Origin of the sequence: Dorea amylophila (assembly GCF_025567265.1) — a bacterium.
GTDB classification, from domain to species: Bacteria; Bacillota; Clostridia; order Lachnospirales; family Lachnospiraceae; genus Dorea_A; species Dorea_A amylophila.
Map to the genome: position 1 here is coordinate 1 of NZ_JAOQJW010000005.1, position 55,494 is coordinate 55,494.

Annotated in this window: 69 protein-coding genes and 5 pseudogenes; 5 read left to right on the forward strand and 69 right to left on the reverse strand. The window is 39.6% G+C overall.

Annotated elements, in window-relative coordinates; all coding sequences use genetic code 11:
• Positions 1–344: 344 nt before the first annotated feature.
• From OCV72_RS03700 to OCV72_RS03735, 8 genes are all read right to left on the reverse strand, one after another.
• Positions 345–872 (reverse strand): CinA family protein, encoded by a 528-nt coding sequence (locus tag OCV72_RS03700; RefSeq protein ID WP_055282023.1) that lies wholly within the window; start codon positions 870–872, stop codon positions 345–347.
• 44 nt (positions 873–916) lie between these two features.
• A complete protein-coding gene (locus tag OCV72_RS03705; protein ID WP_055282025.1) occupies positions 917–2,005 on the reverse strand; it encodes a GGDEF domain-containing protein in 1,089 nt (362 codons plus the stop codon).
• A gap of 66 nt (positions 2,006–2,071) precedes the next feature.
• Complete coding sequence (locus OCV72_RS03710; RefSeq protein WP_055282028.1) at positions 2,072–2,800, reverse strand: DUF554 domain-containing protein; 729 nt, start codon at positions 2,798–2,800, stop codon at positions 2,072–2,074.
• 122 nt (positions 2,801–2,922) lie between these two features.
• Positions 2,923–6,534: an ABC transporter ATP-binding protein/permease gene (locus tag OCV72_RS03715; RefSeq protein WP_055282030.1), complete on the reverse strand. Its 3,612-nt coding sequence runs from the start codon at positions 6,532–6,534 to the stop codon at positions 2,923–2,925.
• 47 nt (positions 6,535–6,581) lie between these two features.
• Positions 6,582–7,616: an SdpI family protein gene (locus OCV72_RS03720; protein ID WP_055282032.1), complete on the reverse strand. Its 1,035-nt coding sequence runs from the start codon at positions 7,614–7,616 to the stop codon at positions 6,582–6,584.
• The gene (locus tag OCV72_RS03725) at positions 7,591–7,884 is read right to left on the reverse strand and encodes an autorepressor SdpR family transcription factor (RefSeq protein WP_022074984.1); all 294 of its coding nucleotides are present in this window, start codon (positions 7,882–7,884) and stop codon (positions 7,591–7,593) included. The genes OCV72_RS03720 and OCV72_RS03725 overlap by 26 nt, the downstream gene beginning before the upstream one ends.
• Before the next feature lie 258 nt (positions 7,885–8,142).
• A complete protein-coding gene (locus tag OCV72_RS03730; protein ID WP_055282034.1) occupies positions 8,143–8,697 on the reverse strand; it encodes a hypothetical protein in 555 nt (184 codons plus the stop codon).
• 1 nt (position 8,698) lies between these two features.
• Entirely contained in the window at positions 8,699–9,154 is a 456-nt protein-coding gene (locus OCV72_RS03735; protein WP_055282037.1) for a zinc ribbon domain-containing protein, read from the reverse strand.
• Positions 9,155–9,295: 141 nt separating this feature from the next.
• Here OCV72_RS03735 and OCV72_RS03740 point away from each other — a divergent pair, with 141 nt between their 5' ends.
• Entirely contained in the window at positions 9,296–9,811 is a 516-nt protein-coding gene (locus OCV72_RS03740; protein ID WP_055282039.1) for a helix-turn-helix domain-containing protein, read from the forward strand.
• A 51-nt stretch (positions 9,812–9,862) separates the two neighbouring features.
• On the opposite strand, the gene OCV72_RS03745 is transcribed toward OCV72_RS03740, so the two are convergent.
• The 5 genes from OCV72_RS03745 to OCV72_RS03765 all read right to left on the reverse strand — a co-directional run bounded on the left by OCV72_RS03745 (position 9,863) and on the right by OCV72_RS03765 (position 13,622).
• Positions 9,863–10,279 carry a hypothetical protein gene (locus OCV72_RS03745; protein WP_055182627.1) on the reverse strand — a complete coding sequence of 139 codons (417 nt, stop codon included), beginning with the start codon at positions 10,277–10,279 and terminating at the stop codon, positions 9,863–9,865.
• 22 nt (positions 10,280–10,301) lie between these two features.
• Positions 10,302–10,517 carry a hypothetical protein gene (locus OCV72_RS03750; RefSeq protein WP_028087389.1) on the reverse strand — a complete coding sequence of 72 codons (216 nt, stop codon included), beginning with the start codon at positions 10,515–10,517 and terminating at the stop codon, positions 10,302–10,304.
• A gap of 359 nt (positions 10,518–10,876) precedes the next feature.
• Positions 10,877–11,857 carry an SIR2 family NAD-dependent protein deacylase gene (locus OCV72_RS03755; RefSeq protein ID WP_055282041.1) on the reverse strand — a complete coding sequence of 327 codons (981 nt, stop codon included), beginning with the start codon at positions 11,855–11,857 and terminating at the stop codon, positions 10,877–10,879.
• A gap of 47 nt (positions 11,858–11,904) precedes the next feature.
• A complete protein-coding gene (locus OCV72_RS03760; RefSeq protein WP_242859198.1) occupies positions 11,905–12,747 on the reverse strand; it encodes an SIR2 family NAD-dependent protein deacylase in 843 nt (280 codons plus the stop codon).
• 5 nt (positions 12,748–12,752) lie between these two features.
• The gene (locus OCV72_RS03765) at positions 12,753–13,622 is read right to left on the reverse strand and encodes an SIR2 family NAD-dependent protein deacylase (RefSeq protein WP_055282046.1); all 870 of its coding nucleotides are present in this window, start codon (positions 13,620–13,622) and stop codon (positions 12,753–12,755) included.
• Between the two features lie 154 nt (positions 13,623–13,776).
• Here OCV72_RS03765 and OCV72_RS03770 point away from each other — a divergent pair, with 154 nt between their 5' ends.
• A complete protein-coding gene (locus tag OCV72_RS03770) occupies positions 13,777–14,214 on the forward strand; it encodes an Rrf2 family transcriptional regulator (protein ID WP_055282048.1) in 438 nt (145 codons plus the stop codon).
• Positions 14,215–14,510: 296 nt separating this feature from the next.
• On the opposite strand, the gene OCV72_RS03780 is transcribed toward OCV72_RS03770, so the two are convergent.
• The 4 genes from OCV72_RS03780 to OCV72_RS03795 all read right to left on the reverse strand — a co-directional run bounded on the left by OCV72_RS03780 (position 14,511) and on the right by OCV72_RS03795 (position 17,003).
• Complete coding sequence (locus tag OCV72_RS03780) at positions 14,511–15,419, reverse strand: radical SAM mobile pair protein B (RefSeq protein WP_055214576.1); 909 nt, start codon at positions 15,417–15,419, stop codon at positions 14,511–14,513.
• Positions 15,407–16,096: a radical SAM mobile pair protein A gene (locus OCV72_RS03785; RefSeq protein WP_055282050.1), complete on the reverse strand. Its 690-nt coding sequence runs from the start codon at positions 16,094–16,096 to the stop codon at positions 15,407–15,409. Before OCV72_RS03785 ends, OCV72_RS03780 begins: the two co-directional genes overlap by 13 nt.
• Positions 16,093–16,530 (reverse strand): radical SAM mobile pair system MarR family transcriptional regulator, encoded by a 438-nt coding sequence (locus OCV72_RS03790; protein ID WP_004853467.1) that lies wholly within the window; start codon positions 16,528–16,530, stop codon positions 16,093–16,095. Before OCV72_RS03790 ends, OCV72_RS03785 begins: the two co-directional genes overlap by 4 nt.
• A gap of 140 nt (positions 16,531–16,670) precedes the next feature.
• The gene (locus tag OCV72_RS03795) at positions 16,671–17,003 is read right to left on the reverse strand and encodes a winged helix-turn-helix transcriptional regulator (protein ID WP_008373705.1); all 333 of its coding nucleotides are present in this window, start codon (positions 17,001–17,003) and stop codon (positions 16,671–16,673) included.
• Between the two features lie 142 nt (positions 17,004–17,145).
• Between OCV72_RS03795 and OCV72_RS03800 the strand changes: the two genes are divergently transcribed.
• Positions 17,146–17,499: a cupin domain-containing protein gene (locus OCV72_RS03800; protein ID WP_055282052.1), complete on the forward strand. Its 354-nt coding sequence runs from the start codon at positions 17,146–17,148 to the stop codon at positions 17,497–17,499.
• Between the two features lie 113 nt (positions 17,500–17,612).
• Here the strand turns inward: OCV72_RS03800 and OCV72_RS03805 are convergent.
• The 15 genes and pseudogenes from OCV72_RS03805 to OCV72_RS03875 all read right to left on the reverse strand — a co-directional run.
• Positions 17,613–17,768 (reverse strand): annotated as a pseudogene (locus OCV72_RS03805) (desulfoferrodoxin family protein); the annotation flags it as partial.
• Between the two features lie 7 nt (positions 17,769–17,775).
• A complete protein-coding gene (gene rbr, locus OCV72_RS16750; RefSeq protein WP_242859206.1) occupies positions 17,776–18,318 on the reverse strand; it encodes a rubrerythrin in 543 nt (180 codons plus the stop codon).
• Between the two features lie 18 nt (positions 18,319–18,336).
• Positions 18,337–18,957: pseudogene (locus OCV72_RS16755) on the reverse strand (flavin reductase family protein); the annotation flags it as partial.
• Positions 18,950–19,357 (reverse strand): Fur family transcriptional regulator, encoded by a 408-nt coding sequence (locus tag OCV72_RS03820; protein WP_055282056.1) that lies wholly within the window; start codon positions 19,355–19,357, stop codon positions 18,950–18,952. The pseudogene OCV72_RS16755 and the gene OCV72_RS03820, both read right to left, overlap by 8 nt.
• Before the next feature lie 127 nt (positions 19,358–19,484).
• Positions 19,485–20,234: a peroxide stress protein YaaA gene (gene yaaA / locus OCV72_RS03825; protein WP_055282059.1), complete on the reverse strand. Its 750-nt coding sequence runs from the start codon at positions 20,232–20,234 to the stop codon at positions 19,485–19,487.
• Entirely contained in the window at positions 20,231–20,689 is a 459-nt protein-coding gene (gene bcp / locus OCV72_RS03830) for a thioredoxin-dependent thiol peroxidase (protein WP_055282061.1), read from the reverse strand. The genes yaaA and bcp overlap by 4 nt, the downstream gene beginning before the upstream one ends.
• A gap of 3 nt (positions 20,690–20,692) precedes the next feature.
• A complete protein-coding gene (locus OCV72_RS03835; RefSeq protein ID WP_021737557.1) occupies positions 20,693–20,902 on the reverse strand; it encodes a DUF6219 family protein in 210 nt (69 codons plus the stop codon).
• Between the two features lie 113 nt (positions 20,903–21,015).
• Positions 21,016–21,300 (reverse strand): annotated as a pseudogene (locus OCV72_RS16760) (NifB/NifX family molybdenum-iron cluster-binding protein); the annotation flags it as partial.
• 210 nt (positions 21,301–21,510) lie between these two features.
• The gene (locus tag OCV72_RS03845) at positions 21,511–22,257 is read right to left on the reverse strand and encodes a hypothetical protein (protein WP_055282063.1); all 747 of its coding nucleotides are present in this window, start codon (positions 22,255–22,257) and stop codon (positions 21,511–21,513) included.
• Positions 22,257–23,189, reverse strand: coding sequence for a hypothetical protein (locus OCV72_RS03850; RefSeq protein WP_055282065.1), 933 nt, complete (start codon positions 23,187–23,189; stop codon positions 22,257–22,259). The genes OCV72_RS03845 and OCV72_RS03850 overlap by 1 nt, the downstream gene beginning before the upstream one ends.
• A gap of 194 nt (positions 23,190–23,383) precedes the next feature.
• A complete protein-coding gene (locus OCV72_RS03855) occupies positions 23,384–23,695 on the reverse strand; it encodes a DUF5688 family protein (protein ID WP_055282067.1) in 312 nt (103 codons plus the stop codon).
• A gap of 160 nt (positions 23,696–23,855) precedes the next feature.
• On the reverse strand, positions 23,856–24,791 hold the full coding sequence (gene ltrA, locus OCV72_RS03860) for a group II intron reverse transcriptase/maturase (RefSeq protein WP_242859199.1): 936 nt from the start codon (positions 24,789–24,791) through the stop codon (positions 23,856–23,858).
• Positions 24,792–25,145: a reverse transcriptase family protein gene (locus OCV72_RS03865; protein WP_242859200.1), complete on the reverse strand. Its 354-nt coding sequence runs from the start codon at positions 25,143–25,145 to the stop codon at positions 24,792–24,794.
• Between the two features lie 412 nt (positions 25,146–25,557).
• Positions 25,558–27,444 carry a GLUG motif-containing protein gene (locus OCV72_RS03870; RefSeq protein ID WP_055282069.1) on the reverse strand — a complete coding sequence of 629 codons (1,887 nt, stop codon included), beginning with the start codon at positions 27,442–27,444 and terminating at the stop codon, positions 25,558–25,560.
• Between the two features lie 352 nt (positions 27,445–27,796).
• Entirely contained in the window at positions 27,797–28,069 is a 273-nt protein-coding gene (locus tag OCV72_RS03875; protein WP_055282071.1) for a hypothetical protein, read from the reverse strand.
• Between the two features lie 165 nt (positions 28,070–28,234).
• Between OCV72_RS03875 and OCV72_RS03880 the strand changes: the two genes are divergently transcribed.
• Together OCV72_RS03880 and OCV72_RS03885 are read left to right on the forward strand one after the other, a co-directional pair.
• A complete protein-coding gene (locus OCV72_RS03880; protein WP_055282073.1) occupies positions 28,235–28,498 on the forward strand; it encodes a type II toxin-antitoxin system Phd/YefM family antitoxin in 264 nt (87 codons plus the stop codon).
• Positions 28,495–28,827: a type II toxin-antitoxin system RelE/ParE family toxin gene (locus OCV72_RS03885; protein WP_055282075.1), complete on the forward strand. Its 333-nt coding sequence runs from the start codon at positions 28,495–28,497 to the stop codon at positions 28,825–28,827. The genes OCV72_RS03880 and OCV72_RS03885 overlap by 4 nt, the downstream gene beginning before the upstream one ends.
• A 172-nt stretch (positions 28,828–28,999) precedes the next feature.
• Here the strand turns inward: OCV72_RS03885 and OCV72_RS03890 are convergent, their stop codons facing one another.
• The 37 genes and pseudogenes from OCV72_RS03890 to OCV72_RS04070 form a co-directional block, all read right to left on the reverse strand.
• Positions 29,000–29,131 (reverse strand): DUF6462 family protein, encoded by a 132-nt coding sequence (locus OCV72_RS03890; protein ID WP_242859201.1) that lies wholly within the window; start codon positions 29,129–29,131, stop codon positions 29,000–29,002.
• A gap of 534 nt (positions 29,132–29,665) precedes the next feature.
• On the reverse strand, positions 29,666–31,042 hold the full coding sequence (locus OCV72_RS03895) for a sensor histidine kinase (protein ID WP_055282077.1): 1,377 nt from the start codon (positions 31,040–31,042) through the stop codon (positions 29,666–29,668).
• The gene (locus OCV72_RS03900) at positions 31,030–31,692 is read right to left on the reverse strand and encodes a response regulator transcription factor (protein WP_055282078.1); all 663 of its coding nucleotides are present in this window, start codon (positions 31,690–31,692) and stop codon (positions 31,030–31,032) included. The genes OCV72_RS03895 and OCV72_RS03900 overlap by 13 nt, the downstream gene beginning before the upstream one ends.
• A 14-nt stretch (positions 31,693–31,706) precedes the next feature.
• On the reverse strand, positions 31,707–32,447 hold the full coding sequence (locus tag OCV72_RS03905) for a lantibiotic immunity ABC transporter MutG family permease subunit (protein WP_005330844.1): 741 nt from the start codon (positions 32,445–32,447) through the stop codon (positions 31,707–31,709).
• Position 32,448: 1 nt separating this feature from the next.
• Positions 32,449–33,180, reverse strand: coding sequence for a lantibiotic immunity ABC transporter MutE/EpiE family permease subunit (locus tag OCV72_RS03910; RefSeq protein ID WP_004853398.1), 732 nt, complete (start codon positions 33,178–33,180; stop codon positions 32,449–32,451).
• Entirely contained in the window at positions 33,173–33,886 is a 714-nt protein-coding gene (locus OCV72_RS03915; RefSeq protein ID WP_055282080.1) for a lantibiotic protection ABC transporter ATP-binding protein, read from the reverse strand. The genes OCV72_RS03910 and OCV72_RS03915 overlap by 8 nt, the downstream gene beginning before the upstream one ends.
• Positions 33,887–33,964: 78 nt before the next feature.
• Positions 33,965–34,291: a hypothetical protein gene (locus OCV72_RS03920; protein ID WP_021737749.1), complete on the reverse strand. Its 327-nt coding sequence runs from the start codon at positions 34,289–34,291 to the stop codon at positions 33,965–33,967.
• A gap of 206 nt (positions 34,292–34,497) precedes the next feature.
• Positions 34,498–34,965 (reverse strand): annotated as a pseudogene (locus OCV72_RS03925) (hypothetical protein); the annotation flags it as partial.
• 170 nt (positions 34,966–35,135) lie between these two features.
• Entirely contained in the window at positions 35,136–36,371 is a 1,236-nt protein-coding gene (locus OCV72_RS03930) for a tyrosine-type recombinase/integrase (RefSeq protein ID WP_055282084.1), read from the reverse strand.
• A gap of 35 nt (positions 36,372–36,406) precedes the next feature.
• Positions 36,407–36,577, reverse strand: coding sequence for a hypothetical protein (locus OCV72_RS03935; RefSeq protein WP_172677201.1), 171 nt, complete (start codon positions 36,575–36,577; stop codon positions 36,407–36,409).
• Positions 36,578–36,667: 90 nt separating this feature from the next.
• The gene (locus OCV72_RS03940; protein ID WP_005609464.1) at positions 36,668–36,877 is read right to left on the reverse strand and encodes a DUF6462 family protein; all 210 of its coding nucleotides are present in this window, start codon (positions 36,875–36,877) and stop codon (positions 36,668–36,670) included.
• A gap of 90 nt (positions 36,878–36,967) precedes the next feature.
• On the reverse strand, positions 36,968–37,132 hold the full coding sequence (locus OCV72_RS03945; protein WP_242859202.1) for a hypothetical protein: 165 nt from the start codon (positions 37,130–37,132) through the stop codon (positions 36,968–36,970).
• Positions 37,133–37,348: 216 nt separating this feature from the next.
• Complete coding sequence (locus tag OCV72_RS03950) at positions 37,349–37,588, reverse strand: hypothetical protein (protein WP_055282085.1); 240 nt, start codon at positions 37,586–37,588, stop codon at positions 37,349–37,351.
• Between the two features lie 193 nt (positions 37,589–37,781).
• On the reverse strand, positions 37,782–39,656 hold the full coding sequence (locus tag OCV72_RS03955; RefSeq protein ID WP_055282228.1) for an AAA family ATPase: 1,875 nt from the start codon (positions 39,654–39,656) through the stop codon (positions 37,782–37,784).
• Between the two features lie 38 nt (positions 39,657–39,694).
• A complete protein-coding gene (mobQ, locus tag OCV72_RS03960) occupies positions 39,695–41,422 on the reverse strand; it encodes a MobQ family relaxase (protein ID WP_055282088.1) in 1,728 nt (575 codons plus the stop codon).
• Entirely contained in the window at positions 41,422–41,787 is a 366-nt protein-coding gene (locus tag OCV72_RS03965) for a DUF3847 domain-containing protein (RefSeq protein ID WP_055282090.1), read from the reverse strand. Before OCV72_RS03965 ends, mobQ begins: the two co-directional genes overlap by 1 nt.
• Before the next feature lie 336 nt (positions 41,788–42,123).
• Entirely contained in the window at positions 42,124–42,324 is a 201-nt protein-coding gene (locus OCV72_RS03970) for a helix-turn-helix domain-containing protein (protein WP_055282092.1), read from the reverse strand.
• A gap of 41 nt (positions 42,325–42,365) precedes the next feature.
• On the reverse strand, positions 42,366–42,776 hold the full coding sequence (locus OCV72_RS03975) for a single-stranded DNA-binding protein (RefSeq protein WP_055282095.1): 411 nt from the start codon (positions 42,774–42,776) through the stop codon (positions 42,366–42,368).
• Positions 42,777–43,468: 692 nt separating this feature from the next.
• A complete protein-coding gene (locus OCV72_RS03980; protein WP_055282097.1) occupies positions 43,469–43,999 on the reverse strand; it encodes a type IIL restriction-modification enzyme MmeI in 531 nt (176 codons plus the stop codon).
• A gap of 171 nt (positions 44,000–44,170) precedes the next feature.
• Positions 44,171–44,668, reverse strand: a complete 498-nt coding sequence (locus OCV72_RS03985; RefSeq protein WP_055282100.1) for a hypothetical protein — start codon at positions 44,666–44,668, stop codon at positions 44,171–44,173.
• A gap of 4 nt (positions 44,669–44,672) precedes the next feature.
• Positions 44,673–45,719, reverse strand: a complete 1,047-nt coding sequence (locus OCV72_RS03990; protein ID WP_055282102.1) for a sensor histidine kinase — start codon at positions 45,717–45,719, stop codon at positions 44,673–44,675.
• A complete protein-coding gene (locus OCV72_RS03995) occupies positions 45,716–46,399 on the reverse strand; it encodes a response regulator transcription factor (RefSeq protein ID WP_226838039.1) in 684 nt (227 codons plus the stop codon). The genes OCV72_RS03990 and OCV72_RS03995 overlap by 4 nt, the downstream gene beginning before the upstream one ends.
• 28 nt (positions 46,400–46,427) lie before the next feature.
• Positions 46,428–48,578, reverse strand: a complete 2,151-nt coding sequence (locus OCV72_RS04000; RefSeq protein WP_055282104.1) for an ABC transporter permease — start codon at positions 48,576–48,578, stop codon at positions 46,428–46,430.
• Positions 48,568–49,350 (reverse strand): ABC transporter ATP-binding protein, encoded by a 783-nt coding sequence (locus OCV72_RS04005; protein WP_055282106.1) that lies wholly within the window; start codon positions 49,348–49,350, stop codon positions 48,568–48,570. The genes OCV72_RS04000 and OCV72_RS04005 overlap by 11 nt, the downstream gene beginning before the upstream one ends.
• Before the next feature lie 312 nt (positions 49,351–49,662).
• The gene (locus tag OCV72_RS04010) at positions 49,663–49,848 is read right to left on the reverse strand and encodes a hypothetical protein (protein WP_055282109.1); all 186 of its coding nucleotides are present in this window, start codon (positions 49,846–49,848) and stop codon (positions 49,663–49,665) included.
• Between the two features lie 31 nt (positions 49,849–49,879).
• Positions 49,880–50,056 (reverse strand): hypothetical protein, encoded by a 177-nt coding sequence (locus tag OCV72_RS04015; RefSeq protein WP_172677202.1) that lies wholly within the window; start codon positions 50,054–50,056, stop codon positions 49,880–49,882.
• A gap of 9 nt (positions 50,057–50,065) precedes the next feature.
• A complete protein-coding gene (locus OCV72_RS04020) occupies positions 50,066–50,449 on the reverse strand; it encodes a TnpV protein (RefSeq protein ID WP_055282232.1) in 384 nt (127 codons plus the stop codon).
• Positions 50,450–50,463: 14 nt separating this feature from the next.
• A complete protein-coding gene (locus OCV72_RS04025; protein ID WP_055282111.1) occupies positions 50,464–50,691 on the reverse strand; it encodes a DUF6462 family protein in 228 nt (75 codons plus the stop codon).
• Positions 50,681–50,950, reverse strand: coding sequence for a DUF6462 family protein (locus OCV72_RS04030; protein WP_055282113.1), 270 nt, complete (start codon positions 50,948–50,950; stop codon positions 50,681–50,683). The genes OCV72_RS04025 and OCV72_RS04030 overlap by 11 nt, the downstream gene beginning before the upstream one ends.
• 289 nt (positions 50,951–51,239) lie before the next feature.
• Positions 51,240–51,716: pseudogene (locus tag OCV72_RS04035) on the reverse strand (lysine--tRNA ligase); the annotation flags it as partial.
• Between the two features lie 166 nt (positions 51,717–51,882).
• Positions 51,883–53,139: a tyrosine-type recombinase/integrase gene (locus OCV72_RS04040; protein ID WP_055056861.1), complete on the reverse strand. Its 1,257-nt coding sequence runs from the start codon at positions 53,137–53,139 to the stop codon at positions 51,883–51,885.
• Positions 53,140–53,151: 12 nt separating this feature from the next.
• Positions 53,152–53,391 carry an excisionase gene (locus OCV72_RS04045; RefSeq protein WP_055056860.1) on the reverse strand — a complete coding sequence of 80 codons (240 nt, stop codon included), beginning with the start codon at positions 53,389–53,391 and terminating at the stop codon, positions 53,152–53,154.
• Positions 53,392–53,401: 10 nt separating this feature from the next.
• Positions 53,402–53,638 (reverse strand): excisionase, encoded by a 237-nt coding sequence (locus tag OCV72_RS04050; protein ID WP_055056859.1) that lies wholly within the window; start codon positions 53,636–53,638, stop codon positions 53,402–53,404.
• Between the two features lie 15 nt (positions 53,639–53,653).
• The gene (locus OCV72_RS04055; protein WP_055056858.1) at positions 53,654–53,875 is read right to left on the reverse strand and encodes an excisionase; all 222 of its coding nucleotides are present in this window, start codon (positions 53,873–53,875) and stop codon (positions 53,654–53,656) included.
• A 97-nt stretch (positions 53,876–53,972) separates the two neighbouring features.
• A complete protein-coding gene (locus OCV72_RS04060) occupies positions 53,973–54,194 on the reverse strand; it encodes an excisionase (protein WP_015518028.1) in 222 nt (73 codons plus the stop codon).
• Between the two features lie 2 nt (positions 54,195–54,196).
• Positions 54,197–54,748 carry a type II toxin-antitoxin system PemK/MazF family toxin gene (locus tag OCV72_RS04065; protein WP_055056857.1) on the reverse strand — a complete coding sequence of 184 codons (552 nt, stop codon included), beginning with the start codon at positions 54,746–54,748 and terminating at the stop codon, positions 54,197–54,199.
• A 109-nt stretch (positions 54,749–54,857) separates the two neighbouring features.
• Entirely contained in the window at positions 54,858–55,442 is a 585-nt protein-coding gene (locus OCV72_RS04070; RefSeq protein WP_055056856.1) for a sigma factor-like helix-turn-helix DNA-binding protein, read from the reverse strand.
• Positions 55,443–55,494: the final 52 nt, after the last annotated feature.

The window sequence follows — 55,494 nt, forward strand, 5'->3', positions numbered from 1 at the left end:
GTTTGTCTCAAGCGACAGCTTATTAAGAATATCACAAGCAGTTGTGTTTGTCAACTGTTATTTTATTCTTTTTTTCAGGAACAATTCCCGAAGATTTCTGATTATGTTCCAGCATTTTCTGCTTTTCCGTAATCAGTTCCCGCTGTCTTCTGCTTCGACTCTGTTACCTCACGGCCTTGTCTAACGCGACAGCTAGATTAATATACCACAAGGGCGTTTGAATTGTCAACGTTGTTTTTATATTTTCTGCAATTTAGACAATTCAGATAATTCTACTTCTATTCCTCATTCTCTTATATACATTTTCACAAAAACAGAGCATAACTCTCTCATAATGAAATGAGTCATGCTCTGTCTAAATTTTCCAGCTGTCTCATAAGTGCATCGCAGACTTTTTTTGCAACTGCCAGCTTATAAGCCAGACGTGTAGGCTGTGGTTCCAATTCCACATAATACGACTCCACTTTACCATCTGTCACAATTGCAAAATATACCCGTCCTGGAACAGATGCATCCGAATTAGCCGGATCTATATTCCCCATCGTACCGGTGACACCAATACCTATATTGGCATTGTATGTTTTCGCACAGGCTTTCGCCATAGCCTCTGCAGTTTCTTTTGAATATACCGTATATTTATCCAGGATTTCTGCCGGAACCCCCTGCATGATCTTGGCTTCATTGCAATAAGTAATAAATGCGCCTTTTAATATAGCTGATGACCCTTCGGTATCGGTAATCAAAGATGCAATCTGCCCTGATGTGGCAGATTCCATCGTCGTGATCGTCATATTCTTCTCTATTAATAATTTTGTCAGATTGTGGTAGTCTTTTCTGATGTCCGACTCATTATAACCATTTGCATTCTTCAATTATTTCACCTTATCTTCTATAATTATTCTAATATAAACTCTTTTTAGGATAATCTTTTCCGATTCTTACGTTCTTTTTTATATTGATACATATCCTGATCAGCTCTGTCTTTAACCTTAACAATATCCTCTCCGGAAAACGGGGCTGATCCATAGGATACCGTAGGTAAAAATGCAATCTCCCCTCGTTTTTCTTGCAGTCTCTGCAAAAATTCTTGTTTACACCTTCCTTCGTTGCCACCGTTTTTCAGAAGAACACAAAACTCATCACCACCTATACGATAGCAATATCCAAAGTTTGCATAAGATTTTTTGATGCATTCTGCGATTCCTGCAAGACAAAGATCTCCCTGTATATGGCCGTATTGGTCGTTGATCTGTTTGAAATCATCCACATCAAACACAACCAGCACTCCTCCTTTGTACCTCACCCCACCTGTCTGCTTCAGATAGCTGTTCTGGTTCAAAAGCCCTGTAAGTGCATCCAACTGATTCCACATCTCGCTGCAATAGATAAAATACAATACCGATAGCAACGTAACACATAACCAGGTAACATGAAGTTCGGGAAGAGCAACCTGAATGATCGTTTCCGCCATCACGAAAAGAATAAGTGGATAGATCAGAAGTCTGCTGCGATTCTGAAACTCCCTGGCGGTAATGACCGTAGATGCAGAAAGATATAAGATCGCCCCAAAATACATGATGACATATATATAAAAATGCGGACCACGTGAATAAATGTTATCTGCGCTCACAGAAAACACAATTCCACATGGAATCGTAACAAAAAGAAAAATCAAATACCCGATTTCAATACGCACCGCCGTCCTGATCTCACGCCGCAGAGCTGTTTTCCTGTCCAAAACGTATACAAGACAGATACAGACAGCCGGTGACAGACCAAAGCCAAGATAGTTAGCAGTAATATTCAGCCAGCGGTACCCCGGAGGCAGACCATCCACTACAAGAGTAATGACTTCCAGTACGGAAATCCCTGCGATCAGAACAAAGGCAAGAAAGAAACCACGCTTTTGTTTTTTACTAAGCGTTTCACTCAAATATGTGAGAATACACATAAAACATAAAACAAAAAAATCAATTGTAGTTAATACACAAAAATATCCGTTCATTGCATACCTTTCCATTTTCTTCTAATTCTGAAACATACTATGAAACATATTTTATTATCCACTACTTTACAGTACCGGTACTATCATATTTACCCAGAACCAGCTCACCGGCATCACAAGCACCATAGCCGGAATCATATCTGCAACCGGGAAATCATGAATCTTTGCAATCCGGAAACCGGTAGCCAGAAGCAGGAAACCACCGCATGCTTTAAAGTCTGCAATCATATCCGGTGTGGTCAGTGGAAAGATAAATTTTGCTGCTGCGAATATAATAAGGAAAATCACGCATTGCGGAATTGCAACCACTGCGATCACCATCCCCAATGTTCCTCCAAAAATCATCGCAGTAAAGAAATCCAGAATCGACTTGGAAATCAGAATCGTATGATCCCCACTCATTCCCGAATCCAACGCACCGTAGATTCCTGTCCCACTGGCGCAGAACAGTACGATAATTGTCACAAGCATGGACATATATTCTTCCCTGGACATAGATTTATTCTTATTCGGGAATAATTTTCCCACCGGTTTCTCCATACAAACCGCTCCACGATTAATCATTCCTCCAAGATTAACAGCCAAACCAAATGCAGTTCCGATAATCACTGCAAAAATAACGGCAGGCATATTTTTCATAAGCCCGATGGAACTAACTCCCATTCCCATTGAGCAGACTCCAAAAATCTTGGTAAGCTCCGAATTAAATTTTTCAGGCAGTTTATGCCCGAATAATGCCCCGATCACACCACCGGCAGCAACCGACAGGGCATTGATAATAACTCCTATTGGCATAGTTATCCCTCGTCTTTCTAAAAATACAGATACGGTGCAGGGAATTCCCTCTGCACCGCGAATTTACAATCTGACATTTAGTTTATCACAAAACTTTTTACCATGTAAACTTTTATTTTTCATTATTCTGTTCGAAGTGCGGTCACCGGATCACTCTTGGCAGCTTTCCTTGAAGGAATCAATCCGCCAAGTAAGGTAAGCACCACACTTAAAAGAATCAGTACGATCGCCGGTGCGATTGGAAGGATTGCACTGACCCGGTTATTGTCTGCAAGTGCATGTATCAGCATATTTCCCGGAATCAATATCAAAAGCGTCAGTCCGATACCGATAAGTCCGGCGCAGAGTCCGATGATAAATGTCTCTGCATTAAATACCTGCGAGATATTTCCTTTGGATGCTCCAATGGCTCTTAAAATACCAATCTCTTTCTTTCGTTCCAGTACACTAATATAAGTAATAACTCCAATCATGATCGATGATACGAGCAGGGAAATTGCCACAAATGCAATCAGTACATAGCTGATTGTATTGATAATAGTAGTCACTGATGACATCATCGTTCCTACAATATCCGTATAAGAAATCACCTGTTCTTCTTTTCCCTCGTCTTCCATTTGCTGATTATAATGATCCAGAACCTCTACCACTTTTTCTTTGTTATCAAAGTCTTTTGGATAAATGGAAATGGAACTCGGCTGACTGAAATCTGCATATCCGAGCTGCTGCAGATTATTATCATAGGAAGTGCTCTGTGCTCCGGACATGGACATCATAAGTTCCGTCAGATCATCTTCCGTCATATTGAACTGGAATGCATTTGCAAATGCATCGGCATTAAAGTTCATAGAGCCTCCCAGTGCTTTTTGTAGATTTTCTCCAATCCGGCTCATGGCAGATGTCATAACCGTTTCAAGTCCACCGGCAAGCTGCGTGGTCACCTGACTCATAGCAGATGTCATCTGTGTACTGATTGTCTGAGAAATGGCACCGGTATATGCACTCATGGCCTGACCCATGTAGCTACTCATGGCCGTGCTGATTTGCTTTTGGAGACTATCCATATTGATTGCCTCAGAAAGTCCCTGGTTCAGGCGTCTCTTTCCGTCATCCGTCTTTATATAATTCACAAAATTCTCTGCCATCTTTGTCGGATCTGCATAATTCTTTTCCTTTGCATATACAGTATACCCATCTGCCAGTTCCTTTGCCATAGCTTGCAATGTGTCACTGGAAATGTTGAAATCTATATTTCCAAATATTTCATTGGCCCATTTATTTACAATTGCATTGGCACGCCCGGTCTGTAGATACTGCTGGAAGTACGTTCCAAATTCCTCTGCACCCGGATTAGCGTTCTGCTCTACAAGCCAGCTTTGAAAATCACTCATCACGTTGGTCAACAGTTCCTTAATCTGCTCTGGTGTAATCGTAACTTCCCCGTTATTTTTCAGAATGTCTTTCAAATATTTCTGAATAATGCCCTTTGCCTGATTGGAAGTCAGATATTCTGCAATCTGATTTCCAAGATTGGAATAATCCGCTTCCGGATGGCTCTTTACATATTCCTGATAACCTTCCGAAAGGCCGGATAACATTTTCTGCATGCCATCCGCATTGACCTGTACATCCAGATTCGTAAGAATATCCCCCAGATTCATCTGTGGCATATTGCCCATGTTGATTTCTACCTGATCCAGATTCACCATACCGGACAAATCCATAGAATTTCCGTCCATCTGAAATGCCTTGGAAAGATCAAGTCCCGACAGATCCATGGAACTTCCAAGATTGTTCATAGCACTGCTATCAAAACCAAATGCGTTTTTCAGGGCATCCTCATCTATACTGAACAGAGAATTCATGTCAAATCCATTGTTCCCACCTGTATTGCCAAATTCTTCCCCGGTAAATACATTTACATTCGGATTCGCAAGCTGCTGTTTTACAATCTCGCTGCCTTTTGCCTGTTCTGCCACATGATTTACAAGATCTGAGGTATAGTTAATTCCCGGTGTCAGTGATGAAGCCTTCGCATCTTCGGCCGACTGCACGATTCCCACAATTTTTACATTCTCACCGTCTTCGACCAGTTTTTTCATGTAATCCGCATTGTCAGTTTTGTCTTTCCACACCTGATATTGATCGTCATATTCATAATAATCTGAAGCATTTACCAGTTTAAATGTCTTTTCCAAAATATCATCATAAGTATAAGTTCCAATATTTTCAGGCGTTTTTATCGTCTCTTCGTTGATGAACTGCTTAATCATATCATCGAGTTCAACCTGGTCTCTGAGTCCCAATGTATATAATAAGAAGTCGCTCATAGAACCATCCGGCGTCAGCACAAGAACGCATTCATTATATTTTTTCGGCCATCTTCCGGCTTTTACATCATACTGTCCTTCATAGAGATCCGTATTTTCCGGCATCTCAAAGAACACATTGGTACTCATCATGGAGGACATCAGACTATTCGAACCTGCAGATGCACCAAGTCCCAATGAAGAAAATGACTGATCCGGATTGACCTGACGAACATTGTCACCGTCCTGTCGGAACAACTGCGGCATCACATTGTAAGAATATTCTATTGCTTTTGTATAGTCATGAATCTTAGATTTACCACTGTCCAGATATTTTTTTAAAGCACCAAGGTCATTGGAATCCATCTTTGAAAACATATTGGTGACTACCTGCATGACCTTTACCTTATCTTTATCTTTTCCACTTTTCTTATCATCACTGCTTCCGGGATCCCCATTCATACCCACCATCATGGAAGTGAGATCAAATCCGGTACTTTGTATCTGCAGTGGATATTCAGACAATGTCTCCTCCTCAATGGACCGGATATAAGCGTTGACGCCATTTGAGAGAGCCAGAATCAGTGCAATTCCGATAATTCCAATAGATCCTGCAAAAGAAGTCAGAAGGGTTCTTGCTTTCTTTGTCCTTAAGTTATTAAAACTCAGTGACAATGCCGTCAGAAAAGACATGGAAGATTTCCCCATATTCTTATGCTCCGGCGGTGCCAGATTTTCCTCTTCCACAATATGTTCATCTGTGTCCGAACGGATCTTTCCATCTTTCAGATTGACGATCCTGGTCGCATACTGCTCTGCCAGTTCCGGGTTATGTGTGACCATAACGACCAGACGGTCTTTCGCTACCTCTCTAAGAAGATCCATGACCTGCACACTGGTGTCACTGTCCAGTGCCCCGGTCGGCTCATCTGCAAGCAGGATCTCCGGATCATTGACCAGCGCTCTTGCAATTGCGACTCTCTGCATCTGCCCTCCCGACATCTGGTTCGGCTTCTTATGAAGCTGCTGCCCAAGCCCCACCTTCTCCAGTGCATCCACTGCACGCTTTCTTCTTTCTTCCTTCCCGACTCCCGAAATTGTCAGTGCCAGCTCAACATTTGCAAGCACCGTCTGATGCGGAATCAGATTGTAGCTTTGGAATACAAAACCAATCGTATGATTACGGTACGAATCCCAGTCTCTGTCCTTATATTTTTTTGTGGAAATGCCATTGATGATAAGATCTCCGCTGTCGTAGCGGTCCAGTCCTCCGATAATATTCAGAAGCGTGGTTTTGCCGGAACCACTGGGACCTAAGATTGCTACGAATTCATTATCTCTCAGATTCAGACTCACATCGTCCAGAGCCTTCTGTACCAGACTTCCCGTCCGGTACTCTTTTTTTATGTGTTGTATTTGAAGCATTTAAATTCTCCTATAAATATAGTATCAGCTTTAAGAATGAGATGACTCTATTCTAATTCCCGTGACATCTTCTCACTGATAGTATGATATATTTCTTCTGTCGCCGAATCATTTTCACCATTTATAACCAATATTTTTCCATCTACACTCATGACTACATATGAATGACAGGACGAATGTGTATAACGGATATAATTTCCATAAACATCATTTCTAAAATTTCCCATAGCATATTTAAAATTTCCCAAACCATTAGTTCTATAATCATTCGAATTCTGTAATAAATTCTCTTCGTATGAGATACTGTCAATCTGCGTATAGGCTACCGTATAATCGCTCCATCCCTGCGCCTCGATAGTAAAATTGTTATCTTGGAAGTGAATGTCAATACTTCCCCAAAACAAAGTCACTATAATAAATATAATAGTTAAAATTGTTACGATTCCGTACACCACCATTACTTTTTTGTTATACTGAATTTTTAATTTTTCTCCGGTTCCTATCTTTTTCTTATAAAAGAGATAGGAATAAAGAACACTGATGATCGCGGCTGCCATAATACTTACAATATACAAAACGAGTGCTGCTATGCTTTCTGCAAAAAGACCGCAAAGCATGCACAGAATACTTGATGCCACCCATATCTTTCCACTGAATCTATGCGTTGCATTCCAGTTTTCTTCATCCTGCAATGTCCATACGACCCTGATTCCTATCGTATTGTTCTGTTTTACCTTTGGCAGATAATTTCCTATAACCATAAACATTAAACCTGTTCCATAATAAATCAATGCCATAAATAAATTCTCTGTATCTGCTCCCATGTTGACCAATCTGGCAATACCGTTATAAATCAATGTAATAACAGGTATAATCCATATAGTCATCCCTATAACCTTGCGACTTTGTTGTCTGTTCCTGTTATCATAAAATATGATTGTCACAAGCGCACATTGCATCACTATAAAAAATACATTTAACCACTTACCCTGTATACTCGTAAAACCTACCAGAATCCCTGCAAGAATTACCAGTCCAGAGCTAATTAATGTACCTCTATAATTTTTTATCATTTCCTTCATCGTCCGATGCTCCTTTCAAGTCTGTTATCCACAACATGACATCTTCCAACACGGAAGTGTTTAATTCATAATAAATAAACTTTCCTTCTCTTTGGTTTCGAATCAAATCAGCCTCCTTTAATACTGCCAGATGTCTTGATATAGATGCTCCCGTTACTGAAAAATGTTCGCATATCTCTCCGGCTGAAAGCCGACCATTTTTCAACAAATTCAAAATCTCGCGTCGTATTGGATCAGCCAATGCTTTTAATGTATCTTGTATACCCAAAAATTCATCCCACCCTTTTATTTAACATTTAACCTAATTGTTAAATATATTGTAATTCCAGATGCATTATATGTCAAGAAATAAAAATGAATGCAAAGGAAAAATTAGCCGATTACCAGAGACAGTTTGGTGTGCATGCTGAAGCGAATTCGGAAGTAATGGGGGCTTTCGGTGCTACAGTTACTGCAGAATAGTATTTACATTTTCACTTTGAAAGACCTATCATGGATAACGGTTCCACAATAGGTCTTTCTTTTATTATTCCCCGCTGATCGGCGAACCACAATACTCACACTCGCCCACGGCTCCTCTTTGAATTTTATTGATACCACCACATCCCTTACATTTTACAGTAAAAAGTTCTGCATCTGTCTGTTTGACCGTCTTTGTAAAAGAGGGGTTACCAATCTTCTGATTCATCTGATTCTTTCGAACAAATAACTTTGCCTTGTTATCCACATAAGCATCGTTAAAATATTTCTTTTTACACAATTTTTCAAGATTTCGACGTACTTTATCCTCCGGCTGGCTAAGAATCGCTGCCATATCCGGGATAAATCCATCCTGCGAAGCTTCTGCAATCTCTTTATATTCTCGATACAGCTTTTGCAGACGGAGTGTCTGGATCCCGAGCACAATCAGGATCACCCCGAAAATTCCAAGAACAATGCACATAATCAATCCCGAAATTTCCATATCCGCTGCATATGCCGGATCAGAGAACCATTCTTCCACACAGATTGCTGCAACCAGAAGAAAAAATGTTCCTCCGGTAATCCCCACAACTGACAGAATCTTTTTCATAATCAACATTTTATATTTCCTCCCCACCTAATCGTTTTCCACATTCCGGACAGAAACGTAGATTCCCTTCCAGCACAGTTCCACACTGTGGACAGTGTCTCTCTTTGCTTATAAGCCGGCTTCCACACTCGGAACAGAACTTTGCATCCGCCAGGACTTCGTTCCCGCACTGCGGGCAGAATTTTGATTTTCTATATCCGCCACGCAAATCTATATTCTGTGCCATAGAAGAGAACTGGTTTCCCATCTCTCTTCCAACGCCGAATCCCATTCCAAGACCCATTCCGGCTCCCATCACAGAACCTGCATCTGCATTCCCGTGACTGACCGCATTTTCCAATGTATCAAAGGATCTCTCTTGTTGATAATTGTAGCCTATATCTTGCTTATTATCATGCCATATGTTTCGCAGTCTTCTTTTATCTGCTTCTGTATCATATGTGCTGTTGCCTTGCCACAAAAGCATATAACTTGCTCCTTCCTGTTATCTCTTGTTGTTTCTTGATGCTTCAAGTATAATGAAATTCATAAAGGAAATAGACGTACAGCATGTGGACTTACCACCCGATAATCCTCATGTTTTGCGATATACAGGGAGGTTATTCTCATGGGGAAACAATCTACAAGAGAAAATAAGACAATTTATCAGATTTGCCGGGAAGAAGCCGGTCTTACCAGATCAGAAGCCAGCGAAAAAATGACTGCTGTTTCTGATTCTAAAATTGAAAAATTTGAATATGAAATACAGGAACCCACACCTTACGATATCATCCAGATGGCTGATGCTTACAAGCGCCCGGATCTCTGCAATTATTACTGCTCTCATAAATGCGAAATTGGTCATCGTTATGTCCCGGAAGTCGAAGTTTCCGACTTATCCAATATAATCCTGGAAACCATTGCCAGTCTGAATGAGATTAATCCTCTTACCACACGTCTGATCCAGATTGCCCGTGACGGTAAGATCAGCGATGATGAGATCAAGGATTTTGCTTTTATCAGCAACAAACTGGATGAAATTTCTCTGGCAATAGATTCTCTGAATCTCTGGGTTGATAAAACAGCCGGAGAGCAGGGACTAAACATCGAATTGCTCAGAGAAGAAAAAAAGAAACAGAAATAAATATGAAAAAACAAGGCAGCGAACCTATTTATGGTCCACTGCCTCTTTCCTTTACATATGCTGTAACTGGTTTATGATGTATTCCGTTCTGCGGATAGCTTCTTCCACCTGATGTCTGGCATTATTGATTCGATCCTGCACCATCCAATCCACAACAAATCCATCAAAAAAATAATCTGCAAAGGATAAGAAGTCTCCAGTATTGATGTTTAAATTACAAGCCATGTTCACATCATTTAATTCCCTACTGAAATTACGAAGATCATATTTCGCCTGTTCCATATTTTGTCTGGCCTGATCCATCTTGGAGTGTTTCAACATCGTAGAAAAGAATCCACCGCCAAACATATCCACCAAGCCCCAATTTTTTGCACTGTTCAGGTTTTCTTCTGCTGTCCGAAGACTACTTAACGCACGTTGTCCTGCTTCAATCGCTTCTCGTTTCTCTTTTTCTATATCATATCCCATAATTTCTTCCCTCCTCGTATTTTTATGAGTTAGATGATATAAGTGCAATGATTCCGCCGATGATCAACAATGGAAATGCAATATAAATCAGTCCGCCAACAACCATTCCTATCAAAATCACCGGGAAAAATACAACTGTACAGAGCAGCTTTAAGATTCCCCAGGATGCTTTTACACCAAATATAAAAAATTTTCCAATAAACCAGATCATGCATATAGCAAATAGTAACGATAACATATTCTACTCCTTCTGACTCCTGTTATGATTTGAATCATTCATTTTTTTGATTGTTTACTTGATATAAACTCAGATGTATTTCTCACACCAATTTTACTACTGAATTCTGGATTCTTCTCTATTTTTTCAATCATCCGAATTAACCTTATTTTCTGTGCTGTATCCATCTGCTCACCTCATTCTAATAGTTCTGCCTTTTGATATTGTCAGTATAACCGGACAACTTTTCAAAATATATACCTAATACAAAGAATTGAACATATGTAATTCTCAATTTTCGAGGAATCTTAAGAAAGACCCAGAGGAAATTCCCTGAGCCTATTGGTTATATAGCAGTATTTTTTTCAAACAGAATCAACTTAACATACAAATGCACTTTCCTCTTTTGCTTTCCGCAAATCTTTTAACACTGTTCCTATATCTCCCAAAATAGCAATCCCCTTATCTTCAATGAATTCCGGCAAAAACTGATATTCTGAATTTACGGAGATATAATATGCATCTTTCAAGCTGTTTGTCAGTTCCCAAAACGGCTCCTGTATAAACATCGGTGTCATGCGCCCTACTCCAAGTTCTATAAAGAGAATTTTTCTATCTTTATTCTTTTGAATGTATTTTGAGATTTTTTCATATTCTTCTTCGTATTTTTTCCCTTGCAGAAAATTCCCATATCCTCTTACCCACGGAAACATTTCCGCACCACAATGAGGGCAGCGAGGAATCAGTTCATCCGGCACCATTGTCCCCTCTCCCATGGCCGCAATCATATCTGCCACAGGTTGTACGGCATCCCATGTTTCATCCTGACAACACTGGGAACACTGGAAGAAACGATGATCTCCCTGAATCTCACTGACCTTTTCTTCCGGATAAATCTTTACAAACTGTGTATCTTGATTAGTCGTTAAGATATGTAAATCCTTTCCCTGCAAGATTCTATCCAAATCCAGATATGGCTCTCTGATAGGAGCATTTTGTGTAGTATTTAAAAAGGTTGCCACATATCCCCAATGTTCATTTCTTGTAGAAAACCGATGCATCATTCCGCTAAAAGCACCTTTGAATCCATACTTATCTGCAAATTTTCCAAAATGCTCACGAAAAGAAGGGGTATCACTATAATAAAAATCACCACCTCCAGCCGCTGATAAACCGGATGCTCCGCCTACTACGATACACTCTGCCTCCTGCACTCTGCGAACAAATTCCTGAATCTGTTCCTCATAAGGAAGTGGTTTTTGTTTGCTCAACACTACAGCAGTACCGCCGGATGCATAGGTACTATAGTGTCTGGAATAGTTCATTTGTGTTTTCATTACCAAATTTTCATAACAGCTCATTTTTTCATTCTCCTATCTCACAACTGTAATATCTTTAACCATCTTACTTAGTCTATCCTTCCCTTTCTGATTTCCTTTAACGCTACCGTAAGATCACCATCCACACCGATGGATTTTTCTTTGATTTCCTCTGGAATGTAAATTTCGCCCTTGTTAAATGTGATATATCTTGCCTGTGGTTCTACTGCTGCAAGCTGCATCAAAGGAGCTTTAATCATCTGATTTCTCCAACCAATGCCAAATTCCAGAATTACCAGCTTCTTTCCATGTAAATTCTGAATAAATTCTTGATAGCGGGCAGCCTTTTCCTTCCAATTTTTCGTTTCTGTAAACGAGGACATCTCACCCCAATTTACTTCCATATCTCCACCGCATTTTGGACATTTCGGCAGTAACTCTTTGGGTACTCTTCCGTTTACTTCCTCTTCTGTCATGGCGAGAACTGCTTTTTGATTAGGATAGACCTCGTCATGACATCTATTCTTGCACCGCATCTGGGTTAATTTCCCTTCCATTTCAAAAACACGGTTTGCCTCAAAACCTGCCGGCACAAAATGATCCTCCGCATTGGAAGTTACTACGAAATATTCTTTATCCTTTACTAGTGCATAGATGTTTTTCATAATCTCACTCGGCTCATCCTGCATAGCTTTTGCTTTAACAAGTCTGCTTACAAACGCCCACTTTTCTTCTACCTTCATTGGCACTGAAAATCCGTGTAAAACACAACGCAGTCCGTATTTTTCTCTGAAATCTCCCATATTTTCCTGAAACCATGCGTCATCTGCAAAAATATTATATCCCTCTGCGATAGACAAACCATTACTGGCTCCAATCAAAATACCATCTGCGTCTTTGATGATTTGACTTATCTCTTGATATACATTCATCTTCATCACATTTCCTTTCCCGCTATGTTTTCTTTTAAATCCCGCAGGGTTTCTGCCAAATCTCCTGCTATATAAATGCCTTTGTCTTTTATATGCTCTGGAACTGAGGATTTCTTCTGATTCAGACAGGCATAAAATACCTTTTCATTTTTGTATGTCATTTCCCAAAAAGGAAGTTTAATAATACTGGGTGTCATCTCACCAACCCCCAGCTCCAGCAGTACAACATTCTTATCTGTTCCATTCATGAGATATTTTTTTAGGAAATTCTCATATCGCCTTACACCTTCCCTCCAGTCTTTCCCCTCCAAAAATGTATCATCCCTTACCCAGGGAACCATGATTCTCCCGCACTCATTACATCTTGGCAGAAGCTCGGAAGTAACACGCAGCCCCCGGATATTTTCGTTCATCCTGCGAATCATTTCTACATTGGAATAAATTTGGTCATGGCAAGGCTGACTGCATTGAAGATAGCCGATGTTACCTTGATAATCGCAAATCCTTTCTTTCTGAAAAATCCGTTCAAACTGCATATCTATATTGGCTGTTAAAACAAAGACTTCTTTTTCCGCCACAATATCACGCAGGTCATAGTATGGCTGTCCTGTAGGTGCATCCCACATACTTTGTATGTAACGTGCATAATATGCCCACTGTTGTTCCGGCGATGAATAACAGTAGTAAAAACCGTCAAAAGGAGATTTCAATCCATACCACTCCTTGAAATCTTGTAAACATTCCTCCATATAGGGTAGCCAATGATAATGGTTATATCCCGCCGCACTGGAAAGACCAGAACCACCGCCTATCAAAACGGCATCTGCCTGACGGATTTTTTCTGCCAGAAAACTGACTTGTTCCTCCTTTTGCATACACCACTTTATCTCCTTTTTTATATCAGATTCCACACCTTTTATTTTGCTTGACTTTTATTTTTTTCCTTGTTAAAATTAAATTTACATCAAGCATTAAAGTCATGTTATCATGTAAGTTTAAAAATTGCAAGAAGAAAATTCGAGGTGACAAATGAAATATTCCACAAAGCTTAGTGACACCATTCATATTCTTATATTTATTGCTCTTGGAGATGACGAACAACTCTCCAGCACAAAAATTGCAGAAAGTATCAAGACAAACCCGGCTTATGTCAGACAACTTATGGCAACCCTGAAAAATACAGGCATTGTTGTCAACACACAAGGTCATGCGAATGCCGCTCTTGCAAAATCGGCAGATAAAATCAATATGTATGACATCTACCGAGCTGTAGAGGGCGATAAGCCGCTGCTTCACCTGGACACAGATACCAATCCGGATTGTGGAATCGGTATCAACATTCAATTCGCTATTGGGGACTTCTATCATGAAATTCAAAATATGGTAGATGAAAAAATGAAATCCATTACATTGCAGGATATTATTGATCGGTATTATTTTAAAATCAGGAAAGTTAAAAACCTTTAAAATTGAATGTGTCATCGGTATCACTGATGATGACAAACATGGCTGTTCTCTGATCGCCGATCATATCCAGTTCCATTTCGTCATACGACATGCTTTCTCGAAGCTCCTGAATATCAAATGGTGAAAGTCTGGCACCACAGGAAAGCAAAATCGATTTTGCAGTTTTGCCAGTAACAAAATGTCAATAGTTTTTTAATCACTTTTTCAAAAAAGGCAAAAAAATAGAACGTATAGTTAATTTCCATACGCTCTATCTCACATTTCATATTAAATTTTTGAATTCTACAAACTTGAAATTAGCGATTTCTTTTTCCGGTATTCTCTGTCCCACGGATTTCCTCATGATAGAAATAATCTACGATCACCGGATGCCCCTGCGGGACTCTGCCATAAGGCATTTCATTATCCACAAAGGCACAATCATACTTCTTAGCCATTTTCTCAGCTTTTACTTCAAGTGCTTCAAAGTAGCTGCGGTTATGCTTGTTATAGATCTCGTCGTAAAGTGGTACAAGATCAGGATATTTTCCGGCGATATAATCCATAATTGTCTTTTTGAAACCGCCTCGAAGATTGAGATTTTCGAGCCAGAACAGATCGCACTGATCCTTTACCCGCTCAAAGATTGCTTCAAAATCCGTGATACCGGGGAATACCGGGGATACGAAACAGACTGTACGGATACCTGCCTCATATACCTGCTTCATAGCAGCGATACGGTGCTCAATGCTCGAAGCAGAATCCATATCGTTCTTGAAATTTTCATCTAGTGTGTTGATTGACCATGAAACGGTTACACGTCCAAGCTTCTTCAGCAGATCAATATCTCGTACCACAAGATCCGACTTTGTGCAGATCAGAATATCTGCGTCACTGCCGATCAGCTGCTCCAGAAGTTTTCTGGTATTCCCGAATTGCTCCTCCTGTGGATTGTAGCCATCTGTCACAGAACCGATGACTACCCGCTGTCCGGCATATTTCTTCGGATTTTTAATTTCCGGCCAATGCTTCACATCAAGGAAAGTGCCCCATTCCTCCTTGTGCCCGGTAAAGCGCTTCATAAAAGAAGCATAGCAATACTTGCAGGCATGTGTACAGCCCACATAGGGATTGACCGAGTAACCGCCTACCGGCAGACTAGACTTAGTCATGATGTTCTTTGTTTCCACCTCACGAATGAGGATTCCATTTATTACTTCTTCCATGATTTCTGTACCTCTAACACTTTATTAAATTCTTCCGGCATTTCCTGAATCATATTTTCATCCCCTATGATAGGGACAAGGTCTTCCTTCATAAACACCGGAATGCCGAGCTTATGTGCCTGATCCGTCAGAGACCATGCCCATTCCGGCTCCGTATGAATCTTCCTGCTCTGAGCTCCGGTCATGGTGCCGACAACGATCCAATTGATTCCGGAAAGGTCAACTGTGCCGGGATCATCGAATAACGGCTCAAAGGTAACATGGTAATGTTTTGCTCTGACGTTTTTCCGAAGGGCGTCGATACGCCACAGTTCTGCTTTTCTCGTCACCGTAACGCCAAACCATGCGTTTTCCAGATCGATATCAAAATCCAGCAAATCAGGTCGCTTGGTAAGGAACAGGAACTGATGCTGTGGATTTTCACGGATCTTTGCAAATACCTCGTCTCTCCATTCCGACTTCCATCCGGAGAGATCGCTCATCCCGGTAAGAAGAAAGTTCTGCGGACGTTTCTTTTCCATCATCTTGAGCTTACCCGGAAAGAATTCAGGGTCAGCGAAGTCATCAATCATATGCCAGCGTTTCACGTTGTTGCGGGCATAGCAATATGTACACCCCTCTGTGCAGCCAATGACGATATTCATGTTCTGAATCTGATCTTTGATATAAATACTCATGACTTCTGCCACTCCTCAAGATTCTTTCTGATGCGGTCGAGGCATTCCTCAAACCGGGTAATTTCTTCCTCTGAAAAACCTTTGTAGTAAATACTGCCCATCTCATCAGATACAGAATCGTACTCGCCCTTTAAGGCATGTGCTTTCTCAGTCAGAAACAGGAGTGTTTTCCTTTTGTCCGTTTCAGACTGAACACGGCTTATCAGCCCTTGATTTTCCATTCTTTCCAGCATCGTAGTAAGAGATGTTATCGCTAATCCGCATTTAGTCGAGAGTGACCTGATTGAGATACCATCCTCCTGCCACAGCACATAAAGAATACGTCCCTGGGCTCCATTAAACGCATCAATATTCTTTTCACTGAGAATCTTCTCGAAAATCCGGTCTCCAAGCTGTTTTATTTTGGTGACAAGAAATCCTCCATTCATTTCCATACAAAAGCTCCTATATAGTAGTTTATTAAAACATACTATATAGGAGCTTTATTGTCAAGAGTTTATATGTCTTAATAGGTAAATTCCGTTTTTTCAATTCCCAAACTGGAATTGTTCGAGCTTTTCAAATACTAACGTCCTTAATTCTGTTCAATAATTGATTTATAGTAGTTACCAAAGTCAGCAAGTGAATTAACAATTGGAAGCATTTTTGTTCCGAGTTCCGTTAAGCCGTATTCAACTCTCGGTGGCTGCTCATGGTAATCGTGGCGATATGCCAGCCCATCACTCATCATTTGTCTTAAACTATCTGTCAAAACCTTTTGTGAAATACCATCTATACTTCGTTGTAGCTCATTGAATCTCCATGGACGCTCTTTCAAGTTACGCAAAATCAGCAGTTTCCATTTTCCTCCGATAAGAGATACTGCTGTTGCAACTGGGCATTCCGGTAATTCTTCTTTTGCTCGCATAATTCTCACCTCCGAGTCTATTGTAACACATTCATTTTTGAGTGTACAGTTACAAAAAGGTGCGTACTTGTTTTTGTATGTGTCTCACACTATACTAATACCAAGCAACCAGAAACTACAAATTAACTATGGAGGTACTATTATGGCAAATTACACAAAAACAACTATTGGAAAGGAAAGCCGAATTGAGCTGCATGAAAAGTTGTCTTTAACTGGTGCAGAAATCAGTTTAAACGAACTACCTGCAGGAGCAAATGTACCATTTGTTCATTCTCATAAAGAAAATGAAGAAATCTATGGAATTCTTTCAGGTAACGGCAAAGTCATAATTGATGGAGAAGAAATTAGCCTTTCAACTGGAGACTGGCTAAAAATCGCACCTGCTGCAAAGCGTCAGTTTTTTGCATCCGATATTTCTGGAATTACTTATATCTGCATTCAGGTAAAAGAAAATTCTCTGGAACATTTTACAGCAGAGGATGCCGTAATCGGCTAATTAAAAGTATTTATTTACAAAAATGCACAGTTCACGATAAGCTAAGAACTGTGCATTTCTTTTTTGTTCAATATTACGTTTACTCTATAGTATTCGTATGTACAAAGTTTATTTTAACATTTCCATAATCCATGTAAATTGCAGTATGCATATACTTCCTCCACCTGCTCTCCGTCACAAAGACAGAAATCTGCAACCGGCTCCTGTCCTGGATTTAACTGTTTTCTATAAACGCCCTGATTGGTATTTAATGTAATCCATTCAATATATTCTCCCTTAATAATTCTCTGCACGTACTTCAAAATAACTCTGCGGATGATTGCATACCGGACATACCTCTGGAGCCTTTGTTCCGACTACAATATGTCCACAGTTACGGCATTCCCATACCTTAACTTCGCTCTTTTCAAATACCTGTGCAGTTTCAATATTCTTAAGAAGTGCACGATATCTTTCCTCCTGGTGCTTCTCAATCTCACCTACTGCCCTGAATTTTGCTGCAAGCTCAGGGAAACCTTCTTCCTCTGCTGTTTTAGCAAAGCCATCATACATATCTGTCCACTCGTAGTTCTCTCCTTCTGCAGCAGCAGCTAAGTTTTCTTTTGTATCACCAATTCCTGCTAATTCCTTGAACCACATCTTTGCATGTTCTTTCTCATTATCTGCAGTCTTCAAAAACAATGCTGACATCTGCTCGTAACCTTCCTTTTTCGCTACAGAAGCAAAATAGGTATACTTATTTCTTGCCTGTGATTCCCCTGCAAATGCCTCCTGTAAATTCTTCTCTGTCTGTGTTCCTGCATATTTGTTTGCTGCCATCTCTTTTACCTCCGTTTTCTTTACTACTTTTTCAAAATCTGATGCCGGGTGCTTGCACAAAGGACATATAAAGTCATCTGGTAATTCCTCGCCTACATATTCATATCCGCAAATTCTGCAACGCCATATTGTCTGACTGTCCTCTGTTTTTCCAACCTCCTGTGGCTTAGGCTTAATATTATTCTGATAATAATCATATGTTACTGAAGGAACATTGCTTAAAACTTCCATATCGGTTATCTCACCGATAAACATCGTATGTGAACCCAAGTCCTCTGTTTTAGTAACTGTCACGGAAATGTATGCATTTGTACCTTCTGTAATATAATAAATACCATTTGTGCCCCTGGCACACTGCTCAAATGCTTCAAACTTATTGGTATCTCTTCCTGATTGGAAGCCAAAATGTTTGAACAATTCAAATTGTGCCTTCTGACTTAAGACTGATACAGTAAATTTTCCAGTTCTTTGAATCATATCATGCGTATAATTTGCCTTATTTACACAGATACTTAACTGGTTTGGTTCCGAAGCTGCCTGAATGGCTGTATTAATGATGCATCCGTTATCTTTTTCTGCTTCTTTAGCGGTCAATATAAACAGTCCATAACTCAACTTATACATTGCTTTCCTATCCATGCTGTTCCTCCTTTACCTTCTCCCTGCATTTCGGGCAAATGCCTTTAAATGAAATATCATAATCCACAAATTCAATTCCATGAGTGTTATGAATTCTTTCCAGCAAATCCGGTATTTGATCCATATCCACATCAAAAATTTCACCGCACTTTATACATCTTACATGGTAATGATTTTTCAATGTAAAATCAAATCTGTTCGGTCCATCCGGAACTTCAACCTTTCTTAATGCACCTTCCTCTACCAATATATCAAGATTTCTATATACAGTTCCTTTTCCAATTGTTGGATATACTTCTTTTATAAATTCATACACTTCGTTTGCCGTAACGTGTCTTCTCATTTCGTATACGGTATTTCTTACAAGATCTTTTTGAATGGTATTTCTCCTACTTGTCATTAGTCCTCCTTATTAGGATTAATTCTTAATAAGGATTGTATACCACTATCATCCTGTTGTCAATAAAAATAGTAATAATTCTCATTATTATAAAAGATGCCAAACTGAGCATCTTTTACCTGAATAACTATTTTATTTTGCGTTCAAATACATATTCTGAATCTGAAGATAAATCAGACCTAAACGAATATCCGAGTCTGTCAAATTTCTGAATCTCCACCGGATTTTCAATATTATTTTCCGCTATGAATCTGACCATTTCACCACGAGCCATCTTGGCATATGTACCTTTTGTTACCAATTTATCTCCGGATAACTCACAAAATACAATCGTAATATATCTGTCCTGTGGTGTCAGATACTTTTCTATACATTTTGAGTATTCTTTTGATGCAAGATTAATGATAATCCTACTGTCATCGATTACTGAGCGGTATAACAATTCTCCCCAGTACTCATACAGATTTTTTGCATCTCCAATTCCAACCTTTGCCTGCATTTCAAGACGATAAGGAGTCACACCATCCATTGGTTTTAAAATGCCATAAAACGCAGACAAGATTCTTAAATGATTTTGCAAATACTCAAACTGCTGGATTTCAAACACAGATGGTGCCATATATTGAAATGCAATCCCTTCATATGCTAAAACAGCCGGAGTAAGCCTGTTATAAAGATCCATATTTTCCAATCTGTTAAAGTTCTGCTCTGCAATCTTGTCATTACATTTCCATATAGCTTTCAGTTCTTCTTTTGATTTGCTTTTCATCCGGTTTAATACTTCTGCTGTCTTATCAATATAGACAGGCAGCTCAACCGGTGCTAAGTTATCGGTATCTACAATCATCTTTTTTGCAGGTGATAAAATAATCTTCATTGTGCCAATTCCTTAAGCATATTTTCAGGATCATCTGCCGCCTTGACTTTATCATTTGCCTTTATAATGATTCCCTGCTCATCAATAAGATATGTAGTTCTTACTACACCCATAGATACTTTTCCATAATTTTTCTTTTCTTTCCAGACATCATATGCTTCAATAACTTTACGCTCCGGATCTGCTAATAGCGTAAATGCCAGTCCGTATTTTTCTTCAAATCTCTTGTGAGACGCTACAGAGTCCTTGCTTACTCCGAGAATAACAGCTCCCTTCTCAGTAAACTGTGGATAACGCTCAGAAAAGCCACATGCCTGCTTCGTACATCCTGGTGTATTATCCTTTGGATAAAAATATAAAATTATTTTTTTACCTAAATAATCACTTAATTTATGCACTTCTCCGTTCTGATCCGGCAATTCAAAATCCGGTGCTTTTATTCCTAACTCTAACATTTACTATTCCTCCGCTTTTGTATTTTCCACCTGTTTTCTTGTTCTTTTATTACCTGAAATCATTTTATGTCCTGTATACATAGACATGATCATACATATAAGAGTGCTACACGCAAAATACCTATGACCTGATTTGGATCCTTTATATCCAGTATAAAAAGTTCCAATCATAGTAATTAACGCTCCGATTGACCAATACTTATGTGCTTTCATTTTATACCTCCAAATTGATTAAGCTGTTTCCAAAATAAATATCTCTGGAGCATTAACAATATTATACATTCTATCCATCACTTTCGACAAGCAGAGAAAAAAATAATCAATCCATCCGGATTATATTCAAGTGTTTCATTGATAAAAGCTTCTACCGCAGATCAAAACATCTGCATTTAATGCATGAAGAACTCCTGCAAATGCACCATGTACGCTTCCATTCGTATCTACTACTTCTGAATGTACCACTTTTCCCTCCTCTACATCATAGATCTTAAATGTCTCTGTGTGTCCAAAGTGATGAAAATCTGTCCATTTTCATATGTTACTGCTATTCTCATGATACCTTCTCCTTTTTCCACTGCATATTTTTGGTAAATAGAATATAATTGTGCCCCTTCCTCATAACGGACAAATTTTTTTCTTCTGACCTGCACCAGCTTTTCCAATTCTGGAATTTATTTTCTGACTTTAGGCATGAAAAAACCTCCTTCCTTCGTACATAAAAAAATATCTTTCATATATACAAAAGAAAGAGGGTGAAAATACAGCCTCTGATATGTAATTTTTTTTGCTTTAGAGAAAAATTATGTATTATCGTTCAAATTCTAGCACAGGTACAACATATCTATAATTTTTTGTTTATCCGTTCCCCTAATGTCTAATGACTTTAAATCCACTGTTTCATCAGCTATTTCAGATAAGAACTTTTTCATATCTTCTGCTATTTCCGAACTGAGAACTTGCCTTGTATTGGCTGTGATTAACTGTGCTAATCGGAACACATCGTTTTTATGTTTCTTTATATTTTTGCTGTCAACCTGCTCTCCATTCAGCTTGCGTTCTTTTAAATCCAGCCACGCTGTCGCCTTAAATGGTATCAGGCAAGTCAGACTTAATACCGGAATGCCATCAACCATCATTTGTCCGGTTTTTAGCAATTCATAATACGCTTCGTTTAGAAGGATTGCCGACAAGCTGGAGATTTCATCGTCTATCGGAAGCGGTGTGAGAACTGCATCATCTTCCAATATAATAAAATCTGAATTTCTGGAAAATATTTCTATCATATATGGATATTCTTTGCTTTTCGGAGATGTGAAACGATAAAACTGTGCATTTCCGGTACTTTTATTCAAATGCTCATATCCTGCTTCCTTGACATACTCCCAAAACTGCCTGCCGAACTCCGCTGTTATGGATTCAACAATCAGTACAATATCTACATCTTTTGTAGCACGAAACGGTAATTCTTCGTTTTCCATAATCAAATCACACGCTGTCCCACCGACGATGACATATTGATTTTCAAAACCCTGAAATCTTTCCTTAAATTTTGTAAATCCGCTGACCATTACTCCTTCAACCTTCTTTTCTGTAATTCATCTACTGCTTCTTCAATTCTCTCATCGTTTGTATCTCCAAAAGACAAAACAATGGAAATATCATCAGCACTGTTATCCTCTGAAAATTGTTTCGGGTTGTATGCCCATAATTCAAGTCTTATCTGTTTATCCGGGTCTATCAATTCATCGGTTAGCAAGGTTTTATCATAATCTTTCTCACTAATTGCATAGGTAACAACTCGGCTTGGATTTAACATTGTTTTTTCAGAAAGTGCCGTTTCCCCTGCAAAGACCATATTTTCTGTAACTTGCGTCTTATCTATATATCCTGTTTTTCGAACAGGAGTCTTCAAATATACTTTTGCTTTTTCAAATAATTCATCTCGCTTATATTTTGACTCAATAAACTTATTGACACCGTCTTTTGCTACCAAAAACAAATCCGTCGTTTCCAACTGCTTTACTGCTCTGGTCAATGTCATTGCTGTAAATGGAAGCACTTTTCCGGCTTCTGAAATATACAATCGTTTTTTCTTACTGTACAGATAAAATAAAAACAACTGCTGCGTGGAGTAAACAAACTTACCCGTCAGCTTTTGGGGTTCTTTTTCATCAGAAAGCATTGTCCCAATGAAAGGAAGAAAGACCTGCTTATCAGTAATAAACGGTATATTATTTTCTATAAGGCTTGTTCTTCGATAATTTGATACCGTTGTAAGTTCAAATACAACTGGCACATTATCAATCTGCTGTATTTTTACAATTTGTTTTTTCAATGCCGGAAGTGTGGCAAGTTCTTCTGTTGGAGCAAGCATTATACAGCGTCTGTTTCCAATATATGCTGTATGAAAATCATAACTCCCTGCAATATAAACAGGCAAAGAATCCTGATGATTCCATGCTTCATATTTTATAGAAATCCCGAATACGCTTGTAAACATATTTCTCGTTCTCCTTTTAACTCATTTTCTTTCATTTCAACTTTGTCAATATTAAAAGTCAAGTTTTTGAGTTATTTTGATTTTTCTAAAATTCTTTTCTCTTACACCCTGTATTTTCCCCCTCCATCTTTTGTATATGTAAGAGGGTTCGTAGATTAGAGCAAGATCCACCTAGGTATTACCGTATCGCCATTTTATGGCTGCGGCATACCTCCGGGTAAGTCTCTTGATGGGGATTCCGATTCCCCATACCCTCGTACAGACATCAAAGATATCTGTTGGCTCTCTATCAAAGATAGTCGCAGTCCGTTCTCAATAGCCCCGAACATGGCACTGAGATTTGCATTCACACCGATGTGACTACCCTCAGGAGTAACGCTAAGTGCATCATAGGAAACATTCAGCTTCTCAACATGATGCTGACTGAAGCTTGCATCAATACCATGATCAGCAAGTGCCTGGTGAAGATCCTCTTCGATTCGTTCTTTGAACTGTTCATAATCCATAGTTTTGTTTTCCTTTCTGCTTTTGATTTGGTTGATCCGGATCGTCACCCAGAATTGTGGTAGAGTAGGCGGATGAGAAATTTCATCCGCCCCTCATCAAACCGTGCATGAGGTTCTCCCTCACACGGCTTTCCAACATTCTTCTTTCTACAGCATTACGTCATGCTCTAGCCATTTTCTTTAATCCTTTTTCGTAAATGCTATTTCTAACAAATCCCACTCTTGACATATGTTTACGCCTTTGGTGTTTCTTGTTATACCATCTTGTAAAGGTACAGATAATGTACCAGTCCAATGCCTGCATCCATTTCTCATTTGTTTTGGTGGAATAATAATTCTTCCAACCTGTGATTTTCGGATTTAGATTCTTTATTAAATCCTCTTCCTTTGCAATCAGCAGACTTCGACTGTTTACATTTCTTTTAATTTCTACTTTCATTTTCCTCATAGCTTTCCTGCTCGGATACTGATAAGTTTCTTTATACAATTGTCCTTTGCTTGTTTCCATTGTCATTCTTCTGTGGTGCATTCCAAGAAAGTCAAATCCCTCTTTTCCGTCCCACATGCTGGCAATCTTTGTTTTTACTGGGTGTAGCTTTAAATCCAGTTTTGCCATGATGTATTGCAATAAGTTCAGTGCGTGATTTGCACTTTTCTTATTCTTGCAGATGATTACTGTATCATCTGCGTACCTTACAAGAATACCGTGAGTAAGTCCATACTTTTCCCACAGTCTGTCCAGTGTATTTAAGTAGATGTTTGCCAATAACGGAGATATAACTGAACCTTGGCTTGTTCCCAGTTCAGAGATTGTCAGTACATTTCCGTATAATACTCCTGATACTAACCATTGTCTTATCAGCTTCAATATCCTACGGTCTGATATTCTCTGCTCTACCAGTTTCATCAGCTTATCTTGGTTTACGTTATCAAAGAACTTCTCAATATCTGCGTCTACTACATAATAGCCCTTGTTGTTACACGCTTTCCTTACCACTTCCAGTGCTTGCTTGGCACTTCTTTTCGGTCGGAATCCATAGGAACAATCTCTAAAGTCAGCTTCGAATACTGGCTCTATTGCTATCTTGGTAGCCATTTACACAATTCTGTCCTTGACTGTTGGTATTCCAAGAGGTCTTTCACTTCCGTCTGGTTTTGGTATCATAACTCGCTTTACTGGGGATGGTTTGTACTTTCCATCCATCAGTTCCGATTTGATTTCTGACAGGTATTTTTCAATTCCCATCGCTTCAATATCTTCGATTCTGATTCCATCTACACCACTGAAATCTTTGTTAGCTTTTACCCGTTTCCATGCCTCGAAAAGTACATCATCCCGATACACCTTATCGTACAGTGCATGAAATCTTCGGCTGTCACATTTCTTGGCTGTCAGATATAGTTTGTTTTGAAGTTGTCGAACTTTTTCTTTGGAGTTATTAGTCTGCATGACATTCTCTCACTCTTACCCTCTCTACAAACTTGACTGAAGTAAGGAACATTCCCATAAACTGCTTTCCAGTTTCTTCACACGTTCCATGGTTTTCGCCCATATACCCAAGGCTCAACTTCTCTTTGCTCTCCTATCAGAGACCTTTTTAACGATACGGCAGAATTCACTTAATGTTACGGTCTGCATGATTGCTCGCTCCTCTTGTCGAGGTTACTTTATCCACTCGCTTAGCACCCTGTATTACTACAACGCACCGAGTTTAGCTACACGGCTCACTGGCGATTACCGTGACCGGACTTTCACCGGCAAGTGTGGTCCAGCTTCACTGGACACACGGTAACAAAAAAGCGCCGTATTACTACGACGCTTTTGTCTTGCTCGGAAGATGGAGCAAGGGAACACTATTCAATTATCTGTTGTACTTTTTCTTCCTGCTTACAACCATTGTGCCGATGGCTGCACCGCCGCTGATGAACAACAGGGCAATCCACAAAGCAAGGTTGCTTGTATCGCCGGTCTGCGGACTCTTATCGGATGTTCCCGGTTTGGTACTGGCAGGCTTTTTCTCAAGAGCAGCAATCGCATCTTCGATAGCCTTTGCCATCTTGTCTACTTCGGATTGCTCCGTAATATTTTTACCACGGATAACAGCCTTGACAGCAGCTTCCACACCGGAGAAATCCTTGTAGTCATTCTTGTTTAGTGCATTTGCTTTGGCAATGGCTGCATCAACCTTTGTGTAATCAGCATCCTTGTATTGCAGGGCAGCAATGGCATCTTCAATAGCCTTCGCCATTGCATCCACTTCGCTCTGTTCAGTGATGTTCTTGTCACGGACAACAGCCTTGACAGCAGTTTCTACAGCAGAGAAGTCCTTGTAGTTGTCCTTGTTCAGTGCATTTGCCTTGGCAATGGCTGCGTCGACCTTAGTGTAGTCGGCAGGTAAATAAGTCATTGCAATGGTCTGCGTATGAGTTGCTGTATCAGCCGTAATCGTAATATTGAGATTGAAAACCTCGCAATTATCTGCGCTGACTTCGACAGTATAAGTACCCGCTTCCAAATCAACAGGGTTTGCTACTTCCTGACCATTCACTTTAATGACTACATTCGCCAATTCAGCAGGTGTTACGACAAAAGAAACTGTATACTTAGGTGCAGGCAAAAGGGGCGTTCCATTAGAATTAAATCGATAATTGCCACCAGCAGCAGTGATTTCATTAAAGAAATCTTCCGTTTTCATAAAGTCAAGGGTCTTTTCTGTTCCAGCATCCTGGTACTTAAAGCAAGCCGGGACATTTTCAGTTTCCACGAAATAATTGTTTTCAAAAGCAGGTGTATCAGAAGAAACACCGCCTGCAATACCACCTAAACGCTTATAAGGTGTAGTAGCCGTATATTGAGATAAATCCATTTCACCAGCGAAATAGCAGTGTCTGATTTTTGTATCTGCACCAACTATCCCTGCAATGCCGCCGAAATCCGTATTTCCCTTGCCAAGAGGAACCATTTTCCCGGTGGAATAACAATTGATAATCTTTGAGGCTTGATACAGCTGCCCAACAATTCCGCCGGTACAGGATGTCCAAGAGGTCATCTCGCCTGTATTAGCACAAAACTGTACGGTACTGTTTTGAGCAAGGCCTACGATACCGCCCATCTGAAAAGAGGTGACATCCTTCGTTATTGAAAAATTTCCCTTGTTTTGGCAGTATTCAATTGTGCTATTTATCGCATATCCGCACAAAGCCACAGTCCCGTTAATATACTTGTCTGTATCCGTGAACGACACATCTGAAACGCAGTCAGAAATTTTGCTGTCTGCTGCAACGCCCGCTACCGTTCCAAAATAGACATACCCTGAATTGGACACATCCAGCTTACCTTGAATTGTCAAACCGGAAATTTCAGCGCCGTAAACCTCACTGAAAAATCCGTAAGATGGATACTCTGTCTTTCCATAGTTTTCGGAAAAATCTAAATTGGAAATCGTATGTCCATTTCCATAGAATTTGCCGCTGAAGTAATGCAGCAGAGTTCCATCAGCAGCAAATACGCTGCCAATCGGTTTCCACGCAACACCTGTTAAATCCAAATCTGCATCAAGAGATACAACTGCATCTGTTTTATCATCATATTCGCCATTGTCTACAGCTTTTGCAAATTGCAAAAGCTCATCTACTGTTGTGATTGAGGTTTTGTTGCTTTGCTCGTTCTCTTCTGCAAACGCTGGAATTGGAGCAAATGTCATCACAAGACACAACGCAAGCAGAAGACTTAAAAGTTTCTTCTTCATTTTCATTCCTCCAAAATAATTCTATCCGCTATTTTCTTCCTCCGACAGCGGACACGCCGGAGAAGATAGAAGGTTTAACCGGAAAAGATCGATTTGCCGGTCGTGGTTAGGACTTCAATATCAAACCACCATCCTTCCATAATTTCTAAGGCAAAAGGATATGAATTCCCCTACCCCATAGATATATAAAAGTATTTTATCAGATTTTTTCAAAAATCTCAAGTAGTTTTCAGAATATTGCTCTCATCTTTTTCTCAAAGCATTGCCTTCTTTCATTACTCACGGAACTTTATGACTTCTTGAATACTACCCGAAAAGGAAAAGCCGCCGTCTGTGACAGCGACTTTTCTCTTTAGCGGATAAACCATATCAGCAGTCTATTTATGGCATCCACTGCGCCGTGTCTTTTCGCCTGTATCTCTCGATTTCGCCACTCCATAAGGCACTGACAAATTACTCTGATTCCTACCGGCTCTATTGTTATTCTAGCGTTTTCTGTACAATTCAGATACAATCGCCCATTTTTCCTGTCCGGTATATCCCATGTACTCGTATTTGAGGTTGATGAGTTTACAATCCTTTGCAAAAAGTTCTTCCTGTTTTTTAATGTTTTTTCATTTGTCATGTTCGTAATCTCCTTGAATTTCCTAAACTTGACACTTACTTTCTTTAAAGAAAGGTCAATCTCATTGACATATTAAGATTTAATTCTGCCAACACTTATAGCAAATCCATTGACTTCATAACAAAATTTATGTATAATTTTGTTATCAGATAAGGAGGTGCTTTTATGCCGACAATCAAATCAAGTGCTGATTTAAGGAATAATTACAATGAAATTTCTACATTTTGTCATAATTATCCAGAACCAGTTTTCATCACGAAGAATGGAAAAGGCGACCTTGCAGTTATGAGCATTGAAGCCTACGAAAATCTTGTCAGCCGCTTTGAGCTTTACAGCCAAATCAAGGACGGAATGGACGATATTGCATCAGGCAACACCCGACCTTTCTCTGAAGCTATGGCAGATATCAGGAGTCGCCGCACACGATGAGTTATCAGCTTCATATCACATCCACCGCAGAGCATGATATTATGCGTGCTGTGGATTACATCGAATTTACCCTAAAAAATCCACAAGCTGCTGACAATCTGTTAGATGCTGTCACAAAGCAGATAGGAACATTATCAGATTTACCTCAAAAGTTCCGTCTTGTCGATGATCCGGTTTTAGCAAGTTGGGAAATTCGTTTTGTAATAATCAATAATTACCTTGCCTTTTATATTATTGATGAAGAAAAGCAGACCGTTATTGTAGTCCGTTTTCTCTATCAAAAAAGTAACTGGTGTTCCATTCTTCGACAGGGATTTCCCCTGGTTTAAGGAATCTGTTTTTGCAGATTCCTTTACTTTTTATAAAACACAATTATTCAGTTGTCTGCTCAATCTGTATTGATTTTAAATTTCCTAAACTTGACACTGCCTTTTCTTAAAGAAAGGTCAATCTCATTGATATACCCACATTTCGGGCATTTGATTTCAATATTTCCGGTTGTCATTGTAACTGTTGAAATGTATGGATCCCCATGGAATAAAGCATTGCACCTTCTTCATAACGGACAAATTTCTTACGTCCTCCTTTGACAAGCTTTTCCAAATCCGGAACCTTGCTTCGGTTATTTCCCATAACGCTTCCCCCTTGTTTCCAGAAATTTATTTGGCTGGTACGTGAAAGGATGTGTTTTCTGCATATCATCAAAATGAATAATTGCTATGCCTGACAACAAAAAAGGACACCTTCCATTGGTATTTCTACCAAAAGAGAAGTGTCCCTTTATACACCTTATAATCCATACATCATTATTTCAATCTATACAGCTCCAGGCCGTTTCATGTAGCTCCATGTCAATCCGTGGAACCACTTTTCCTGATTGGACGTCTATGACTACCAAACCGAACTTTTTTTCTGGATTAGTACAGCTTCATGCATAACAAAAGTTATATTATTCTCTTCTTATATGTGCATATAATCCCAACTATAATGATAGTTATGTAATAAAAAATAGTACGAGCATTTTTAATTTTATCAGCTATCATAATTCTGTATGCCTCCTTCTTCCATGAGATTACAGCAAACGTAGTAGTAATGTCTATCAAAAGGCTTTTACATATTAGATAAAAGCATGTAAAATTTCTTTTACATAGCTTAATTGCGGTCTATTTAGCTTGTTTCTTGACTACTCAGGAAAAATATTTCTACCCTCGCCCCACCTGTATTTTCAGAATTTGAAAGTTTAATACCTCCACCATATTTTTCAGCCACAGTTTTTGCAAAAAATAGTCCCATCCCATAATGGACTTCGCCATTTCTACTTGTGTCATCCATAAAAAACTGCTCTGTGCCATGCAATAATGCTTCTTTTGTAAATCCTGATCCGCTATCCTCCACAATGAATGTCAGCCGGCCATCCTGCTCCTTTGCGTCAATATAAATGATTCCATTTTCTTTTGTATGCTCCACTGCATTCTGAATCATATTCATTACGGCCCGGAACATTGGATCATAAGCAATCGTTACCTTTTTATCACTTTGTCCCGCCTTCCAATCTATTTTCTGGTGATAGATTTCTACCAGTCCGAGTGCCTGTTCCTTTATATCTGCGAAAAAATCTTCTAACCTCACCGTTGTATAGGTAACATCACTGCAATTCCATGATTTTGTGACATCTATCAACTGTTTTACATAACTTTGTATCTGTATTGTGCCGTTCAAAACATAAGTGATATTATTCTTCTGTTCTGTGGTCAGTTCAGTCTCTGAAAGTAGTTCTGCATTTCCCCGTACAATCGTAAGAGGTGTTTTAATATCATGCGCCAAAGCAGACATCTGTTGTTTCTTTTCCTGCTCTGTTTTCCACTGCTTTTCTAAAGATTCTCGCAATGCATCTCGCATATCATCGATTGCCGATAAACAGTCATCAAACTCTTTGATACCGGAACAAGATGTCTCATATTCCAGATTTTGATCCTTTATTTGTCTGATTGCGTCTAATACAGGCTGCATCTGCTTTTTGATTCTTTTTCCAAAACGTATGGACGGAATGATGATAATCGCTACCGCTCCAATCACTGACATAATACTCATCACATTCTGTGGTCCTATAAAATGCTCCCTCAAAAAAGCTGAATGATATTGAGGTGTCAGGCGATATTGCAATACAACATATTCATTTTCCCTTACAATTACTTTATAAAAATATTTCCCGGATGCGTTTCCGTACTTTGCAACATTCCATGCTATCTGTTCGTATTGTTCTGACAGATCTCCACCTATTTTCTCTCCATTCTCTGAAAAGATTACATAATCACAAAGTGCAGGAATCATCTCAGCAGTTACTTTATCCGCACGTAAAATCGTATCATATGCTTCATTAATCTTTTGCTCTGCATAATTCGCCGGATAGATACAGCCCACACTAATCAAAAGGTACAGCAGCAGCCAAGCAACAATCACCAAACCTACTAATGATCCAAGCATGACCAGTACATATCTCATAAAAATCCAGCTGAGTGCATTGCTTCTCTTTACTCTTCCCATTTATATCCAATCCCCCAGACTGTTTTTATCGGTGTATAATCATAATCCGCAAATTTTGCTCTTATATTTTTGATATGCGTGATAATGGTACTGTCATTACTCTCACTGTCAAAACCAAAGACCTCTTCTAAAATCTGTTCTTTCGAGAAAACCTGTCCCCTGTTTTTAGCCAGGAATTCACAAATTTCGTACTCCGCTTTCGTAAGAGGAAGTTCCTTATCATCAACCAACAGTTTCTTTTGAGACATCTGAATGCAGACTCTCCCTAAAACCATCCGGACAGAATGTTCCCTGTGCTCTCTTCTAAGATGTGCATTGATCCTTGCCCGAAGTTCCATCACTCCAAATGGCTTTGAAATATAATCATCTGCTCCTAAAGAAAGTCCGTTTACCAGACTGTTTTCCTCCGTTTTTGCCGTAAGAAACAAAATCGGACAATCCACAAGTATCCTAATTCTTTTGCATAATTCGAAGCCATCAATTCCAGGCATCATAATGTCCAGTAAAATCAGGTCATAACGATGTAATTCTTCCATATTAATTTTTAGTGGATTACTTACTTTGGTAACCAGATGTCCATCCTTATTCAAAATGCTTTCTATCATTTCCAAAATTGCCGGTTCATCATCAACTGCCAGTATTTTTGCCATAGTTTCCCTCGATTCTATTCCGATATTCTGTTTCCTTCCCAGTGGTTTACCCACCAAAAATAGTATACCATACTAATCCCTGTAAATATTAAGCAACCTGGTATGAATGACAACCATTCACCTACACTAGTTTCTCCCAATACAGATTGCAGATAAGTATATGGTACTCTACCCGTCCAGCAGACAAATACATATTTCCACACATAATCTCCAAGTCCGGTAAGCATCAATGCACTAATTAGTCCTGATATAATCCCTGCTCCAATGGATACCCCTTTTCCAAACTGAAAAGCCAGAATCAGCTGCCACAGATAAAGTGGAACACTGCTTCCCCACAGCAGCAATGCTGCAAATATACATCCTTTCATGATTTCGATATCGCTTGATGCGATTCTTCCAAATCCAATTCCGAATATGATTGCTGTCAATAGGATAGAGCACAGACACAAAACCAGTAGCATCAACAGTTTCGATAAAAATGCTGCAGGTTTATCCGGTAAAGACAACAGATTTTGAAAATCACCTGCATTTTGTTCCTGTTCCATCACACTTGCTGTAAAAATTCCAATAAGTACCGGAAGTCCTGCTCCTATTGCCTGATAAAATGCAATCACTTTCATATTTTCATTCCATGGTGAAAAAAAGTAATATATTAAAAATATAACGCTGGTTATAATCGGAATCAGTAAGTGTGCCAGAATCACAGATGTTCCTTTCATCTTTCGCAAGTCTGCATTAAGAGATCTTCCAATCATCTTATTTCACCTCTCTTCTCTCAAACCATTTCAAAAACAGAACCGTTACAAAAACAAACCAGATGATTGAGAGACACATTCCCGGAACAATGACTCCCGTATCCAAAAGAGGATTCCCTGCTTCTGCGGCAAGTCCATTTGGTAAAACATGAAGCAACGGGCACATCATTCGCATAGGGATTGCAGAAACAAGTACATACCAGATTCTGGTTTGTGATATTACCACACCGCTGACGGTAATAAATAGGCAGACGAACAGGTTTACAATCATTCCAAATCGTTCACTTAAAAATAAAGCTACCGGAATCTCCCATAACTCAGAAACCGTCAGAAACAATACTGCAATCAACGCTCCTCCAACTGGAACATGTGTCGTTAGAAGAAAGCCTCCAAGCGTTGCTCCTGCAAACACAATCACATTAGAAAACAAAATCATGTACCCAATATAAATAATTTTTCCCAGCAACAATTTTCTTCTGTCTGTGGGAATAGTCATTAAATGATAGTATTTTATCTTTTTCTCCTGCGCCACAGAAAGATAACAAAATAGAGCAATCATCCCCGGCAGCAAAAGTGTATACCACCAGTTCCAAACACTTTCTGCATAAGCATTTGTCATCCCAAGAGTAAATATAAATGCCATGACAAATGTAAGAAGAGGAAATCCCCAGATAAACTTTTTTCGCATGGTTCTTTTGGCTTTTTGATGTTCTGCTTTTATAATATTAACCATGGATTTCACCTGCTTTCTGGTTTTTTCTTACCACATTCATAAACAAATCTTCAAGATTATCTCCCTGCTTTAATGCTCCTTCGTATCCTAAGATTCCACCTGAAATAATCCCGACTTTATCTGCAAGTAACTGTACCTCTGAGAGAATATGACTGGAGAGAATTACAGTGATTCCCTGTTCCGGAAAAGACCGGATCAGCTTTCGTAATTCCTCGATGCCTATTGGATCTAATCCATTCGTAGGTTCATCCAATATCAAAAGTTCCGGTTCTCCAAGCAATGCCATTGCAATGCCTAGTCTTTGCTTCATCCCCAAAGAAAACTGTCCTGCTTTCTTCTTTCCGGTGTTTGTAAGTGATACAATCTGCAAGACCTCATCAATTCTGTTTTCATCTGTACCAAGCAATAATTGTCTTACCTTCAAATTCTCTCTGGCGGAAAGATTTTCATAAATAGGCGGATTTTCAATTAACGCTCCTATTTTTGATAAATCTTTCCTATCCAAAAGTTTTCCATCAAAGTAAATCTTTCCTGCAGTTGGTTTCAACATACCGGTCAGCATTTTCAATGTGGTAGATTTACCAGCGCCATTCGGTCCAAGCAGTCCATAAATCTGTCCCTTTTCGATATTAAGTGAAACATTATTTACCGCTTTCTGTTTTCTAAAATATTTACATAGATTTTGTGTCTGTAACATCATTTCCATCTTTACTATCCTTCCTTCTATATTTCATTTCTTACTGAAATATAACCTAACAGAAAAAAATAAAGATTTGATGAAGATTTATTCCCGTATGGAATAAACCATCAATTGAATATCATTATCAGAACTCGGCTTTCCACTGAAATCAGCAAAGCTGTTACAAATACGAAGTCCTAATTTACAGAATATCTCCGTGATTTCATCCAAACTATATAACCTTATAGGATTTCCTTCTTTCATTTCAGGCTTATAAAGTGCTTCTCCATACATATAGTCTACCTGCCCATATATCAGCGTTTTTCTATCCTTCTCCCATTCAAAAGCAGATAATGTAAGTCCCTTTTCTCCTGCATCCCATAACTTGCAAGGGAAATGTGTTTGGGCATAGCTTCCATTCATGATATCCATAAAGTGCTTGCATATTATAAATCTCCTTCGCTCCAACCATATTGCAACAAAAAAAGGAACTCCCTCTTAGATTTCTCCAAAAGAAAGTTCCTTTTTATGTTATTTTACGATATTCAAAATTTATCTACTTTTCAACTTCATGTCTCTTCATATCAACTTACAAATTTGTTGCAGTACACGTTTTTTCTGCTCGCTATATAGAGAGATTAATATAATTTTGCGCCCGCTGGAATATGATTATCCACCATCAAAAGATGAAGTTTTTCTTCTCCCTCTTCCTCATGGATTGCTGACAACAGCATACCGCAAGATTCAATTCCCATCATTGCTCTCGGTGGAAGATTTGTGATTGCAATAAGTGTCTTTCCAACTAGTTCTTCTGGCTCATAAAATGCGTGAATACCGCTTAAAATCGTACGATCTGTGCCTGCTCCATCATCAAGAGTGAACTGTAACAGCTTCTTTGATTTAGGTACTGCAATACATTCTTTAACCTTAACCGCTCTAAAATCTGCCTTACTAAATGTATCAAAATCAACAAATTCTTCAAACAAAGGCTCAACCTTTACTTTAGAGAAATCAATAACTTCTTCTTTCTCTGGTGCAGTTTCTACCGCTTTAGTTTCAGCCTTAGCAGTCTTCTTATCAGCATCCAGTGACTTCATTGTCGGGAATTTTTTTGATTTTTCTTCATTACCCTTCGTGATGCTTCGCTGTGCTATTTCTATTAAATTGTCTTCTCTTCATCACCATTCATGATGAATCATTGTCAAATCATATCTGTTGTCAATTTGATGTCATTTGGTTATTTCTGTTGTCAGATGAAAGGGTTCATAAGCCCTTCTTAAAATACATCCATTGTTGCAGCCAAATGTTCAAATGTTTCCTGTTTTTTCTCCTCTGTCGCTTCTGCATAGATATCCATAGTGGTCTGAATATCCTTATGCCCCATGATCGACTGGATTATTTTCAGGTTTGTTTCTCTTTCACAAAGCCTTGTGCAAAATGTGTGTCTCAAGCTGTGCGCTGAAAAATCCGGCAACAGCACCGGCTCCCGATGCTCTTTTTTTGCCTCTATTTCTTCTGTTGCGTTATAAGCAGATGAGATTCTCTTGATTGCTCGATTGACTGACTGGGCATTCATTATATTTCCATAACGGTTACAGAAAACAAAGCCTGTCATTCCGTCAATCTCTGCATCTGTCCAGCCATTTTCTTTCTGCTCTTCCCAGATCATTTCAAAAGCATCTTTCACTGTATCCAACATGGGAATCGTACGCATTCCGGCTTCTGTTTTCGGCGTCGAAATGTGATTTTCCGATGCCCGGTCTTCTCCTACCGGATAATACGTCAGATTATGATTGATGCTGATAATCCGCTTCTCGTAATCAATGTCTTCCCATCGAAGCCCTAAAACTTCTCCAATCCGGCACCCGGTTCCAAGAAAAATCGTAAAAATCGGCCACCAGTGAAAATAAATCGGATGCGCAGCAATATATTCCATAAATGCTCTCTGCTGTGGAATTGTCAGTGCATGTCTCACACCGGTCTTCATGCCTAAGTTTTTCTTTAATTCTGCCATGACTCCATCCGTAGGATTTTTTCTGATAATGTCATCCCTTACAGCCAGTTGAAAAGTTGGATGCAATAACGTATGAATGGTTTCCAATGTGTTAATCTTCAGTTCCTGCTTCTTGGTCAAATGATTATAGAACTGCACCACATCAGAATACTTAATCTCTGCTATATTCCGCTTTCCAAATGTATCCCGGATAAATCGGTCATACATATAAAGATAATTACTCTTGGTCGTTGGTTTCAGATTGTTTTTGAGACTCATGTAGCGGTCAAATACAAAATTTACTGTAGCCTTTCCGGCAACATAAATATCCAGACCGTCCATCTGGTCTTTCATGAGCTGTGCTTCTTTTTCTCGAAGCGTTACAAGGTCTTGTGCATAAACATACTTACGTCTTCCAAGGGGATCTGTATAAGTATATACATACCTCTCATCGGAACGTCTCTGTGATTCACCTTTCCGCAAGACTCTGCCTCGCAGATCTTTTCTTGTCTGTGCCATATAAAATCCTCCTTCAATAAAGGAAGGACTTCATGTTATTCAGGTCTGTTCAAAATTCTTTCCAGTCCCTGCAGGACAACTTCTGTCACAGTCATTTTGTGCTTTCCGGCATAATCGCAGATACGCTTATACATAGAATCTTCCACCCGGATACTCAATACTTTCTTTTTTACATTTTCCGACTTTGGTCTTCCTGTCTTCGCCATATCTGTTCTTATTCCTCCACATCTTCATTATAGTTTTCGTATGACAAAAAGTCAATCCCTGTTTTTCGTCCTTCCACAATTTTTTCTTCCCTACGCAATCCGGAATGTCTCCAGATACTTTTCAAATATCTCACAGTTTACAAGGGCAACCTTGTCAATCTTATACACTGCTTTGGCTTCTTTCGCCAGCTCCTGGAATTTCGTCAGCCCAATGCTGTAAAGCTCTGCCCCTTCCTGATAACGGACGAATTTCTTTGCTATTTTCTTTGTTTTCTCTACATCTTTACGTGCATATCCCATACACCGCACCTCCTTTTCTGCATGAAAAAAGCAGCTAACCTATTTTTCATAGACTAACTGCTCGTGTTAAGTTCCATATTCAGTTTTATTCTACAAATCCGACAGTGAAATTCGGTCGTATGCGCCATTTTTCTTATCTTCCGGGTGTGGCTCCAATCCAATAATTGTAATATCTTTCTGGTCTGGTCCATAAACCCAGTACATTCTCATTGCGCCACTGGTTTTATTTTCCAGATAAGATTGCCACACTTTCATTCCGTAACGTCTGGATAATGGCTCTATTTCATGGGTTTGAAGACTCGGATAACCCGGATCAGCCGACAACAGCTTTAAAGCCTTTCCCCATTTTTTTTACAACTGTTCTTCCTTCTTTTTTATATTACCGGAACGATATTTCTCCTGCAGATCTAACCAAAGTTCCTGCATTTCAGGAATTCCCATTCGTATATTAAAATTCATCTCTCATTCCTTTTAAAAATCTGACAGGTCAATAGCCTGGGAAACATCGCCTCTTTTAAAATTGCTTACTGCACGATCCATATCTGCCAGAGTTCTGGCTGAAATGCACTCTGGCACTGCCAGTTCCCGAGGTTCCAGAATAATGCAGCCATTTCCATATTCTTTTACATTATAATACTGATAAGCAGCTCCTCTGAGAGTAATTCTTTTTTTGTTATCCAGATGGGCAACATAATCTTTCATTGCTTCCATTATCAACACCTCCTACGCAAGCATTTGTGTGGGAAATCCCACCTCTTATTATTATAATACGCTTTTCTATATTATCTGTCAATCTACTTTTACTTACTCCTGATACTTGAAAGTATTCATGCACCGGCAGACGGCAGGTGGCAGATAGGGTATCTATAAAAATCTGTATTTGCTTCGATGACTCTGCCACCCATCATTCTTTTAATCGAATACTATTCTCCTGCTTTTCATTTACTTGGTACTCCAACTCATTCTTCATTCGGCTTCTCACATCACGCATTGTCCTCCCGGATATTCCCTGCTCCTTTGCCTTTTCGTCTAATTCCCTGATTGAAATTTCTTTTTTATCAGCAAGCAGTTCCCTGATCAATTTTCTCCCTCGCTCCAGCTTTGTTTCTGTTGCTTTTCCTTCTTTTCCATCTAACAATTCATCTGCGGAAATCTCATAAGCTCCCACCCATCGAAATCCTTCTTCGTCTCCCAGTTTAAATGCCATTGTCTCCCCTGGTGGCGCTAGCGAGCTTTTTTCATGAATCAACACCCTTGTGGTTGGATCTTTTCTTACTTTTCCGATGAAAATCAAGCTTCGCACTGCTGCCATAATATCAATAGAACCAAGTCCTCGATAAGTGCTCTGTGTTCCGGAAGATTTATTCAGATGTCCGATCAGCACAATGGCACATCCGGTCTTCTCGGCAATCATTCCCAGTTTTCGGAACACCGGACGCACTTCATTTGCCCGGTTCATATCCACATCTGCTCCAATAAATGCCTGTACCGGATCAATGATTACAAGCCGCACTCGATTCTGTCTGACTGCTTTTTCAATTCGATCATCAGATAGGGTTAATGCTTCTTCCGTATCATCAATTACCATAACCCGGCTCAGATCTGCTCCTGCTTCTATCAGTCTTGGCTTGATAGTGTCACCCATACCGTCCTCTGCTGTCTGATAAATTACATTGAACGGTTCAATATCTTCCATATTAGGAAATAACTTTCGATTGGTACAAGCTGCCGTCAGCATCATTGCAAAATAAGTTTTTCCTTCTCCCGGATTGCCCTGAATGATTGTCAGTTTTCCAAATGGAATATAAGGAAACCACAACCACTCCACACTGGTCTGCTTAATATCTTCATAACATAACATCGGCACCAGTTCTTCTGCTTCTGGTACTTTTATTGTGATTGTTTCTGCGATTGCTTTCTTTCTGTCAGTATTTTTATCACAGAGGATTTCATTCCAGTCTTTTCGCGATGGTTTCAGACGAATTACACTGTATCCTTCTGAGATTTCTCCTGCCAGTTTCTCACAAGCCTCATTCCCTGCCTGGTCATTATCCAGGCACAGGAAAACAGAAGTAATCTGAGGGCGTTCAGAAAGAAAGGTCATCAGTGCCACACTGGAGACTCCACCCAGACTCAGGTAGCTGCGTTTCTTCCAGTCTTTGGGAAACAACTGAATAAAAGAGAGCAGATCAATGGCTGCTTCAAACACAAACAACTGATTATCCGTTCCTCTGTGGCAAAATCCAAAAGCTTTATCAGAACCGGCTACATCTCCACGATATTTCATTTCACCAGTTCCACGGCAATGTGCATATCTTGGAATACCATCTGCATCTCTGCCGATAAATACAACATTATGATGCTTCTTTTCTTCGTAAATATCTCCTCTGACAATCCATTCCATCACCAGATTTTTCTCAAGCTCTCTGCTTTCTGTCAGATACTTTACAATCATTTCATTATCTTTATTTTTCTCCGGTAATCGGAAGTCTTTTGACGGGGCGGGGCAGGACTTCTGCCTGCCTTCGCCTTCTTCCCCGATCAGCATTTTCACTGCTTCCGGGAATGTTGCATAATAAAATTCCATTACAAAATCTACCGGATAACCTCCTTTACTCTGACTATGCCGATACCATCGGTTTCCGGATATCGTTACACTGTCATGCTTTTTCCAACGGTATTCTCTGCCACTTTTTACCAACTGTTCTCCCTGTTCGTTCAGGAAAGAAACAAGATCGGTCTGGTTTGCTCTTGCAATCTGTTCTTCTGTATACTGCATTTTCATCATCCTTTCCTATCTGTCCTGTTGACAGACTGTTATAAACTCATCTCATGGTTCCGTTTTTCCCTCACTGCCTGTTGTTTTGCATCACGCTCTGCACACTCTTTCTTCTTTTCATCCAATTTTCTCAGAAGAGAAGTCTTCTTTTCTGGCTTCTTCTCCTGCTGATTCACCGGCTGTTGCTCTGCTTTACCGCTTTCTTCAAAAATATCTTCCGTCTGAGCTGCGTGAAATGCTGGGAACTTTGTCTGCTTCTCGCTTTTTTCTTCTGAACGCCCGGAAGTATCTGCTTCTGCCATTTCCCGGTCACGTCTGGCAATATCTGCACAGGTCTGTACTTTTTTCACAAAAGCCAACTCATCTTGATATGGCTGCTTATCTGCTTTCAGCTCTTCGATCGCTGTCCGGAGTTCTTCTTTTTCCCGTTTCCATCTGGCAGTTGGCACTTTTCCATTTTTATCCAGATGCTGTTTCAGCTCCCGTTCACATTTGCGATAGTAATTGATTTCTTTCTTATGCTGCTGGTAATATTTCTCCCTTCTTTTCTGAAAATAGAAACGGTTATATTCATCAATCAATGGCTGGTTTATCTTTATTACTTCTGCCATCTTTTGTAGATTTTCCAGTTTCTTTAACTGATCTCGCTTTTCGGAAATCTCTTTTTTACTGACTGATACAACACCATTCAGTTCATCAATCCGTTCCTTCAAGTCATCCATTGTCTCTATCTGATGTGTCTGAAGATAATTGATAGACTTTGCAAACTCCTGTAAGTTGGAGAGATTCTTCCCTCTCCGTTTCATCTCCGCATAGAAATTTGGGAGCGGTAGTCTGCCCTGTGTCTTTTTATCATAATAATCTTGCAGGCTTTCCAGAAGTGTAGGGTTCTGTCTGCGATCCAGTTCTACCTTCATTTCTTCATAAGCTGTCTTCATCCACTGAATGGATTCTTTCAAAGAAATAAACATCTGATTGAACTGTCGAATAGCTCTGTTCAGTTCCCCGATGATTGTTTTAATCCCCTTTTTCTCCATCGCCCGAACTTCATATCCCTCATGTATGGTCGGAATCAAGTCAATTCCCTGCTCTTTGTAAGAACGGTGATCAATTCTGGCTGCCATGTGGCACTCCCGGAATTTTTCATTTACTTTCTCCGTCCACGCTCTTCTCCATTCCTTTAAAAGCTCCGGATCATTCCACCCGGTAGTGGAAACAGCATTGAATATATCCTTCCCTTTAGCATCTTTTATCCGGTTTCCATCTTCATCCAGAACATATTCCCGTTTCTGCTTGTTGCCCCATCTTCCATCTTCTGTAAAAGGACGGATTGGAGCAAGTACATGAAAATGTGGATTATCTGGTTCATCCTCATTCTTTGATTTTCCCTCATGAACTGCCAGATCTACAATCATGCCATGTGCTACGAACTGCTCCCGGCAAAACGCTCTTGCCAGTTCTATATTTTCATCTAGCGTCAGTTCATTTTGCAAAGCAATATCAAAAGAATAAGCTAACTGTGCCCGTTTACTTTTCTCCACCTTTTCTACCTCATTCCAGAGTGTTTCCCGATCAGTCAGACGTTCCGGCACATATTCCGGCGTCAGAATTTCTGTGAAAACTACTCCAGACTTTTTTGTATAGTCATGCGTCTGTCCATAATAATCGTTATAAAGCTTCTGCCCCGAAATATACGCTGCGGAATTAACCACTGTCTGACCTTTTCCTCTGGACACCTGCTTTAACGAAAAATGATACAATGCCATTAACTGTCATCTCCTTTTTCTGCTCTTTCAACTGCTTCTGCAATCTGCTGTTGCTCTTTGTGTAAGGCTGCTATGTAAACCTGTCGCACAATACTCTTGTTGTAACTACTGTTCTGCAACTGTTCCATAACATCCTGAACTTCTTCCTGTTCCAAATCTCTGGATAATGGAAATGCTTTTTCAAACTCTGCTCCTTTAACGATCAATCTGTGGGAACGTTCCTTTCGCTCCACTATCCTTTTCCTCTGTTCAAGAATATTTTTATTGTGGATCGCATGTTCCAGTTCCTTTTTACTTTTTTCCATGTTGGCTCTCAGTTCTTCCAATGACATGGATTCATATTTCGGATTTTTTGCTCTGCTCACTTTCCTGTCCTCCTTTTTCTGTAAACAAAAAGAACCGGTCTTCTCATAAATGCCGATTCCTGGATATAAAAAACAGAGGTCGTTGTTTCACAATAAAGAAATACTGACCTCCGCAATTTTAAAATAGATTAGTTATTACAATAGGATAGGCTTCTTGCCGCAAGGGGAAATTATCCCCTTGTACGAAATCTATGATTTCGCTATATTCCCGGATTGAAATTCTTCAAAGTCAGGAATGGCACCGCAGGTCGCACGATACAGGCAGATGTAATTGCCTGTATAGAAGTGCGCTCTTAGCTTTGCTAAGAGAATTATGCCGTATCCGGCTTGCTATCTTTAATCTGTAAATTCCATCATCTCGTCAATAGTACAATCCATTTTCTTACAAATTTTCTCGACTGTTTCCATTGATACATATTGATTTTTTCCCATCCGGGCAAGGATATTTGCACTAATCCCGGTGAGGTGTTGCATTTCTATTCGCTTCATATTTTTATCAATGAGCTGTTTCCACAATCTGTTATAACTTACACTCATAAATAACCTCCACATTTTTATTAGACAGATTTCTGCTTTTATTAGTCAAACGGATTTTCTCCATCCTTCGCTTCCATAAATCCGTCTTTATCTGTTTTCGGAGTTTCTGATGAATCTGCTCCAGCACCGCTGTCCTTGTTCTGGGCAAATTCATGTTCTTCCACAATCACATCTGTGGTATAAATCGTCTTTCCATCCTTATCCTTATAACTGCCAGTGCTGATGCGACCACCGATCACAATCCGCATTCCCTTGTGAAGATATTTCTGTGCAAACTCTGCACTCTTACCAAATGTTACACACGAAATAAAATCCGCTTCCTGTTCACCATCACGTTTATATTTTCTGTTCACTGCCAGTGTATATCTTGCTACTGCCATATCATTATCTTTTCCGGCATATTTGATCTCCGGATTCTCTGTCAGTCTTCCCATTAAAATCACTCTATTCATAGTTTTTACGTCCTTTCCGGGCATGATACCCTTTAATCATTGTTATTAGTTACTTGTTGCATCAGCGGTCTATTGTGCGTTTCCCTGTCACCTGCAGCCGTCTCAGACTGCCTCTGCCTGCATACACAGGTCACTGATCATAAGGCTTTGATCAACCGCCCATCATCGGGAGTGTCATTATGATTCCGCTTGCTTTCAGAAAAAGAAAGGTCATGGCAGAACTCCTGGTAGGCTTTCAGGGTGCACTTATCAATTGTCAAGGTTCAACAAAGGAACATTCCAAAACGTCCTCTAATTACTAAAGTCAAATGACTTTGCAAGATGCAAAAGATTCGTGATATTTTTTTACATTTTTATCATTTTTTCTTTTACTTTCGTTAGTCCCTTCATATACTCTGTATTGGGAGCGACAAAATCGGACATGATTTTGGGAAATTTTGAAAAATAATTATTCCTCTACCTATAAAGCGTTGGAAATGGTATTTACCAACCCCTTTTTGCAAGTTTTTTGTACATAAATGAAATACTTCTTCGCTAGTTGCATATTCCAGAGAACGTGAGGACATGGATTTTCTTGAAAAATCATTTTTCCACTAATCACATGTGGCAGAATGTATAAAGTCAGATGATTTTGAAAAAAAGCAAAAAAATAGGCACTAACCACTTATGGTTAATGCCCTTTGGGGTAATCATTATTTTTCTTTTGTCAATTTCTGATACATTCTCATTAATTCAGCAACACAGTCTGCTTCTGACATTTTAATGCTAAATCCATAAGCATGCATCACTGCTCTGTTATTTGCTTTATGTGCTTTCAGTAATTCTGTTGGCATTGTCAAAGGATCATAAAGATCTGCAAGATTGCTATCTGTATAAAGTGCTCTAGCATTCAAGATAGCCTGTGCCGTTTTTCTTATCTTTTCCTTTTGATCATTTGTTGGAGAAGGCCAAGGGAAATTATTATAAACAATCATATTAGAATAACTATAATCACTCTTTAGTCGACCACATACTGCTCTGGTCCATGCCATATGAACATTGGACATTAGTATTCCAAACTCGTAACTTGTGGCTGACGGCATTGTAAAAAGTTTATCGCCTGGAATTATTTCTCCTTCAAGATAATCCATCGGAATATATCTTCTGTTTTGCGAAGACACCTTTGGTATTGCAATATATGGCGAATACTGTGCAAGTTCTTTCCGTTGTCTTTCATCAAGCAAAAGTATCAACTTTTCTCCAATCTCTCTGCCGGATTCAGATATATCAAATACAGCTAATTTCTCATATTTTCATCTCACAATTAACCCTATATATTTGCTGTGCGACGTTTTTTTTTCTTTTGCCGTCGAGTGGCAGATGTTTTATACTATGTCACTTTCATAAAGTTCTCTTTATCCTTTATTACTTTTCTGTTTTGTCTGATTTAAAAGCAAGATAACCAAAACAGAAATAGCTATACTGCATAGAATGTATGTCCAATTCAAATATGATAGATTGATTAAATTCTGTGCTGATTGATTTTTAATGAAGTTTGTGTATGATGCGTTACTCTTAATCGCTTCCATAACTCCTAAAACATTTATCGGGCTTAAATTGTATAAGTACGCACCAAATAAATATATCGCTATTTTTTCAACAATGGACGGTATTAAAATAGCCGATGCAGAAAGCCATAATGGACATTGCTTGTGGGATTTCTGTAAATATACTGCCCCCAAAAGATATGGCAATACCGCAAGGCAACAGCCCAAAATGACAATATTCTGATGAAGCCCAAAGAGGGCGAAGAATACACGGATAAAAAGATATGTTCCAAATATAATCAACCAATCAATGAGCAAGCCTTTTATTGGTGTGCGCTCTTTTATTGTTTCGTTTTGTAACTGCATTTCATTACCTCCCAAATGGACGCTCCACTTTCGGGAACGTCAAGGTTACAGTTGTTCCACCGCAAGAATTGTTTTTTAGCTCCACCGTGATAGACAGGTCAGTTGCCATTTTCTGAACAAGGTATAACCCCATACCCGTAGAACGACTAAGGTAACTGCCCGTATCTCCAGTAAACCCCTTGTCGAAAACAAAAGGTAAGTCAGACAACGGTATGCTTGTGCCGTTGTCTTTCATAGATAAAGAAATCTGTTCATTATCCGCACTATCAGCAATGGAAAAGAGAAGTCGAGGAGCAGGATTGTTCCCCGTATATTTCACACTATTGCTGATTATCTGTCCTAAAATGAACATCAAACCTTTTTTGTCAGAAATCACTTGAGCATCGTTTTCGGTATATTCAACAGAAAATCCAGCTTCTTCAAGAAGCGTTAAATTATCTTCAACTGCTTCACGACAAATTTCAAGAATTGAAAGCGGCTCAAAAAAGTAATCCTTATGAGTAGCCCCAAGCCTTGAAAAGTATAGAATTTGTTCTATATCCTGTCGGGTATGGTCGCGTACATACAGCATACGGGTATGAACCAAAGGGGACATTTCATCTTTTCGATTGTCCAGTAGCAAGGTCATAAGGGATAGCGGCTTTTTGATTTCATGTACCCAATTTTCAATGTAGTGTTGATAATCTGTAACTGTAATTTTCTGTTCGTTGATATATTCCTGCTGCGTCCTCAAATGCTGCCCCAATTCACAGATATAAGGGCGTAATACTGCGGGAACAGCTTCACACAGTAAGTATTCGTTGGTATCGTCTGGCTCCAATAGAAAACGCCGAAAAATAGCGTCTGTCTTGTTGCGTTTTCTGATTGATATAGCAAGCGGGATAGCAAGTGTGGCAAATGATACGAAAATGATCAATGCAACATAATTGATAAAATAATCTGGATTAGCCAGCCAGGCAAGGAATATAAAGAATACGTCCAAACAGGCAAGTGTGATAATCCATACACGATTAGAGGAAATATAGGTTAAAAATATTTTTAGCTTCTTCATAATCGCACCTGCTCTTTCAAGCGGTAGCCTTGTCCGCGTACTGTTTCTATCCGTTCTTCAAGACCAAATTCACGGAGCGTTTTCCTCAATCGCGTAAAAGTTACTTGCAGCGCATTTTCGTCAATGCATTCTTCCGTTCCCCAAAGCACGTTGCACAGCTCATGTTTGGTAACAAGATTAGGGCTTTTCTTCAAAAGCGCAAGCAATATTTTTCCCTCATTGGGTGGCATGAGGGAAGAACTCTTCCCCACATAAATTGTAAAGGTGTTTGGGTCAAGTAAAAATCCGTTCCCGTCCAGTAAGCCTTGCCGTATCTGTTCCTCTTTGCGTCGTAATAAATTTTTAATGCGGGCAAGCAGGCGCTCTATATTACACGGCTTTGTTAAGTAGTCATCAGCTCCCAATCCTAATGCGTGAAGTTCGTCCTGCAATTTATCTCTTGCTGTCAATACCAACACTGTTCCAAGCTGCTTTGCTTTTAATTCTTTGCAGATTTCAAAGCCGGAATGAAATGGAAGATTTATGTCGAGTAAAACCAAATCGGGGGAATACTCTGTAATTTCCGGTATTGCGTTTTCAAAATCAAATAACGAGGCTGTTTCATACCCCGACTTTCTCAATAAATCCGTCAGTTCTTCCCGCATATAAACATCATCTTCAACTACCATAATTCGTGCCAATACGACCACCTCCTTTCACGTAAGCCTGTTATGAATTAGGCTTGTAATTTATTTTTCCGATTTCCCGTGTAGCTGTCCGCGCAACAGCCACACCGTAAATTGCCATAATAAGAACGACAGTAAATGCCATAATAATCAACAACGGATAAGATTGCCCGATCCTTGTGCTGTCAGAGTATAAATGCTGCTGCATTGCATAAAGACCAACCGTACCACTTATACAAGCCAACATTAGGGGGAGTAGAAAATACCATAAAACTTGTTTATAAATTGACCGTTTTATCTGTTCTCGCCTCGCACCCAAAATTGAGAGTGTCAAATATCTTGATTTTGTCGATTGCATTTGTGTTAAGAATTGCAAAGCAAGCAATGCACACGCGATAATCAATAGCATAAAGCCCATATATAAAGTCATGTAACTCCCGGAGATAAGATAAAATAGTTGCCGCCCGAAATTATCAAGATAGCTTTCGTAATACAGACCGGACGGCTTCAGCAAATCGCGTGCTTCCATAACGGACAGCATCAGTCCGTTTGCTTCTACAATCTCATTCGGAATACAGAAATTCCAATATACAGAACAGGTGTCCGGGTCTACATAGTTATGATATATCTCGTCGGAAACAATCAATGCGGTTACAATTTTAACATTTTCATCAGCAGTAAGTCCTTTCATCGGTACAGACGGAACAAGTGTAACTGACTTTTTGTCAATGGAAATCAACGCATTACCGCTTGTCTGTGCGTTCTCTGCAATCCTGTCTAACAGAGCAACGGTATCTTCCTGTTCATCTTCTAAAAAGTCCGGGTTGAGGTAAAAAACAGCTTCGTCATTTTCAAGATTTATTTGCTTTTCTCCTGCGGCTTCCAACAGGCGATTATATGATGAAACTGGGAGCATATAAGGAGAAACACTCCCCGTATCAATAAATCCAAGCAGATTAAGGGCTGCGGGTTGATGTGAACCAAATTCGTAACTGGCAGCTTCTTGTGTCGCAGGGTCTATTACACCCTCTGGCAAGTTTTGAACAATCTCTTTTCTTAATACAGACCAGTCAACAAAGGATTTCATTTCCCCGGAAGCAGGACGTTTCATGTTCCCTGTTTCCATACGGTTAAGATTAGCTACATAAACTCGCATTTGGTCGTCGGAAAGGTATTGCTCAACATTCTGTTCTTCGCCCATTACTGTAAAATCATAAACAGCAGAAGTTCTTGTTAATTCATTCCCATGCGACATAATAGTTGCAGAACCATTTGCAATAAACATAATGGTAAGCATCATCAGAATAGACGCAACACTAATTGAAATATATTTATAAACAACATTCTCGTGAAGCTGTCGCAAAGTAAATACATAAAGTCCATTTGTCGCTTTCCGTTTGTTAGAAGCAGCTACTATACTTAAAAGCCGGGCAATGCCTCGGATAAAAAGAATTGTTCCAACAATTCCAAGCAGGACAGCAACAAGCAGCATTACACCACCGCCAGTCATGAAGTGTTCTATGACAACCCAGTATGCAACAAGTAAAACTGCCGTACCAATTACAAGGGATAGCAAACTTCCGTGTGTGCTGCCCGTGTGTTGTTTTTTTCCCATTTCTCCATAAAGCAGTTGGTGGACTTCTTTCTTAAACAATTTTCCGCATAGTATAAACAACGCCACACATTGGATGATTAAAAATCCCAATATCGTAAAGAAAACTGCGCTTAATGAAAAACTTGATTGATGTGCAATAACACCGTGTCCGACTAAACGTGCCGTTGCAAGGCTGATAACTTCGGATAGAAAACCACCGCAGATAAGTCCACCCAAGAGGGCGACAAGTGAAGTGATAAGCCCCTCCGTCATAATTTGCGTAAATAATCGGGTCTTTGTCATACCAAACATCAAATATAATCCTAGTTCCCGGCTGCGACATTCGAGCTGATACTTATTTGCAAATACTACAAGGAAAAATACAAATAATAATGCACAAACATAGACAGTAGGTAAAAGGTTTGTAAGCAGCCGTTCCACGGCATCGCTTTCAAGGCTGCTTAAAAAGCGTATAACGTCCTGCGCTCCGAGAGAAAGCACAATGTAAAATGCCGCTACCGCCGTTACCATTGTCAGAAAGTAAATCAGATTTTCATTGCGGCTACGTTTGGAATTTCTCCATGCAAGGTTAAAGAACATTTGCGCTCCCTCCTCCCATTTGCGCCATTACCTGTAATATGCGCGCATAAAATTCTTCCCGTGTTTCTGTCGGAACTTTGCGACGCAATTCATGGAAAATAACGCCGTCCTGTATGAACAAAATGCGGGAACAGAAACTTGCTGCGTTAGGGTCATGCGTAACCATTAAAATGGTACGTCCTTGCACTTGGTTGACTTCCTGTAATTTTTCCATAAGCAACCGTGCAGCTTTTGTGTCTAATGCGCCTGTCGGCTCATCAGCCAAAATAATATCTGGATTAGAAATCAAACTACGGGCTGCGGCTACACGCTGCTTTTGACCGCCGGACATTTGCGCCGGAAACTTTGAAAGAACATCAGTAATTCCAAGAAATCCGGCTATATCATTTAGGTGCTTTTCGGCTATGGAACTATCTATATTGTGAATGGATAAGGGCAACAGAATATTTTCTCTGCCTGTCAAATTATCAAGCAAAGCAAAGTCTTGAAACAGATAACCAATTCTATTTCCACGGTATTCCGCTAACTTAGCACCGTCAAAGGCACTTATATTCGCCCCGGAGAGCAAAATTTGTCCAGAGGTAGGTTTAATGACCGTAGCAATACAATTTAATAATGTTGTTTTCCCGGAACCGCTGGCTCCCATAATTCCCAAATATTCGCCACTTAGAACATCAAAGGTAATTCCGTTTAGTGCTTTTGTGGGAACGCCCTCTTTGGAATATGCTTTGTGCAGGTCGCGTACTTCTAAAAGTTTTTTTGTATAATCCATTCTTAACACCTCTTTTTTGTTCATACTTTTTTACAATTAAAATTTTACTACACAAAGCATAAATACACCACTTACATTTGATGTAAGGTTCCTTTGTTTGAATTTCACCGCTATTCTTTATGCTGCTTTTCATCTGTCACCAGACATTCTATCTTCTACAAAATATTCACTATATATCATAGTCGGTTGACCGAGTAATAACAACACACTATTTACCATCTATCATATTTATCCGCATTAAAAAAGGACGCAGGATTTCTCCCACGTCCTCACATCTATCTGGCTTTATCTTCTCTTACTTTCGGTGCTTCCTTATGTGCCGCTTCCTGCTTCCACCGGATCATATGGTTGGTTATGATAAGTTTCAAATAATCTTCCCCACTCAATCCCACGCATTTCACTTTCCACATCACTAAATACACCAGAAATCCAGTCTATCACACTTGTAAAATATGTTTTCAATTCCTGTATGTCTGTATCATGACGGTGCTGGCTCATATATGCTTCAACATCTTCATCTACCCCTTCACTATTTTAAATATCTTCGGTAACTATCCAGAACTGAATCTGTAACACCGCTTTTATAGATTTTACGGATATCAACAATCTGTTCATCTTTCAGAAGTTTCAACCAATCCAGTAAATCTTTTCTGCTGTTTGCGAAATTGCAACATCTTCCATCAGCATATTCAATCCTGTATCTCATACGCTCCTCCTATACATATACCAATTCACTCAATACAATTTCCTGCACACGATTCTCGACATTATTACACTGTCGCACCCACTCCATAGGATTACATGCTTTTAATTCCTCTGTAACTCCCTCCGCACTTCGTATTTGTGCCTCAATCAATTCATACCGTTCCTGTGCCTGTTCATTCAGATCTGCCAGATAGCTGTCCAATTTCCCAGTCAACAGAAGATAAGAATACATACCTGATTTATAGTTTTTCATATATTCTTTTCGAAGCATTCCCCAGTACCCAATCGGTCTGGTTTCTTCCGGTAATGATAGCACTGGCAGGTAATAATCTCCTACCAACACATAATCTAATCCATTCCTGTCATCATGTAGTATTTTTCTCTGATTGCTCATGTTCTTCTCCTCCATCAAATCTTTCTCTTCTCTCTCAGATATGCTTCAAATATACTTCTTCGAATCAACACCTTTTTCCCAATTTTATATACTGCCCCTGCTTCATGTGCCATACGGACAACGGGTTTGATTCCCAGTCTGTAGTATTCGCACGCCATGTTATAGGTCACGTAATCATGGCGCATAAATTCCAGATCTTCATCATCGATTTCATCTGAAAACATCCATACATTACCGCTCATCCGTCTTCTTCTCCTTATCATTTCCTGTTGCCGGTTCATGAAAACGCTCCAGATAGTCATCAAAAATATCCCGGTTAATCAATACGGTTCCATCTATTCTGTAAATTGCACCTGCATCACTGGCGAGTTCAAAAAGTTTCTTATGAGAAATGCTGTAAATAATCTCTGCCTGTTGATAACGCAGATACTGTCGGCGTAATTTTCTAAGCTGCTCTGGTACTTCCTTCATACTTGTAATTGGTTTATAACTTTTACCCATGATGTTTTCCTCCAAAATTAGATTTGCTGTTTTACAGAAGCTGACTGCCGGGATATAACTTTCCAGGGCCGAATCATCAGACGCGCCACTGGCGCCTCTTTGATATGCAACGCAAAAAAGCACCTCTTAGATTAACTCTAAGAAGTGCTCTTACTTCATTGCCAAACCTGTGTCCTTTCACCTGAAATTCGTCATGCTTCATAACGATTCATTATTATCCCAAATTTTGTTGTCAAATTGTTGTCAAATGCGGTCTGACATCATGGTTTTAGACATTTAATATTTAATTTTAGTACAGCTTTGCACCAGCCGGAATGTGGTTATCAACCATCAGAAGATGAAGTTTTTCTTCGCCCTCTTCCTCATGAATTGCACTGAGAAGCATTCCACAAGATTCAATTCCCATCATGGCTCTCGGTGGCAGGTTGGTGATTGCAATTAAGGTCTTTCCAACCAGTTCTTCCGGCTCGTAATAAGCATGAATACCGCTTAAAATCGTACGATCTGTGCCTGTTCCGTCATCCAGAGTGAACTGTAACAGCTTCTTGGATTTCTTAACTGCTTCACATGCTTTTACCTTTACAGCTCTGAAATCAGACTTGCTGAAAGTATCGAAATCAACCATTTCTTCAAATAATGGCTCAACTTTTACTTTGGAAAAATCAATCTTCTCAACTGTTTTTTCAGCCTCTGCCGGAGCTGCTTCGGAAGTCTTGGAAGCTTTCTTGTCAGCGTCCAGTGACTTCATTGTCGGGACGAAAGCAACCATCTTTTCAATCTCTCCTAAACCTCCTCATATCTCATAACAGGTCTAAACGGGGTTTCTTCCTGAATCGCCATATCCCTATAAATTCGTGTAGTTTTTCGGTGGATTGGAGTATAAATTGGTGTAAATGGTGTAGAAGCTTTTATCCTCGCTCAAGAAATGCCACTTATTCGTTAGACACTTTATTATACTCGCTTTTGAAATATGAGTCAAGACCTTCAAACTCAGACTGCCTAAGCTCCTTCGTCACATCGGTATAGATATTGAGCGTTGTTGAAATATCCTTATGACCAAGCGTGTCTTGAATCACCTTAACATTCACGCCCGCTTCGCACATTCTCGTTGTAAATGTATGTCTTAATGAATGGCAGCTAAAATGCGGAAGTAGCACTTCGGGATTTTCGTTCTTCAAAAACTGCTCATCGTTACAGTCACGAATTATGCGGCGGATTGCTTTATTCAGTGTTCCCTGATGTTGCGGATTTCCGAAGCGATTGATAAAGATAAAATCTGTATATCCGTCAATGGTAGCGATACAATGAAGATCAAGCAACTCCTGCCTTTCCTTTTCCATTATAATTGCCTCTTTCACAAAACTGAGCATTGGCACTTTTCTTTTTCCAGCCGGAGTTTTCGGCGTATTGACATTAAAGTAGCAACCTTTTTTACTAACATCAGTACGGTGGTCATAGTAAACCAAAGTATGATTTACATCAATAACATCGTTCTCCAGATCGACATCACACCATCTTAATCCGGTAAGTTCTCCAACTCGAAGTCCTGTTCCTAACAAAACCGCAAAGATTGGATACCAATATTGTGCGGCAGGAGTATTTTTCAAATAGCTTAAAAGCAACTCCTGTTCGGGACGGGTTAAAGCTCTGCGCTTTTCTGTCTTAAAGCAATGTGCTTGCTTCAGCTCTCTAAGTACATTATCTGACGGATTATTCCTTATGTAATCATCGTCAACAGCCATATCCAAAATCTGATGTAAAACCGTATGGATACTGTCAATGGTCGAAGGTTTTAACTGGCGCTCGTCTGTAAGGTAATTATAAAACCTCTTTATGTCTGTTTTTTTCAACGATGAAACTGTCTTTGAGCCTATTTGATGACGGACAAAGGTTTCATACATATATTTATAATTCTCAAAGGTGTTGTTCTTCAGCCCTCGCTTCAGCTCCTTCCAAAGCTCATAGACCTCGTTGACCGTCGTATATCGGGCTTCGGTTTTAATGCCATCGCTCTTATCCTTTTTAATCTGTTCTTCCTTATAGCGCAATTCATCAAGCGTCTTGGCATATACGCAAAACCTCTTATGATTGCTGTCAGTCCATCGGAATTGATAAGTTCCGTCAGCCCTTTGCGATTCGCCTGTCCGAAGCACGGCTCTTGACTTGTCTTTTCTTTTTGTTCTCGGCATAATTCTCTCCTCCTATATGCGAAACTGCTTATCAAGATAATCAATGAACGCTTCTCGGATCACACAGATTTGTGTGCCGTTATTTACCGTGAAAGGGCAATTCCCTTGTGATATGATTTGACGGATTTTTGCCCTTCCGATTCCGGTGTATGCGGCAGCTTCCTCAACGGTTAAAATCGTTCTCGTCCAAAACGGTGTGTTTTCCGACCTCTTTTGGAGTTCACTTCTGTAAGCTAAAATTTTTTCGTCCATACGACCTCCATCATATTGAATACATCTGCTCAATGTATTCATCAAAAATCCTGCGCTTAATCATTCTCCGATTGCCTACCCATAGAACAAACGGACAGTCGGCAAGGCTCGTCATTTCATAAAGCTTGTCCCTGCCTATTCCCGTATACTCTGCCGCTTCTTCTATCGTCAAATAAGGTTTTATCCAAATTGGAACAGCAGCCACACGCCTGTTGGAACTGCCTGTTTCAGTCAGTTTGTTATCCATTCGCTCGTCCTCCTCTCAAACGGAATACTGTGTTTCGAGATAATCCTCAAATTGTTTTCTTTTAATCAACCGCTTTGTTCCATTCCATAGGACAAAGGGACAGTTTTTTTGACTTGAAATTTCTTTAATTTTAGATACGCCTATTCCTGAGTATTCGGCGGCTTCTTCCACCGTCAAATTCATTTTCTTCCACAACGGAACTCTCGGCATATCCGGATCGTTCTTTTTGTTGAGCATATTGCTGTACCTCCTTGCTTTTGGTAGTTACAGCATAGCCAATGTCCTGCGATAAGCCAATTATGCGAATCGGCTCATCGCAGGCTTGACTTTTTCATTAAATTGAGTATTGCCGCTCTATATACTCATCAAAAACTTTTCGCTTAATCATTCTCCGGCTACCTATCCATAAGACAAATGGGCAATCCTCACTTTCTGTCATCTCATAAAGTTTCGCCATTCCAATACCGGAATAGGCTGCGGCTTCTTCAATCGACAGATTTGCCTTACACCATATAGGAATGTCAAACTTCCGTTTCCTTTCCCTGTTTTGCGACATCCCTATACCCCTTTCCCTTTGAAAGAGGTGCGTTTGTCATAAACGATATAATCCCAACCTCTATCATTGCACTTATCACAAGTGCCTTTACTTTTAGCGAAAGGATCAAGGCGTCTGACAACATAGTTCGGATTGCGAAAATAGTCGTTTAAGCATTTAGGACACAGGCAGCGAATGTCGCCGATCCTGTTAGTGTTGTAAAGCCATAGACCGAATGTTTTTTTCAAGGCTGCGTTAATCTGTCTCCAAAGGCGCTCATCATCAACAAAGCCAATATACTCTGTCAAATCATCTTTATTCACAGTCTGTATTTGCTCAAGCAACACCATTGAAGGCTTCGTCAGACCAAAATCCTCGCCTAAAATAATGTGGGACGGCAAATACCTCTTTTTTATTACACTCGTAATGGACGCAACAATAACAGTAGGCGCATTCGCATTGAAATTGTCTGCCTGAATTACCAGCACAGGTCTTACACCTGATTGGATAGAGCCGATTCTTGTGCCAAAATCGTAGGAAAATATATCTCCACGCCTGATTTCTGTTTTCTTCATTTTATGTATAACCTCTCTGTTCATTGAGTTTTGAAAGCGCATTTCATATCCGGAATAGAAATACCCCTTCACTCATTTGGACAAAGGGGTGCGAAATGCACACCCAAAATCAGAGGTTTTCATAAAATTTTTTGAAATTTTTTATTGCGGCAGCGATTGACTTATCTACGGAGCTATAATTTATGCCCTCCTCTTTCGCAATTTTCCTTGAACTAATCCCAAGCAAAACGGATTTAAGAAGGCGCTCCCTTTGAACAGGTTGCAGCATACTTAACGCTTGTCTTACCTTAGAAAGTTCTAATTGCCGCAGCTTTTCTTTTTCTTCCTCGATCTGTTCCTCCTCCGCTTTATCAAACGGATCAATAAACGGTGCGATAGATTTCGGATGGAACTGCTCAAAAATATCATCTTCGTAACCGTATACATCTATCGTCCTTTTGCTGCGCTTTTCATATTTATCATTATTTCTATGTGATTCACTAATCACTTCTCCCTGTGCCATTGACAGAAGTATAAAAGGCGTATACCTGCTGATGACATCAGGGTACTTATCCCACAATGCTTCTTCGGACAGCTCCGTTATAATTGCCCATTTTTCCGTTCCAGTGAAACCACTATACTCATACTGAAGGTTGATGAGTTTACAATCCTGTGCAAATAATTCTACCTGCTTTTTTACTGTAAGTTTTTTCATTTCCGTAATCTCCTTAAATTTGGAATTTTTGATATATAAGGTCACAATCAAA

Excerpts from the sequence above, each read along its gene's own strand:
- bcp (WP_055282061.1), bottom strand. The coding sequence starts at position 20,689 with ATGTTAGAGTTAGGAATAAAAGCACCGGATTTTGAATTGCCGGATCAG.
- OCV72_RS03900 (WP_055282078.1), bottom strand. The coding sequence starts at position 31,692 with ATGGCAAAAATACTGGCAGTTGATGATGAACCGGCAATTTTGGAAATG.
- OCV72_RS03745 (WP_055182627.1), bottom strand. The coding sequence starts at position 10,279 with ATGGGATATGATATAGAAAAAGAGAAACGAGAAGCGATTGAAGCAGGA.
- OCV72_RS03890 (WP_242859201.1), bottom strand. The coding sequence starts at position 29,131 with ATGGGAAATAACCGAAGCAAGGTTCCGGATTTGGAAAAGCTTGTCAAA.
- OCV72_RS03905 (WP_005330844.1), bottom strand. The coding sequence starts at position 32,447 with ATGATTGGAAGATCTCTTAATGCAGACTTGCGAAAGATGAAAGGAACA.
- mobQ (WP_055282088.1), bottom strand. The coding sequence starts at position 41,422 with ATGGCATTGTATCATTTTTCGTTAAAGCAGGTGTCCAGAGGAAAAGGT.
- OCV72_RS03895 (WP_055282077.1), bottom strand. The coding sequence starts at position 31,042 with ATGGGAAGAGTAAAGAGAAGCAATGCACTCAGCTGGATTTTTATGAGA.
- OCV72_RS04070 (WP_055056856.1), bottom strand. The coding sequence starts at position 55,442 with ATGAAAAAACTTACAGTAAAAAAGCAGGTAGAATTATTTGCACAGGAT.
- OCV72_RS03920 (WP_021737749.1), bottom strand. The coding sequence starts at position 34,291 with ATGGATATCATGAATGGAAGCTATGCCCAAACACATTTCCCTTGCAAG.
- ltrA (WP_242859199.1), bottom strand. The coding sequence starts at position 24,791 with ATGGCTACCAAGATAGCAATAGAGCCAGTATTCGAAGCTGACTTTAGA.
- OCV72_RS03940 (WP_005609464.1), bottom strand. The coding sequence starts at position 36,877 with ATGGGATATGCACGTAAAGATGTAGAGAAAACAAAGAAAATAGCAAAG.
- OCV72_RS04010 (WP_055282109.1), bottom strand. The coding sequence starts at position 49,848 with ATGAGCCAGCACCGTCATGATACAGACATACAGGAATTGAAAACATAT.
- OCV72_RS04055 (WP_055056858.1), bottom strand. The coding sequence starts at position 53,875 with ATGCTCAACAAAAAGAACGATCCGGATATGCCGAGAGTTCCGTTGTGG.
- OCV72_RS03765 (WP_055282046.1), bottom strand. The coding sequence starts at position 13,622 with ATGCAAAAGGAGGAACAAGTCAGTTTTCTGGCAGAAAAAATCCGTCAG.
- OCV72_RS03820 (WP_055282056.1), bottom strand. The coding sequence starts at position 19,357 with ATGACAAGTAGGAGAAATACCATTCAAAAAGATCTTGTAAGAAATACC.
- OCV72_RS04030 (WP_055282113.1), bottom strand. The coding sequence starts at position 50,950 with ATGGGTAAAAGTTATAAACCAATTACAAGTATGAAGGAAGTACCAGAG.
- yaaA (WP_055282059.1), bottom strand. The coding sequence starts at position 20,234 with ATGAAGATTATTTTATCACCTGCAAAAAAGATGATTGTAGATACCGAT.
- OCV72_RS03915 (WP_055282080.1), bottom strand. The coding sequence starts at position 33,886 with ATGGAAATGATGTTACAGACACAAAATCTATGTAAATATTTTAGAAAA.
- OCV72_RS03985 (WP_055282100.1), bottom strand. The coding sequence starts at position 44,668 with ATGCAGTTACAAAACGAAACAATAAAAGAGCGCACACCAATAAAAGGC.
- OCV72_RS04025 (WP_055282111.1), bottom strand. The coding sequence starts at position 50,691 with ATGAGCGGTAATGTATGGATGTTTTCAGATGAAATCGATGATGAAGAT.
- OCV72_RS03760 (WP_242859198.1), bottom strand. The coding sequence starts at position 12,747 with ATGAATGTATATCAAGAGATAAGTCAAATCATCAAAGACGCAGATGGT.
- OCV72_RS03750 (WP_028087389.1), bottom strand. The coding sequence starts at position 10,517 with ATGTTATCGTTACTATTTGCTATATGCATGATCTGGTTTATTGGAAAA.
- OCV72_RS03945 (WP_242859202.1), bottom strand. The coding sequence starts at position 37,132 with ATGAAAGTGTGGCAATCTTATCTGGAAAATAAAACCAGTGGCGCAATG.
- OCV72_RS03845 (WP_055282063.1), bottom strand. The coding sequence starts at position 22,257 with ATGGTCAGCGGATTTACAAAATTTAAGGAAAGATTTCAGGGTTTTGAA.
- OCV72_RS03885 (WP_055282075.1), top strand. The coding sequence starts at position 28,495 with ATGAGTTATCAGCTTCATATCACATCCACCGCAGAGCATGATATTATG.
- OCV72_RS03770 (WP_055282048.1), top strand. The coding sequence starts at position 13,777 with ATGAAATATTCCACAAAGCTTAGTGACACCATTCATATTCTTATATTT.
- OCV72_RS04000 (WP_055282104.1), bottom strand. The coding sequence starts at position 48,578 with ATGTTCTTTAACCTTGCATGGAGAAATTCCAAACGTAGCCGCAATGAA.
- OCV72_RS04065 (WP_055056857.1), bottom strand. The coding sequence starts at position 54,748 with ATGAAGAAAACAGAAATCAGGCGTGGAGATATATTTTCCTACGATTTT.
- OCV72_RS04060 (WP_015518028.1), bottom strand. The coding sequence starts at position 54,194 with ATGTCGCAAAACAGGGAAAGGAAACGGAAGTTTGACATTCCTATATGG.
- OCV72_RS03990 (WP_055282102.1), bottom strand. The coding sequence starts at position 45,719 with ATGAAGAAGCTAAAAATATTTTTAACCTATATTTCCTCTAATCGTGTA.
- OCV72_RS03865 (WP_242859200.1), bottom strand. The coding sequence starts at position 25,145 with ATGCAGACTAATAACTCCAAAGAAAAAGTTCGACAACTTCAAAACAAA.
- OCV72_RS03740 (WP_055282039.1), top strand. The coding sequence starts at position 9,296 with ATGGGGAAACAATCTACAAGAGAAAATAAGACAATTTATCAGATTTGC.
- OCV72_RS03975 (WP_055282095.1), bottom strand. The coding sequence starts at position 42,776 with ATGAATAGAGTGATTTTAATGGGAAGACTGACAGAGAATCCGGAGATC.
- OCV72_RS03800 (WP_055282052.1), top strand. The coding sequence starts at position 17,146 with ATGGCAAATTACACAAAAACAACTATTGGAAAGGAAAGCCGAATTGAG.
- OCV72_RS04005 (WP_055282106.1), bottom strand. The coding sequence starts at position 49,350 with ATGGATTATACAAAAAAACTTTTAGAAGTACGCGACCTGCACAAAGCA.
- OCV72_RS03730 (WP_055282034.1), bottom strand. The coding sequence starts at position 8,697 with ATGTTGATTATGAAAAAGATTCTGTCAGTTGTGGGGATTACCGGAGGA.
- OCV72_RS03735 (WP_055282037.1), bottom strand. The coding sequence starts at position 9,154 with ATGCTTTTGTGGCAAGGCAACAGCACATATGATACAGAAGCAGATAAA.
- OCV72_RS03935 (WP_172677201.1), bottom strand. The coding sequence starts at position 36,577 with ATGGCGAAGACAGGAAGACCAAAGTCGGAAAATGTAAAAAAGAAAGTA.
- rbr (WP_242859206.1), bottom strand. The coding sequence starts at position 18,318 with ATGGCAGCAAACAAATATGCAGGAACACAGACAGAGAAGAATTTACAG.
- OCV72_RS04045 (WP_055056860.1), bottom strand. The coding sequence starts at position 53,391 with ATGGACGAAAAAATTTTAGCTTACAGAAGTGAACTCCAAAAGAGGTCG.
- OCV72_RS03910 (WP_004853398.1), bottom strand. The coding sequence starts at position 33,180 with ATGGTTAATATTATAAAAGCAGAACATCAAAAAGCCAAAAGAACCATG.
- OCV72_RS03835 (WP_021737557.1), bottom strand. The coding sequence starts at position 20,902 with ATGAAAGCACATAAGTATTGGTCAATCGGAGCGTTAATTACTATGATT.
- OCV72_RS03880 (WP_055282073.1), top strand. The coding sequence starts at position 28,235 with ATGCCGACAATCAAATCAAGTGCTGATTTAAGGAATAATTACAATGAA.
- OCV72_RS03710 (WP_055282028.1), bottom strand. The coding sequence starts at position 2,800 with ATGCCAATAGGAGTTATTATCAATGCCCTGTCGGTTGCTGCCGGTGGT.
- OCV72_RS03930 (WP_055282084.1), bottom strand. The coding sequence starts at position 36,371 with ATGGCACAGACAAGAAAAGATCTGCGAGGCAGAGTCTTGCGGAAAGGT.
- OCV72_RS04015 (WP_172677202.1), bottom strand. The coding sequence starts at position 50,056 with ATGAGATACAGGATTGAATATGCTGATGGAAGATGTTGCAATTTCGCA.
- OCV72_RS03715 (WP_055282030.1), bottom strand. The coding sequence starts at position 6,534 with ATGCTTCAAATACAACACATAAAAAAAGAGTACCGGACGGGAAGTCTG.
- OCV72_RS03790 (WP_004853467.1), bottom strand. The coding sequence starts at position 16,530 with ATGGAAATGAATGGAGGATTTCTTGTCACCAAAATAAAACAGCTTGGA.
- OCV72_RS04020 (WP_055282232.1), bottom strand. The coding sequence starts at position 50,449 with ATGAGCAATCAGAGAAAAATACTACATGATGACAGGAATGGATTAGAT.
- OCV72_RS03870 (WP_055282069.1), bottom strand. The coding sequence starts at position 27,444 with ATGAAGAAGAAACTTTTAAGTCTTCTGCTTGCGTTGTGTCTTGTGATG.
- OCV72_RS03875 (WP_055282071.1), bottom strand. The coding sequence starts at position 28,069 with ATGACAAATGAAAAAACATTAAAAAACAGGAAGAACTTTTTGCAAAGG.
- OCV72_RS03955 (WP_055282228.1), bottom strand. The coding sequence starts at position 39,656 with ATGCAGTATACAGAAGAACAGATTGCAAGAGCAAACCAGACCGATCTT.
- OCV72_RS03950 (WP_055282085.1), bottom strand. The coding sequence starts at position 37,588 with ATGGAAGCAATGAAAGATTATGTTGCCCATCTGGATAACAAAAAAAGA.
- OCV72_RS04050 (WP_055056859.1), bottom strand. The coding sequence starts at position 53,638 with ATGGATAACAAACTGACTGAAACAGGCAGTTCCAACAGGCGTGTGGCT.
- OCV72_RS03785 (WP_055282050.1), bottom strand. The coding sequence starts at position 16,096 with ATGAGTATTTATATCAAAGATCAGATTCAGAACATGAATATCGTCATT.
- OCV72_RS04040 (WP_055056861.1), bottom strand. The coding sequence starts at position 53,139 with ATGCCGAGAACAAAAAGAAAAGACAAGTCAAGAGCCGTGCTTCGGACA.
- OCV72_RS03850 (WP_055282065.1), bottom strand. The coding sequence starts at position 23,189 with ATGTTTACAAGCGTATTCGGGATTTCTATAAAATATGAAGCATGGAAT.
- OCV72_RS03720 (WP_055282032.1), bottom strand. The coding sequence starts at position 7,616 with ATGAAGGAAATGATAAAAAATTATAGAGGTACATTAATTAGCTCTGGA.
- OCV72_RS03970 (WP_055282092.1), bottom strand. The coding sequence starts at position 42,324 with ATGAGTGTAAGTTATAACAGATTGTGGAAACAGCTCATTGATAAAAAT.
- OCV72_RS03705 (WP_055282025.1), bottom strand. The coding sequence starts at position 2,005 with ATGAACGGATATTTTTGTGTATTAACTACAATTGATTTTTTTGTTTTA.
- OCV72_RS03855 (WP_055282067.1), bottom strand. The coding sequence starts at position 23,695 with ATGGATTATGAACAGTTCAAAGAACGAATCGAAGAGGATCTTCACCAG.
- OCV72_RS03795 (WP_008373705.1), bottom strand. The coding sequence starts at position 17,003 with ATGCGAGCAAAAGAAGAATTACCGGAATGCCCAGTTGCAACAGCAGTA.
- OCV72_RS03780 (WP_055214576.1), bottom strand. The coding sequence starts at position 15,419 with ATGGAAGAAGTAATAAATGGAATCCTCATTCGTGAGGTGGAAACAAAG.
- OCV72_RS03755 (WP_055282041.1), bottom strand. The coding sequence starts at position 11,857 with ATGAGCTGTTATGAAAATTTGGTAATGAAAACACAAATGAACTATTCC.